The organism is Acinetobacter sp. SWAC5, assembly GCF_003419885.1.
GTDB classification, from domain to species: Bacteria; Pseudomonadota; Gammaproteobacteria; order Pseudomonadales; family Moraxellaceae; genus Acinetobacter; species Acinetobacter cumulans.
Genome location: NZ_QUWR01000018.1, coordinates 1 through 57,671, shown reverse-complemented (window position 1 = coordinate 57,671; position 57,671 = coordinate 1). Strand labels below are relative to the sequence as shown.

Below are 57,671 nucleotides of genomic sequence, written 5' to 3'. Positions count from 1 at the left end.
AGTTTGGCCTTTAACTTCACCATTCGTGAATTTCTCAACGTAGTCAGCAGAAACGCGCGAAGCACGTTCAAGAAGACGAGAGTGAAGATAGAATACGTCACCTGGGTACGCTTCACGACCTGGTGGACGACGTAATAACAATGAAATTTGACGGTAAGCAACTGCTTGCTTAGACAAATCATCGTAAATGATAAGTGCGTCTTCACCGCGGTCACGGAAGTATTCGCCCATTGTACAGCCTGAGTAAGGAGCAAGGAAAAGCATTGCTGCTGGATCCGCTGCCGCTGCTGCTACAACAGTTGTATACGCCATAGCGCCAGTTTCTTCTAGCTTACGTACAACGTTAGCGATAGTTGATTGTTTTTGACCAACTGCTACGTATACACATTTAATGCCAGAGTTTTTCTGAGCGATGATCGCATCGATCGCCATAGCTGTTTTACCAGTTTGACGGTCACCAATGATCAACTCACGCTGACCACGGCCTACTGGAATCATTGTATCTACTGATTTATAACCAGTTTGTACAGGTTCATCCACTGATTGACGCCAAATTACGCCTGGTGCTACTTTTTCAACAGCATCAGTAAGTTTTGCATCAATTGGGCCTTTACCGTCAATTGGGTTACCCAAAGCATCTACTACACGGCCTAAAAGTTCTGGACCAACCGGAACTTCTAATACACGACCTGTGCAACGAGCTTTTTGACCTTCTTGAAGGCTTAAGTAGTTACCTAAAACAACGACGCCCACTGAATCCTGTTCTAGGTTCAGTGCCATACCGTAAAGGCCGCCGTCGAATTCGATCATTTCACCGTACATTGCATCAGCAAGACCGTGAATGCGCACAATACCGTCAGATACCATAACAATGGTACCTTCGTTTTTAGCGGTTGCGCTGGTGTCCAGATCGCCGATACGCTGTTTAATGAGCGCACTGATCTCGGATGGATTCAGTTGTTGCATTGCGCTATACCTCAATCTTTATGTAAGTTCAGTCTTCTTACGCAGTAATTTTTAAAATAATTACGCTAGAAGACGAGTCCGCATTTTTTCAAGCTTATTAAGCGCAGAATCATCTATCACTTGGTCGCCTGCACGAATAACTACACCAGCAATTAACTCTGGTTTCACTTCAACAGTCACATTTACAGCTGCTTCGAATTTCTTCTCTAATGCATGTGTAAGTAATTGTTCCTGTACAGAAGTCAATGGGAATGCTGATTCAATCACAACATCCACAGTATTGTTATTCTGTGATTTGAGCTGTTCAAATTCCGCAGCAATCTCAGGAAGAAGTACCAAACGGTTGTTTTCAGCAAGCAATGTCAAAAAGTTTGACACTGCTGCAGTTTGGTCTTCACCTAAAACTTTTGCCAAAACAGACACCTGCTGTGCAGGAGTAAGCTCAGGACGATTTAAGTAAGCTGAAAATGCTTCGTCTTGTACTGTAGCACTGAGCAATTCAAGCGCAGTTGACCATGAGTCAGCTGCATTTTGCTCAGATGCGTAAGCAAATGCTGCTTTTGCATATGGGCGTGCCAACGTCAAGAGTTCAGCCATAATCTGCCTCTCTTAAAGTTTAGCAGCCAGCTGAGTCAGCATGGCATTGTGAGCTTCTGCATCAACTTGTTGGTTCAGAATTTTCTCTGCACCAGTAACTGCAAGAGCAGCAACATGTTGACGTAATTCTTCGCGTGCAGCATTGATATCTGTATCAACAGCTTCTTTCGCTTGTTGACGAATACGTTCACCTTCAGCAGATGCTTGAGTGCGAGCTTCTTCTACCAATTGTGCAGCGCGACGGTTCGCTTGTTCGATCAATTGAGCCGCTTGTGCTTTAGCAGCGTCTAATTCAGCTTTCACTTGAGCTTGCGCATCCGCAAGGTCAGCTTTTGCTTTTTCAGCCGCGTTTAAGCCATCAGCGATTTTACGCTGACGCTCACTAATCGCATTGATTAGTGGTGGCCATACAAACTTCATGCAGAATGCGACAAAAATCGCAAATGCAATCGCTTGGCCAATCAATGTGAGGTTGATATTCATTGCTATTCCTCAATAGTTTAATTTAGGAATTAAGCTGATTAACCTACAAATGGATTAGCGAAGATGAAGAACAAGCCAATACCAACACCGATCATAGGCACAGCATCAAGAAGACCCGCGATTAAGAACATGCGAGTTTGAAGTTGTGGAGCCAATTCTGGTTGACGAGCAACAGCTTCTAAGAAACGGCCGCCTAGAAGACCAAAACCAATCGCAGTACCTAAAGCACCGAAAGCGATCAAGATAGCAGATGCAATTGCAACTAGACCTAAAGTGAGTTCCATGATAATTCCTCAGAGGTTAGGTTTATACCAAATTAAATTAAAAAATTGTGCGCCCAACTATCTTCGATAGTCAGGCAATACCATTAATGCTTTTCGCTAGCCATACTCATATATACGATAGTCAACATCATGAAAATGAATGCTTGTAACGTAATAACGAGAATATGGAAGATCGCCCAAGGCACAGACAACGCCCACTGGATCCAGAACGGTAGTAATGCGATTAAGATGAAGATTAACTCACCTGCATACATGTTACCGAACAGTCGAAGAGCCAATGAGATTGGACGTGCAATAAAAGTTACCAATTCAAGTAAAATGTTTACTGGAATCAGGATAGCTTTTAAAACTGGGTTACTTGGGTTAAATGGGTTAAGCGCAAATTCTGCACCAAATCCGACTAGACCTTTTTCACGGATACTATAGAAAATAGTTAACGCAAATACTGATAATGCCATACCAAGGGTAATGTTAGGATCAGTAGATGGAACGATTTTGAAGTAAACGTGGTGAGGGTCCATACCAAACACATTCGCGCCGATCAGTTGAGCTGTATAAGGAATCCAGTCAACAGGGATCAAGTCCATCAAGTTCATGAGGAAAATCCACACGAAGATGGTCAAAGCTAAAGGCGCAATCAAACGTGATTTGCCATGGAATGTGTCGCGGACACTTGAGTCAACAAACTCGATAATCATTTCGATTGCAGACTGGAACTTGGTTGGAACACCAGCGTTTGCAGCTTTCGCTACAATCCAGAACAACAAACAGAAAATAATACCAAGGCCGATCGACCAACCCATTGAATCCAAGTGAATAGCAGTGAACCCCATCTGTTGAGCTTCAGCGCCAGTCTCAGCCAACTTCCATGTACCGTCTGGCATTTTGCCATAGGTCATATTGGTCAAGTGGTGCTTGATATACTCGGTCGAAGTAAGGGCATGTTCTTCAGCAGCCATAAATCACACCTGGTCAATGTCAAAAAACTAATGGAAGTAACGAATATCGCGTGCTGCTTGATATCTCGTTAATTCCTGAAAAAACTTTTCAATTTCTACTGCGCTTAAACTCGTTTCTGTAGACGTGACGCCCAAAAAGGCGCAACCCACGACATGGCTTGAACGAGGATAAAACCACAAAACAATGCGGCCGGTGACAGTGGCTTTACATTGCTCAAAATCAAAATGAATCCAACAATCACTATTGCAAACTTGCCCATCATGCCACGATACATGTTGGACAGCACCTGCTTGGTTGCGCGGGCGCCAGCAGCTCTAAAAGACTGCCACGTAAAGTAGCAGCTAGCCAGCCAGCAGACCAGTGCACCCAAGGCTGCACTCAATGCCGCAGTAGAGTCTTTGAGGACCCACCCAATCAAGGCTGAAACAGGAATCATTACTGCTTGTAAGATGACTAAAGCTTTCGCTAATCGTCGATCAATCAAGCGACTAGTTCGGCTCATTTTTTGTACACTCACAGCAATTATGCTTGACAAGTTTAGCTGATGATTATTTTTAATCGCAGGCATTATAGAGTTACACCCTTGAACATGCAATCTTTTCCCGACCTAAGTCTGGTTTTTTTCAATCAATAATCCGCTTTTAATCTAATCAATAACTGATTATTTTTTGCATCATTTTCGTGCATTTAGCACACAATTTTGTGTTTGTTCTGCAAGTTGCTTCCAGGCGAGCAAGAAATCATTCTGACCAGCCATGCTTTCATCTACAGCCTCAAACACTGTCGCACCCAGCTTTTGGTATTGATTTTTACTGGCATGGCCTTCCGCTAGTAAGCACATTTTGCTTTGTGGTCGGCTATCGTTTAGAAATTTGATTTGTGCAAGTGTTGGCGCAATATGTGGATCATCGGTCATTGCACCCGAAAATTTTAAATTGAGTGAACGTTCGAGGTATTGATAAGCATCATGATAGGCCCAATACGGTTGAGCCTTAGCACTTTTGTTTAAACGTTGCGCATTCAAAAGCATTTCATGTGCAAAATTACGGGCATTGGCCCAATATTTTTCACGATTGGCAGGCTTCTGCTGTGAACGTAGTGCCGCAATAAAAAAGCCGATACGTACAGCGTTATTTGGCTCTAACCATACATGCGTATCAACCGTATTCGGCAATGCCTGTCCACGTGGATTTCGTAGCGGAAAAGTGGTGACTATGCCTGAATCGAGTATCGCAATACTTCGATCATTATTGGCAAGTAGTTTTTCTAAGGGCGCTTCATGTGCCTTACCTAACCAAAGCACCAATTCTGCATCTTGTACAATTTTACGGTGTGCTGGCGTTAAGCTGACATCATGACCTGTTTGGTTTTCTAATAATAAGGTTGGCTCCTCTACCCCTTGTGTGACTTCCTTTGCAATCAAATAAATTGGGTGTGTTGATACGACTAGGCCTTGAGCCCAGCTCATCGAACTAAAAAGTGCAACCGCACAAAATGCAAGGAAACGGGACATGAGGGAGACTACATAAAATCAGAAGTGTTATAATATAACAAAATTGTAAAAATACCTACGCCTGATCGTAAGTTGATGCGCTTCATGTTAAGATTTAATGTCTTTTTCAATTTTCAGTTTTGCACTTGAGGGTAGCTATGAGCACTTGTTCACACGAACATCACAATGCACTACATGGCGTTCATGACCACCATAACGTTGCACAACGTCTGGCTGAAGCTGAACAATTATGTGCTTCTACTGGTGCACGCCTCACCCCTTTGCGTAAGGAAGTGTTGGAACTGATTTTAAATGCGACTGCACCAATGGGCGCTTATGATTTATTGGCCAAAATAAAAAGTGAATCAGACCGGCCTGCTGCCCCACCAACGGTTTATCGCACCCTAGATTTTTTATTAGAAAAAGGCTTAATTCACCGTCTTACGTCAATTAATGCCTATATCCCCTGCTGTCATCCACGTGAAGGACATCAAGCTGCTTTTTTAATTTGCACCCAATGTAAAGTCGTTAAAGAAGCATCTGCTCAAGGTCTACTTCACCAATTAGAGCAATTGTCAGCATCGGACGAATTTACTGCTCACCACAGCATTATTGAAATTTCAGGACTTTGTCAGCAGTGTCGTCTTCAACATTAAGCCCAGCTATTCTGGCAGAGCTCAATCAAGTTTCTGTTCGCATTGATGAACGCGATATTTTAAAACATGTCGATTTCACCTTGCATCAGGGTGAAATTGTGACCTTAATTGGTCCCAATGGCGCAGGAAAATCGACCTTAATTAAAGTACTTTTAGGGATTATTCAACCGAACTCAGGCAAGATTCATACACAGCCCAAGTTAAAATTTTCCTATGTACCCCAAAAATTTAACCCCTCTCATAGCCTCCCCTTGCGTGTTTGCGACCTACTTGCTTTAGAAAAATGTGACGCTACCACCAAGCAAGAGATTATTCGGGATACAGGCATCGCCAAGTTACAACAGTCCAAAGTTCAACAGCTCTCAGGTGGTGAACGTCAACGGGTGTTACTCGCACGTGCGCTCTTACGTCGTCCTGATGTATTGGTTTTAGATGAACCGATGCAAGGCTTAGATATTCAATCCGAAGCAGAACTCTATGACTATGTACGGAGTTTACCTGCTAAATATGGCTGTGCAGTGTTAATGGTCTCTCATGACCTACAATGGGTGATGCAAGGAACACATCGAGTTGTATGTTTAAACAAGCATATTTGCTGTAGCGGTCTCCCTGAGAATGTGCAACAACATCCTGAATATCAAGCGATCTTTGGTAACAACCGTGTGTTCTATCAACATCATCATGATCACTGCGCCCATGGTGATGCAGCAACGCCTTGTCAGCATGATGCGCGCCCACATATTCACCCTGAACCTGAGGCATAACCCATGATGGAATGGCTACAACTGCTTTTACCCGCATGGATTATGGGCACGCTTTTGGTGTTTTTAACTGCACCACTCGGATGTTTGATGCTGTGGCGTCGTATGTCCTTTTTTGCAGACACGATGGCGCATGGCACTTTATTAGGTGTTGCCATTGCAGGTGCATTAAGTTTACCCCTTTGGGTTGGTGTAGCTTTATTGGCAATGATGTTGGTCGGAATTTTATGGGTTTTGCATGATCCGCGCTTACCTAATGATGCCCTACTCGCTCTATGTTCTGCGACACTACTTTGTTCGGGGCTTTTGTTCATTCAACACCTGCCGAGCTTACGTCCAGAATTACTCAGCTATTTATTTGGCGACCTACTGACCATTGGCTGGTCAGATTTACCTGTATTTGCAGTTGTGATTAGTTTGGCTTTGGTGGTGTTATTCAAGCATTGGCAAGCACAAATCCAAATTGCGATTGATCCAGACATGGCAGTCAGTGAAGGTGTTAATGCAAAATGGCAACGCCTGATTTTTATGTTGTTACTGGCTTTATTTACCGTATTGGCCTTACGTGCTGTCGGCTCGTTATTAATGGGAGCACTCTTGGTGATCCCTGCCCTTACGGCACGTTTACTCGCACACTCACCTAAACAGATGGTGATTTGGGCATTTGGAATAGCGCAAGTTGGGGTGACTGTCGGCTTATGGTCGAGTGCGGGTTTAAACATCTCAACAGGTCTGAGCATTGTGCTGACCATGTCGATATTATTTGCACTTATTTTTGCGATGCAGAAAATAAAAAAAATCGCCTAAGCTTAAATCTAAAAAAACTGCTTTCGGGCAGTTTTTTTATACCTATATAAAGGCTATAACTCTATTTATTCAAAATACAAACTTCACCGCTCATGGACATTACTGATTTTCAGTTACTTGCTCGCTATAACATTTGGGCCAACCAACGCTTATATGCCTGTTTAAATCACATATCAGATGATGACTTTTATAAAGATTGTGGCTTATTTTTTAAAAGTATTTTGGGAACATTAAATCATTTATTGGTTGGCGAGCACTATTTATGGTTTCCTCGCTTTCAAAATGGTTACTCGACTCAACTAGCGCTTCATCATATTGTGCATACAGAACGTCAGCCTCTTATTGATGAACTCAACTGGCGTGCTGAAAATTGGCTTCATTTTTTAGACCAGTTGGACCCTTTACGCCTGAGTAGTCAATTAAATTACATAAGCTCAGCCGGACATTCGATCTGCCTACCTTTTGCACCCACTTTGCAACATGTGTTTAATCATAGTACACATCACCGTGGACAAATAACTGCCGCGCTTACCAGCATGGGATATGGCTGCCCTGAATTAGATTTGATTTATATGCTACTTGAAGAATCAAAAAATGACGCATGAGCATGATTGTATTAAAGGCTATTTTTTAATTTATAGAAGCGAAATTCTGGATTAAACAACCCAATCAAAAATAAGATGGAAAAGCCTATCCAAAAGAACCATGCCATCATAATCACTTGGTCTTTGCTCCATTCTTCAGATTGAGAGGAGCTAAAGAAAAACCATGTTTTCCAGCCCTGAATATAGGCTGCACCGCCCCACGATATAATCCATTTTGTCAGGATGCAATGTAAAATATAAATTAAGATCCAAAGTCCTGTAGACATTGTTTTTTCTACTTATTTTATTCAATAAACCTCAAATATATCAGCTCAATCTATACAGTAACAAGACCTTATCTTTAAAGCATAGGCGTATAAATCATTGATGTACCAAGCTGAGTAAACTAGCTGCGCAGCTAAACAACACAGCAAAAGTCCGATTCATATACTTTTGTTGCTTGGGTGATTTTAAGAGTCTTAATACTTTGGCAGCTAAACCGGTATAGCCAGCCATCACGATCAAATCGATACTAATCATGGTCATGGCCATAATGCTATATTGTGGCCACTGCGGTTGGGTTAAATCGATAAATTGAGGTAAAACTGCCAATAAAAAAACAATCGCTTTAGGATTGCTCATATTGACAAAGAAACCGTATAACACCAATTTACCGCGTGATTTATTGGGTAAATCATTTTGAATATCAATAGACTGTGTAGGTGCAGTCCACTGTAGATAAGCCAAATACAGCAAATATAAAACACCAAACCATTTCACAAGCAAAAATGCCCAAGGTGTAGTTGCAAAAAGTACCCCTGCCCCTGCAGCCACAATGCCTATTTGCACTAATAACGCAACTTGCAAGCCCAGCGCATTCCAATAGCCATGTTTAAAGCCATAGTTTAGACCGCTCGACATAGATGCGATTGCACCCGCGCCAGGAGAAATACTAATCACCCAACATGCCAGCATAAAAGCCAGCCAGATTTGGAAGGACATTGTTGATGTACTGTTTTTAAAAGTGAAACAATTATATGATATTTACAGTTTTATGGGCCGATAATCGAGCAATAAAAATACGTGATTAGGCTACCCACTCTACGGTTGATAGGGCACAATAGAATGAGCTATGCAAAAATTCAAAATTTTAGGAGCCATGCATGACCGCTCAATCTGTTATTTTACCGCTACCCTCAGATCATGCGCGTTTTATCGTTCTTCGTTTAAATGATTTAAGCATTGAAGAATTAAAAGAAAAACTAAACGATTTATTTGATACACGTGACCGCCTGATCACGCAGCATCCTCAAGCAGAAATTAAAACAGCTGTCGCATTTGGTCCTGAGCTTTGGGCAAAGCTTTATACTGAAACACCAGTAGGTTTTAAACAATTAGATCCAATTGCTGGTTCATTTAATATGCCTGCTGCACCAGCAGATGTATTTATCCATATTGCAGCACAGCGTACAGATATTTGCTTTGCGCTGAGCCAAGCATTCTTTGATGGTATTCAAGATAAAGTTGACGTACTGGATGAACGTGTGTGCTTCCGCAACTTTGATGGCCGTGATTTAACCGGCTTTATTGACGGAACTGAAAATCCGCAATTTCCAGATGACCGTGCTGAAACAGCATTGCTAGCTGAAGATGCTGGCGTATTTGCAAATGGCTCTTTTATTTTTGCACAACGGTATGCGCATAATTTGGATAAATGGAAAAAGCTTAAAGTCGATGCTCAAGAGCACGTGATTGGCCGTACTAAACTTGAGTCTATTGAGTTAGATGAAGATGAACAGCCTGAAAACTCGCACGTTTCGCGTACGGTGGTTGAATATGCTGAAGGTGAAGAGATGGCGATTTTGCGTCATTCACTGCCTTATGGCGATGGCCGTGGGGATCAAGGCTTGTTCTTTGTCGCGTATACCAATGATTTAAGCATTATCGACAGCATGCTAGTACGTATGTTTGGCACCAGTGGTGACGGCATTCATGACCGCTTACTTCACTTTGTGACACCAATGGATGGCGCTTATTACTTTGCACCGAGTGAAGATTTGCTAGAAAAAGTATTGGAAGGTTAAATAAATAAAGCCGACGAAAGTCGGCTTTATTATGCCTCAAAATTTTAAATTTTATTGCATGCTCTTTTATTTATTAACGGTTTCAATTTCAGCTGAAGAAATCCCTATATTATCGCAACCTTGAGATGCTGCAATGCATTTTAAAGAATCATTTAATTCAACCTTGTACACTCCTAATTTCCCACTTTTAGCATATTTTATATTTGCCAAATAGGTATATGTTCCTTTTTTAGAGTTAAATATTAATTGATCACCTTGCAGTAAATCCAACTGTTTCCCAGTTAAATCACTTTCTGAATTCAAAACAGGAATAGTGGAAAATTTATTTAAATTTAAGTTGTAAATATAAGTATTAACTAAAAAACTTTTAAATGGATTTTTTATATAATCAACAGTGCTATTATCTCGAACTCTAAAAACAACAACTTTCTTATCATGATATAGTAAATTAAAATCCACACTCGAATTCAAAGTAGTTGTTGTTTTAAACACATTATAAATATTTGATCCATTTAAGATCTGAACACCATAGTTTTTCAATGTATAATTATATCCTTTTTTGTTCTTCTCAATATCTCCAAAATCAACCAATTTAATTTTTTTATTAACACCAATTACAGTATACCTACCATAGGAATCTATAAAATCAACTGGAGATCTCATCTGAATAGAATCCTGTGATATATCACTCCAGCTATCATTTTTTTTTGCGTATGTATTTGTATAAATAAAACCAAATCCGAGAATTAAAATTAAAATTTTAATACTTCCCATAAATCACCTACAATTATTTTAAATATTAATATGGTAAATTTGCTTCAATAAATGGTATCGGATCTATTCTTCCTGTTAAACCTATACCAAGTAATGCTTCACTTCTTGCTTCAAAATGTAAATGACCACCTTTAGAAATAGTATTCATTCCTTTAGCATTTCCAGAATCACCCGTTTTACCAATTGTTTCACCTGCATCTACTGGATCTTTTACATTTACACTAATAACTGATAAATGTGCATAAAAAAAGTAGACATATTGGCTTTCTGATAATTGACTTAAAGCATATTTTTTCTGTTTTATAGGCAAATCATTTATTGCTACTTTTAAAACAACAACTTTTCCATATGCTCCTCCTGTATCTTTGGCATATACAATGGTTCCACCACACACAGCGTAAAGCTGAGTTCCTGAGTTGGCTTGTAAATCCACCCCTTGATGATTCTTTGTTCCATTATTTCTAACTTTACCAAATGTCGCACCAAGAGCATTCTTCAAACCTGCAGTGCGCAATTTACAAGTGCTTAGGGGATTATGCCAACCATCTGCACCTCCGGCATTTGATTGATCAACCTTTTGCTGTGTAGGTGATGCTGTTGTTTCCTGCGCCTCACTTTTTGATGGCGCTTCAACTTTTTTCTGCTGGCTATTTTGTGGCTTAGGAACTGCTACAGGCGATCCTTTTAGTAGTTTTATAGTCTCATCCATACTTAAATTCACACCAGATGTCTTATTCTTATCAACAACATACTGGTATATATTAATGTGCCCATCAATATAATTACACAACCAAGAACTATAAGCTTCTTTCGAATTATTAAATCTATTTAAAAATGCTGTTGCTTGTTTTACCCCATTTTTTCCAAACTGAATGTACAATAATTTATGAGCACGCTCTTCACTTAAAGTGTTTAAAACAAATTTTTTCCCACCAGTAGAACCTTCATGGTGTAACAAATATGCAAACTTTGCCATCGAACTTGGTTCTGTTAGATTCTGATAAGGCAATTTTGATGCTTTAAAATTACTAATTGCATATGCTGCAGCTGCATCAATAGCCATTTCAGCATTAAATCGTAGATTTAGTTTTTGCGCTTTCGATAATTTTGGATTTGCCAATACGTATTGCCCAACTAAACAGGTCTTATCTTTGCACATTGATAACCAAGTTCCATCCAAAAACTGAGTTAATCCAGCCGCTGAACTCGAATTAGCTTTACTATTTACATCCCATTCTCCCGTTTTTTTAATTTTTGCTGCTTCAGCATCAATTACTGCCGCTAGTGAATGTGGTGTAAATCCATGCCTTTTAGCTGCACTTATTATATATGGCCTATATTTATTATTGATTGGCTTCAATAAAAAATTATCTTCTGTAAATTGAGAGGCAATAACATGAGTACTATTACCATTATCTGTTCTTATTTGCTCTTTCTTTTCTTCAGGAATTTGTACTTTATTTTTTTCAGACTTAATATCTAAAATACTAGGTAAACCTAAAAATTCACCTACTCCATTAACAACTGGTTTCCCCAACTTCCTTAACTCACCTAATATCTCATTTATAGAATGTTGAGATACTCCATCTTTTGCATAATGACTTCCTTCTACTTTTAATTTTCGAGAAGTTAATTTTAAAACTTTATTTCCCATCGGCAATTTTTTATGGTTTGCAATTAAATCAAAACAACCATTTACATTTTTATAATAAACCTTAAGCCCTTTTGAATGATCATTAACATATATATTATCAAAAAAACCTTTATCTGTTGTTTTTGTAATCTTATTATCATCAAATTCTAGTTGAATAGTAGCTTTCATAATTGATTTGAATGCTAAATCTAATATAATAATTTTCAATTTAGTTTCATAATTAACAGATTGATTCGAATTCTTATTTAATTGTATTTTTTGACCAACCCTAATATCATGAATTTTTTGACCATGTAAAGCATTAATCATAGCTAGTTCTTTAACCGTTGTCTGAAATTTTTTCGAAATTCCCCAAAGTGTATCACCAGCTTTAACCGTATAAATATTTGACATAAATTAACCTATTTATTTTTATAATTCAGTTCACTTTGAATTCCATGAACACCAACATCAAACTCATCTTCATTTTCTTCATCAAATTGATCCTCATCTTCAAAAATACTTGACCAATCATCAAATCCAATTAATGCGTTATATTGCGTAGATTCAATTTGTACCGATATTTCACTTTGCCCAGTAGAACTGGTAATTCCTTCCCAAATAATATTTTTACTTTCAGGTGCATACATTTGTATTTTTGCATTTTCAATTCCTGAACCTGCCAAGCTAGCAAATAAAAAATCAACTGCATAAGGTCCCGCCTTAGGTAATTCAGGAACCTCATAAGTTGCTTTGGAGCCCCCAACAAAACTATGCTGCCCTGCCTTACTCTCAAACTTACCGCCTGTTGTAGTAAATATGCCATCGCCATTAATCTTCAACTGTGAACCACCCGCCGTTAGCACAATCTCTTTCGGACTGGTCAATTCAATTTTATCTTCAGTGGAAATAAGCTTAATCACTTTACGGGCTATCGCCTCAATCGCATCATCCTGTGCCTGCAACTCGACTTTGCCCTTAGCCGCATAAGCACTTAAGCCTTTTTGCGCCGCAAATAGGCTTATTTTATCTTGCGCATGATGCACAATATTTTTTTGTGCACTCACATTCACTGAACCTTGTGCACTCTCAGCAATATCCTGCGAAGCCTGCATGACAATATCTTCAGGTGTAGTCATTGCAATGCCGTTGGGTGAAGCCAACAACATTAAAGCTTGCCTAAACAGCTTGCCCTGTTCCTGCTGTTTGGGGTCTGAAGAACTTTCTAAATTTTGGCTATAGCTCTCCATAAAGCCTTTCACATGCGCTAAGGCCTTTGTTGGCGTAAAAATTTCTGGCTTGCCAAAGCCACCGCCTAAAATCATTTCATCTGGATTGATTTTGATGTCTTCAACAATTTTGCCAATTTCTTTCAACGATTTCAGTGGATCATCTTTGAGCTGTTTTTTAATTTGCGCGACCCGATCCTTCAGCTGATCGGCACCATGTTCTTCAAGCTTTTCAATCACGCCCTTCAAGTTATCAAAAGCTTCCTCAGCATCTTCAAAATAGGCTTTGAACTGCTTTACCGTGCCTTTCACATCTTTAGTAATCGCGCCAATATCTTGAATAAAACCTTTGCAATTTTTTAAAGCATTCAGCGGATCTTCTGCCAAGTCATTTTTAAATAAACCGACTGTTGTCATTAAGGCTTCTGAAGTACTTTTAAGTTCTAAGGACTGAATCAGTTTTGGCAAACGACCTATAACATTCAACGCATCTGTTTGCTGCTTCACGGCAATACTGCTGAGCATTTTCATGCTTTCCTGACCTTGACTCAGCAACGTCTGCGCTTTGGCCGCTTCCAAATGGTCCGCAATGGCATTTTCCTGCGCATAGGTACTAATCAACATGCCACGACCCGCTCGAACAGCACCAAAGGCATCCGTGCGTAGTTCAAAACCTTCGCCACGACCATTGCTTTGTTCTTTATCTTTAGGATGACTCAGATTACCTAAATTCAGCTGTGTTGCTGCGTGGCTACTTTGTAGCTGCGTACTAATTTGCCCAGTTGTGTCATCAAAGCGCAGTTGGTTAAAGCCACTACCGCCCACTTCTTGCGAACGTATACCACTGAGCTTTTTGGTATCTGGTAGCTGACCTTTGACATCAAACATGGTCTGGTGACGCTCAGCTTCATGGATGCGTCCAACCACAAAAGGCCGATCGACATCTCCCTCAAAAAAGTCAATTACCACGATTTCCCCAATCCGTGGGTGAAAACGTGCACCATAACCCTCGCCCGCCCATGGCGTTAATACATCCACCCAAGCAGAGTCGGTATCATTGTCATTGCTGCCTGCACCGCCGTCATGACTATGATCATCCGTTCGGGTAAAGTTGAAACGGACTTTAATACGTCCCCAAGCATCAACATGAATACTTTCCCCTTCAGGTCCAACCACTTTTGCACGTTGTGGATAAGCCATCGGGCGGTGTTGTAATGGATCATATTCAGGAACGACCGCAATCGTACGGCGCACCACATACAGTTCATTGGCTTGGCGTTCATCATTTTTCGCTTGCCAACGACTACGGCTTAATAAGCTTTCAAGCTGGATTGCGATATCTTTAGGTAAGTTGTTTTGGTTATAAAACTGTTTGCCTAAAATTAAAAACTCACAATCTGAGCCCTGATGCTGATCAATTTCGGGATGATCGGTTAAACGAAACCAATATCCCACCTGTGCATCACGCACACTGCTATGCGCAACAAAATATTTGGCCGTTAATGCTTGATATTGATTCAGTTGTACGTTGGTTTGTTCTAATTGTGCTGAGTTTGTTTGCGTGGCCTGATCTTCACCATTTAAATCAGTAGTCCATGCAGAACTCAACGTCCATGCCTGCTCTAAACTGAGGGTTTCATTGTCATGTTGTTCACTATAAACATGCGCACTCAAGAGTGGATGGCTCTGATCTTGTGCTAAAGACTGTGCTTGCCAACGCTGTGTTTGTATGGCTGTCGATTGTAAATAACGCTGTGCGACAAAACTGGTCACCGTATCCATACGCTCTGTCGCATGACTGCGGTGAAAGCGAATTGATTGGCGTGCTAAAGCTGAAAAAATTTGATTATGGTCGATCAAACGTAAGACCTGTGCTTGCATTGGGCTGGCAGAAACTGGCACTGTCAGCTCTTTTTCATCAATGAGCCAATTAATGCCTTCACTACGCCAAAGTCGTGTAAGAAAAGCATAATCGCTTTCATTGGCTTGCATACTAAAAGGTCGTACGGCGTATTCACGACTAAGACCATCTAAATTTAAACTTAGGCTGGATGCAAATAAGGCACTTTTTTGTTGCCATTCACTAAACAAAATTTCCGTAATGTCACGTACGCTTTTATTCATAAACACACGGCTATTACGGCGCTTATGCCATAAAGCTGTCGCATCTTCTATAGTCAACTGATAGACCGTTAGAGCCCCATCACTCTGCCCTTGACTGGCTGCAGTAATCACGCCCGTCGTTCGGTAGAGTTGCCCCAAGTCTGTCACTTGATCTATTGCGACACGACTACCAATAAACTGCTTTAATGGAATTTGTGCATTGGTAGATAGGCAAAGTAAATTCGCACTAAGGCCTTGGTTAATACGATGTTCACCATCAATACGTTGGATAAAAACTTGGCTATTGAGTGTTTCATTCGAAAAATGAATATGGAGCGCTCGCTTTTGTACACTAAGGCCAAAATTCTCAATGAGGGAATAGATTGTTTTTAGCATTTTAATTTTTGAGTTCATTTTATTTATGCGCGCATTCTAAGAAATGTACTTTTTTTAGTCTAGTGATTTTTATATGACTTCGCATTTTTATGCAGTCATTCAACGACTTTTCGTTGCATAAGATTATCTTTAATTCCGCTTTTAGCCATAGATGTAGACTGCTAAACTGAGCTATCTCATTATTTATCAATGTCATCGGCATGATCCAGATTGAATCCAAACTCCCTGCGCAGGGCGTTACTATTTTTAGTGTAATGAGTGCTTTGGCACAACGCTTAAATGCGCTCAACCTGTCACAAGGCTTTCCAGACTTTCCAGCACCACCAGCACTCTTAGATGCTTTAAGTCAGGCCACGCAGGATGGATTTAATCAATATGCACCAGGTGACGGCCTTTTGGCCCTACGTGAGCAATTGGTCAACTTATTTCAGCAACGCGATCAAATCAGCTTAGACCCCATTACGGACATCACCATCACACCGGGTGCAACGATAGGCATTTTTAGTGCAATTCAAGCTGTTGTACATGCGGGCGATGAAGTGATTATTTTTGACCCTAGTTATGACAGTTATGCGCCAAGTGTAAAATTAGCAGGTGGTATACCAATTCACATCAACCTAAAAGCGCCAACCTTTGAGGTCGATTGGTCTGCTGTACGGCAAGCGATTGGCCCCAAAACTCGCATGATTATTGTGAATACACCGCATAATCCTACAGGTGCAGTTTGGGCAAAGTCTGATTGGCTCGCCTTAATAGATTTGATTCAAGATACACAGATCATTGTGCTGTCGGATGAGGTCTACGAGCACCTGATTTATGATGGGCAACGGCATTATTCTGCACTGTCTTTTGCAGAATTACGTGAACGCAGTTTTGTAGTGGGCTCCTTTGGTAAGACTTTTCATGTCACGGGGTGGAAAACTGGCTATTGTGTTGCCTGCAAGAACTTAATGGCTTTGTTTCGTCAGGTTTATCAATTTACCAATTTCTGCGGGGTTACCCCCATACAACTGGCATTGGCCAACTTTATGCAAACGCATCCTGAACATATTGCAGAACTTGCAAGCTTTTATCAGGCCAAACGCGATTTATTTAATGCGGGTCTGCAAAACTCACGTTTTCAATGGCATCCTGCTGCGGGCACTTATTTTCAAAACCTCGATTACAGTGCCATTCGACCCGACCTGAATGACAGCGAAATGTGCCAATATTTGGCTGAACAACATAAAATTGTGGCGATTCCTGTTTCCGTGTTTTACCAACAGCCTCCTGAAGACTTACGTTTGATTCGTTTTTGCTTTGCTAAAAAGGATCAAACACTCCGCCAAGCAGGCGAGATTCTGAGCCAAGTATAAGCTTGGCTCCAATACTGCTGGTTGCAAAACAACAAATGAAATTATTTGATCAATAAGCTTTTTTTAATCCAGACCTGTTAAGGTTAGATCCGTAGTTTAAAAAAAATACAGCACAGGATTGCACATGTCCCAACATCGGCCCATCGACAGCCAACAGACCTTATGGAAATCTTTTTTATTTTTCCTAATTCCGCTGATTGCCACCAATATTTTACAAAACCTATCTGGCACAGTGAATACAGTCTTTGTTGGGCAAATGCTGGGCGTGCATGCCATTGCTGCCGTGTCGGTATTTTTCCCAATTTTGTTTTGTCTGATGGCTTTTGTAATTGGTCTTTCTTCTGGTGCGACAGTGTTGGTCGGTCAGGCATGGGGGGCAAATAATCTAGAAAAAGTCCAACGTATTGTGGGCACTACGCTGTTTATGACTCTAACTGGTGGAACGTTGATTGCAATATTCGGAGTCCTGTGCGCGAAGTATATTTTACTTGCACTCGGTACTGCTCCCGATGTTTTGCATCTGTCGATTCCCTATGTACAGTGGATGCTGGCAGGAAGTCCATTGCTGTTTATTTATATTATTTACAGCTCTATTTTGCGTGGTGTTGGCGACAGTACAACTCCACTGATTGCTTCAGGCATGACCATTGGTACAGGCTTAATCATTACCCCTATTCTGATTGCAGGTAAATTCGGATTTCCTCAACTGGGAATTATCGCCCCTGCCATTGCAACCTCTATCGGCTTTTTGATTGCGCTAATTTTTTTATATATTTATTTAAACAAAAAGCAACATCCGCTACGTTTAGACGCATCCTTATTGCGACATATCCGCTATCAACCAGAACTGAGCAAAATTATTTTACGCTTAGGCATACCTACGGGCATTCAAATGGTCACCACTTCCGTCGCAGGCTTGGTGATTGTTGGTTTGGTCAACCTTTACGGCGCAGATGCCACAGCCGCTTATGGCGCAGTCAATCAGGTGCTCAATTATATTCAGTTCCCAGCGCTGTCTATTTCGATTGCAGCCTCTATATTTGCAGCCCAAGCCATTGGTGCTGGGCATGCCAATTTGCTCAATAAAGTCAAACGCACCGCATTATGGATGAACTTGTTTTTTACTGGCACTTTAGTGATTCTGGCCTATTTATTCTCTAAATATTTGATGGCGCTGTTTATTACCGATCCAAAGGTGGTGGTATTGGGCCAAGAGCTGCTATTTATTGTACTGTGGTCGATTATCTTCTTTGGTGCCAGTGCAATTTTTGCCTCAATCATGCGTGCCAGCGGTACGGTAACTGTTCCTATGATCATTAATATTGTGGCTATTATTGCGATTGAAGTGCCTTGTGCTTACTTATTTAGCGAATGGTGGGGCTTAAAAGGGATTTGGTATGCTTATGCGCTGGCCTTTGTGAGTCTTTGCATTCTACAAGGCCTGTATTATCAGCTGGTCTGGAAAAAGAAAGCGGTACAAAAGCTGGTATAACACGCCTACTCTATATGGATTTATTCTGACTAAAAAACTTGTGAATCCAGTGTTCAGCGCTTCATGCATATTCTTGATAAGGATTGAATTTTATCGTATTTATCACACTATAAATTCCTTGTTATAACCCCTTGTTATCAATAGATAGTAATAATAAGGGAAGTCGCATGACGCAACGAAAAATTAAACTGGGTGCTTTTATTCCAGCAACCTCACAACATGCTGCAGGCTGGCGACATCCGCAGTCCCGCCCGCAAGATCACCTCAGTCTTGATTATATAATTGAACTGACAAAAACCGCAGAACAGGGCTTATTTGACGCTTATTTTCTTGCAGATGGCCTTTCTGTCAACTGGAGCCACGGCGCATCCCAGCATAAAGGTAGCATTGGCTATACCGACAAAGCCGTAGGCTTTGAACCTGTGACTTTATTTGCAGCCTTGGCCGCGGTCACCCAACATATCGGCTTTATTGCCACTGCATCCACCACCTATGAAGAGCCGTATCTACTGGCGCGAAAATATGCCTCTTTAGACCATATTAGCAAAGGCCACGCCGCATGGAATGTGGTCACCACTATTTCGCCCGACACTGCCCGTAACTTTGGCACACATGCCCACCCAGATGCAACCATCCGCTATGAACGTGCCGATGAATTTATTCAGGTCACGCAAAAATTATGGGATTCATGGGAAGATGATGCCTTCAAATATGACAAAACCAGCGGACAATTTTTTGATGCCAGTAAACTGCATGAACCTTTGCATAGTGGCAAATTTTTTCAAGTTCAAGGCGCATTAAATGTCCCGCGCCCACCACAAGGCTATCCAGTTATTGTACAAGCTGGGCAGTCTGAAGATGGCCGAGAGCTGGCAGCCAAATATGCCGAAGTGATTTTTACCGCGCAACAAGACTTGAGCGATGCGCAAGCCTTCTACCGCGATGTGAAATCGCGTTTAGCCAAATACGGCCGCCATGCCGATGACTTGAAAATCATGCCAGGGGTTTCAGTATTTGTAGCCAAAACCGAACAGGAAGCGCAGGAAAAATATCAGCTTTTAAACAGTCTGATTCATCCCGATGTAGGCTTGGGACTGCTTTCTGGTCTAGCAGGCCATATTGATTTATCTCAATTCGATTTAGATGCGCCCTTCCCAGAACTCAAGCAAAGTGAAATTAACTTCACCAGCCGTCAGCAAATGATGATTGATATTGCGCATAAGCATCAGTTTAGCATTCGCCAGTTATATGAATACGTTGCCTCGGCACGTGGCCATTGGACTTTAATTGGTACACCTGAACAAGTGGTCGATCAGCTGCAGGAATGGTTTGAAAATGAGGCTGCAGATGGATTTAATGTTTTACCGCCGTCTACACCTGCAGGTTTAATTGATTTTGTGGAACTGATTGTGCCTGAGTTACAACGTCGTGGCTTATTCCGCACCGAATATGAAGGAAGCACCCTGCGAGAAAACTTGGGTTTGAAACGTCCTGAAAACCAACATGCGATACAGCATCAACAAGCGCAGGCATCCTAAGCCAGCGTAAAATATAAAAAACCAATCCTCGCTGTATTAAAAGCCCGCATATTGCGGGCTTTTAAATGTGCTATCGACGTTTGGAAGAGCTGCTTACCATGCCACTTTAAACTGCTCCAATTCATGTGGCAGATGCTGTGTAACATCTTGAAAGTCCCGCAGGATGTCATTTTTAATGGCCGCCAAACGGAAATCTTCACGTTTACGCGGACGCTCCAAATCGACATTAACAATACGCTTAATACGGCCTGGATGTGGCTCCATCACCACAACACGATCGCCAAGTAAAACCGCTTCTTCAACATCGTGTGTGACCAAAATACTGGTGATCTTTTCAGTCTGCCAAATTCGTTGCAGCTCTTGCTGTAAGTTGGCACGGGTTAATGCATCTAATGCACCAAAAGGCTCATCTAATAGTAAAATTTGCGGTCGATTAACCAGACTCCGTGCAATCGCAACACGTTGACTCATCCCGCCAGAAAGCTGGCTTGGATAGGCCTTTTTAAAGCCACTGAGCTGTACCAATTCCAGATGATAATCGATTAACTCTTGCTTTTCTGCCTTAGATAGAGTGCTCTTTTCTAGGGCCAATGCCACGTTCTGCTCGACATTCAGCCATGGAAATAAACGATGGTCTTGAAACACAATACCGCGTTCTAAGCTGGTCCCCTTAACTGGCTCGCCATCAATCAAAATTTTGCCCTGAAACTCAGCGTCCAGCCCAACCAACAAGCGGAGTAATGTTGATTTACCGCAGCCACTGCTGCCCACAATACTAATAAATTCGCCTGACTGAATATTTAAATTAATTTGTTCTAAAACTTGTAATTGCTCACCCTCTTTAGGGAAAAACTTGTTGAGCTGTTGGATCTGTACCTGACCTTTGACTGAGCTGGCTACTGGGTTGGAAAAATTAACGACTTGATTCATGTGTCTATCCTCATTGTTTTATTTATTGGCATCCTGGCGCCAGCGTAGGTTGTAATTTTCAAAATATTGCGCAGCTTTAGAAAACAGTAGACCGACTGCTCCAATAATCAGCATGCCATACAGCACGACTTCCATTTGAAATAGGTTTTGGCCGTCTAAAATTGGATTCACTACCCCAGGCGCGGCGATAAAAAAGTATTCTGCCCCAACTGTGGCCACCCAAGAGAACACCAAGGCAATATTCAAACCTGCAAAAATACTCGGTGTAGCCGCAGGTAAAATAACTTTTAAAAAGCGTTGTAGAGGGTTAAGTTTAAAAATGAGCGCGACTTCTTTCACTTTAGTAGGCACATTTTTCACCCCATCGTAGGTATTAAAAAACACGGGATAAAACACCACCAATGCAATAAAAATCACTTTCGATTTTTCAGCATTGCCAAACCACATAATCATTAAGGGTATCCATGCAAAAATCGCCACATGCTTAATGGCATTTAAAGTGGGTGAAAATATGCGGTCTAACCAAATATTGAGCCCTAATAACAAACCCAACACAGCTCCGAGCACACCGCCAATCACAAATCCCGCAGTATTACGTAATAAACTCGACCCGACATTTTCATACAGCTCACCCGATTGGACAGCCTCAATCAATACAGCCAGTACAGCTTTCGGTGCAGGTAAGAGCGCTGCATCCACCCAATTGAAAGCCGAGACCAATTGCCAAATCAGTAGCAAAGCCAATGGAATGACTGCACCACGATAATCAAACTTTCTCATGCATCATTCTCCATTTAACTTTGTTGATTCCATCCGCTGAACTGACGTTGCAGTAAGCGAATCAAGGCATCAAAAACGAATCCAACCAGACCAATGACAATCACTGTTGCCAATACAACATCTAACTGAAAAATCTGTCGCCCATACACCATTACGTAACCAATGCCTTCACTTGAAGCTAACAGCTCTACGGCCACCAAGGTGCCCCACGCACTCGCAAGGGATAAGCGTAAGCCACCAATAAAACTCAGAAATGCACCAGGTAAAACTAGGTTTTTGAATTTAGACCACGGGCTTAACTGGTACACTTCAGCAACTTCACTCAGCTGTGTCGGTATATTGCGTACGCCTTTAAATACATTAATGGTCATCGGTACGAGGGTGGCTTTGGCAATTAAAATAATTTTGAGGGCTTCATCAATCCCCACCAATAAAATGAGTAAGGGAATCCAACCCACTACAGGAACCAAATTAATAATTTTAAAGGTCGGCCAAATATAAGCTTCCGCTCGACGTGATAACCCCATGGTGAGTCCTAAGACTAAGGCCACGATAATGCCCGCACTAAAACCATAACCAATACGGCTCAGGCTGACTTTTAAATTGCTCCACAGCTCTCCACTGCTGTATAAATCTTTGAGTGCAATCCATACCAAATCAGGTGCAGGTAAGAGCAAGGGATTAACCCAGCTTTTTTCCACTGCGATTTGCCATAAAAACAGCAACAGCACAGGAAAAATAAATCCAATCACCCAACGTAAGGCGCTACTACTTTTCACAAAACTGTACAGGTTTTTAAATGCAGGTGACGCCACCTGCTCAAGTCCAGTCTTGGATGCATCCAGTTCTATGTCCTTGAGCATCATTTTTTCTCCTTCACCCGCGGGGTGATCATTTACCCCATACGTTTTGCCGATTCAGGCTCTTGATCGCATTGTTGACATACTTTGGTTCAACCCATGTATCCACATCAATGTTGCCTCGAATCAGTTTTAAGTCCTGACCCGCTTTGAGTTTTTGCTTAAGCAAGCTAATACTGGCAGCATCAATCACAGGATCGCTATGTTGCTTTAAATCGACACCTTCATTGGCACGTACAAAGGTGCTATAAGACAGACCCGATTTCGACCACAGCTTGAAGAGTGCCTCACGGTTTTTCTGCTCAGACTCCCACGCTGCCTGCTTTACCAGCACATTCACAACTCGTTGCACTGTTTCTGGATATTTTTGTTCGAACTTTGAACTCACCAAAACATAGCCTGAGCTTTGTAAATTGGTCGGCTCTTTTTTAGAGCTATAAATAATTTTGGCAATGCCACGGTCCACCACAGGAAATAAAGACTGATTACTAAAAATAGCGTCTAGATCACCACTGGCCAAAGCGGCATAACCTACGGCACCATCTACGTTAACAAAGCGAAAGTCTTTTTCGGTCAAGCCATATTTTTTAATAATTTGATACAGCGCCAAATGCAAACTTGTACCACGGAAAAAGCCAATGCGTTTGCCTTTTAAGTCGGCCCAAGTTTTGGCTTGAGAACTTGGCGGCACCGCCAAATAGGTATTGTCATGTGTGCCACCAATCGCGATCAATTTGGTATCTAATCGGCTGGCTTTACCAATTAATGCTGGCAAATCGCCAAGCCAAGTAATATCTACTAAACCATTGGCATAAGATTCATTAATGGCAGGGCCAGCGCCTTTAAAGTTGTTCCACTGGACTTTTATGCCATCTTTTTGGAATTCTTTTTCTAGTAAACCTAAAGTTTGCGTCGTGGCATAGTAACTGCCATAACCAACAGGACGGTTGCCTGAGCCTACTAAAGGCGAGGCAAGGCGGATCACCGTCGGTTTTGCTTCGGCGGCAAATACCTGTACCGTAGGCACAAGCGTCGCTACAGCAATCGCACTAGTAAATAAAATTTTAGACCACGTTTTCATAGAGATGATTCCTCATTATTTTTAAAAATTTAGAAGCCGTATTGGAGCTGTGCGACCAACTCGTTATAGGTTTTATTGCTAATTTCGTTATTCACATGATTCAAATTGATTTGGAATTTCGTGGTTTCTGCAAAAAATGCATTTAAACCTAAGCTATGAATATCAATGCTTTGATTGGCGGCATTCTTATCACGGTCAATGCTGTCAAAACGGTAAAAGGCTTGATAAGACTTCGGCCACCAGTCGTCATAGCGCCCTTGGTTGCGAAAACCTTTGACAAACTGCTCACCAAAGTTCCAAAACAGTGTGCCGGTATGCGACTCACTTTCGCGCTTATACACAGTTGCGGACTGCGGGTTAAAGGTTTGATCTTCACCCTGCACATATTCATAGGTCACCCCAAAAGGATGATGGTTGTAATAGAGATCAAAGCCTTTACGCAGCACATCGCCTTTACCTGCAAAGGCAGCTGAAGCACCTGTAGTGTCAAATAAGTTGCTCTTGCCCTGATACCACGACACCCCGAAGCTCAGCTCACGCAGCCACGAGTTGTACTCAGCGGGTAAGGTATAGCGCAGACGGCCAATAAAGTTTTTGTCATCGTTATCGTCTGATTTGTTTGCACCATTGCCATTCACTAAGCCAAAGGCATAGCTCAACATTGGTGAACGGTAGTTATAGCCATAATCCACGGTTGGAAAGGCATCTCCGCGCACAATCAGGCCCACCTCACGCAGCGCTAAACCATAGCCATAGCCCGGTAAGCTAAAGAGCGCATTATTAATGGTTGGTTTTAAGTCTTCAGTCGCTTGCACTTCTTGGCCAAATGGCAAGAGTTGCTGGCCCAAAGCCACACTCAAACGACCCGTATCGGCACTTAAAGTCGGAAGCGCGTTGTAAATTAACTGCGCATCTAGCAGATTCAGATAACTGTTGTTGGTACCCGTTTGTGGGGACGTACCAAAGCGCAAATTAAAGTCGAGGTTTTTGCCTTGCTCATAGTCTTTGAATAGATTGCCGGCAAAGCCAATTTGCACCGCACCCAAGTCAAATGACGAACGACGGTTGTTCACCGCAGCGCCAGTATTTTGCCCTTGCGGCTGCACCAATTGGGCTTCATCGCTATAAGATGCCTTAGCTTGTACAACACCATTGATTAACAGCTGGCGTGTAGAAAGTGCGGTTTTGGTATCTCGGTCGCGCTGTACTTGATACTTAAAGTTTTCAATATCACTTTGCAAACCCTGAAGCTCGGCTTGGGTTACAAAATTTTGTCCAGTCGCATCCTCTTCTGCACTTGAATCATCTGTTGCACTCAGCTCATCTGCGCCATCCGCGGAAACCGCTTTAGGCGCAGTGGCGCTTCCCCCTTGTATACGGCCCAATTCTGATTTTAATTGTTTTAAAGATTGCTCTAACTGGGCAACCTGCTGTTGTAATTGACCAATATCAGTTTCGGCATGACTGATGCCAATGCTTGCGCTTAAAAGCGTTAAAGCAAATGTACCTGAACGTATCGGTTGAATAATGGACTGGCTCATAAACGATGTTCACCTACAGTTTCGCAAGTGACACATCGGTCGACTTAATCAGCACAATCACTTGGCTGCCGACTTGAAGATCTAATTCCGCGACGGAGCGCGTGGTAATCACTGAAGTAAACACACCCGATGCGGTCACCACATCGACTTCAGAAACCACATCGCCTTTTACAATTTCTTGAATCGTCCCCTTAATTTGGTTACGCACATTAATAGATTGAATTGTCATTTTAAATTCCAGTTGTTTTAGTTGGAATTTAATATGACTGATTTATTAAATAATAAAAAATAATTAAAATTGATTTTTATATCTTATTTTATAAAATATAAACTAAATCCAATTCACCTGTGATTTTAAATAATCATCATCTTTTACAATAATATTTTCATACTGCCAAAAAATCACCCCACGCTCAGAAAGTTGTTTAATTTCTTTATTAATCGTTTGCCGAGAAGAAGACAATAAATCGGCCAAATCGTGTTGCGATATTTTTAATTGAATTTCGGTGCCTAAGCGATGCGCTGTACCGTACTGCTGCGACAGATCAATGATGATCTTACATACTTTTTGATGTAAATTAGCGACTTGCAAAAACTTCATTTGCTCTAGTAATTGTTGCATGCGCACGCTAATGATGCTCAAAGCATCATGCATTAAGTTATTGTTATGTTTAATTTCTTGTTCAAAAAATGCCATTGGAATTTGCAATACTTTCACCTGATTAAAAGCATAGAAATTATAATCGATGGCTTGCTGATTGATGCATACAGCCAAATTCATGGGGCTCTTTTCAGAGAAATAATTAAAGGCATGAAAACGCCCCAATGGGCTTAAATATCCAATTTGGATAATCCCATCGAGTAAAATGTAAATCGATTCCTTACAGTTTTCTTTATTTAAAATCAAATCGCCTTTTTGATATTTCTTAATAACTGAATTTCGATTTATTTCATCAATTTTATATTCAGACAATGTTTTGAAATTATTTCTTAAAACATTATTTTTAATATTTTTATTTAAATCAGAATTAAGCATAAATTAATCCATCCAATATATTTTTATTCTATATTAGATGGATAATTTAAGCTTAGCGAATCACTAATTCTGTATTGTTTTGCATATTAAATGCAAAGTTTTACATCACAACAGCTTTCTTTATGAAGCTTTTTCATAAATGCCGTTTTCACTGCTATAGCGTAGATTTGAAATATCTTCTTTCACATCTTTACGTAGCACTTTACTTGGCTGGCCATCTACACCCACGGGCGTATCCCCTTCTAAAGTGACACGGCGCACCACACGATGCTGATCGCCATAATCATTGATTGCGCGGTGCTGTGTTGCACGGTTATCCCAAATGGCAATATCGCCTGCATCCCAGCGCCAGCTCACAATATTTTCTAATTTTTCCACATAGCTTTGGAACAAATCATATAAACGGCGCGATTCAGACGAACTATAGCCAACAAAGTTTTTAAAGAAACTGCCTAGCAATAGGGTTTTTTCACCTGTTTCAGGATGCACACGTACCAAAGGGTGCTCTGTTTCATATTCTGTCGAATTGAAATAGTTTTTATAACGTGCCAGTACTTCTGGTGGAATGCTGGCTTTAGCTGCATAGTCATAGCTATTGCTATGCACCGTTCGTAAACTATCCGCTAAAATTTTCAGCTCTGCTGGCAAATCATCATAAGCGGTCGATGTATTGGCCCATACCGTATTGCCACCCACTTCAGGTGCGACCACACTACGTAAAATTGATGCTTTTGGATAAGCTTCAATAAAGCTGATGTCTGTATGCCATGCATCGGCACGTGCACCACGTGAATCAATTTCTAAAATATGTGCAGAACCATCTTTTACTGGCACAGTCGGATGATTGAGTGGCGTCCCCAAACGCGCTGCAAATGCTTCTTGTGAAGCATCATCTAAATGCTGTTGGCCTTTAAAGAAAATCGCTTTATGTTGCAGTAAAGCCTGATTAATTTCGTGAACAATGGCATCTTCCAGATCAGCCGAAAGTGTCACGCCTTCAATCACCGCGCCTATACGGCCATTAATGGGTTTAACTTGAATGTGTTGAAATTGGTAGCCCATGATCAGTTCCTCATTTATTAAAATTGTTAAGACTGCTTGTCTGTGAACTCATCATGAACAGTTTGCTTATTCCAATCTGTCAATTTTTTGACATTCTTATACTCGATTTCAGATAACTAAATTCCTGTACTGCGAAAGTGGCTACATTTATGCCCTCTTTAAAAACGCAAAAGCCCCGCAATTGCAGGGCTTTTATACAACATAGACTGAAAGCTGGGCTTATTTACCCTTGCCTATTTTGGTCGCCAAAGCGGTAATTTTTTGGTATCCCGTTGGTAAAATACGTTGAATTAAATCTAATGTTTTTGCATCGTTACCAATCAATAAACGACGTTTGTCTTTTTGCACCGCTTCTAAAATTTGACGCGCAGCTTCTTCAGGTGGGCAACGCAATAATTTATTAAAAGATTTTGCAGACTTTTCAGGGTTCATGCCCAAGCTCTTTAAGCTGTCATTCATCTTCGCTGCATTGGCGATATTGGTACGGATCCCTCCTGGATGTACACACAACGCGCTCACGCCACTATTTTCCATATCCAACTCTTGACGCAATGACTCAGTAAAACCACGCACTGCAAATTTAGTTGCGTTATATGCCGATTGCGTCGGTTGTGCTGTTAAGCCAAACAAGCTTGAAATATTAATGATGTGACCATCACCGGTTTTTTTGATGAGCGGTAAAAATTCTTTAGTGCCATACACAACGCCCCAGAAGTTGATGTCTACAATCCATTCAAGTTCTTCATAACTCGCGCCTTCAACGGTCGAGCCTAAAGCCACGCCTGCATTGTTAAAAATCATGTTGACTGATCCATGATTTTGCACGGTGTCTTGTGCCCAAGCACGAACTTCATCCAGTTTAGCCACATTCACTTTTTTGGTGGTTACACGCACATTGCTGTCTTTAATTAATTCAAGTGTTGTTGCCAAGCCTTGCTCATTCACATCACTTAATGAAAGATGACAGCCCTGCTTTGCCAATAAAACTGCCAGTTGTTGCCCAATACCAGAACCTGCGCCTGTAATTGCTGCCACTTTGTTTTTAAAATTTTTCATGTGTTGTCCTTTTTTTCGTGCATGCGCAAACGAATAACATGATGGGCCGAATGGCCTGATCTGTACCAATTTAAATTCAATATAGTTTTGACAATTTATATTGTCAATATCATATTGGGACGCGATAGACATTCAGATTGTAAACACCAGACCATAGGTCAAATGCCAATTTGTTGTTAAGATAGCGCCAGAATAGATTGAAAATGGGCGCATGTGGCCGATGACTGAAACAGAAAAGCGGATAGCAACACCAACCATAAAAAAGACCAAAGAACGTCAATTTAAAGGTCTATCCCTATCCGAACGCAAGCAACAGCGCCGTGAAAAACTGATTGAAGCTGGAATTGAAGCCTATGGTACACAGGGCTTTTTTTCAGTGACGGTAAAAGACATTTGTAATGAAGCCAAGCTGACTGAACGCTATTTTTATGAGTCATTTAAAAAAAGTGAAAATCTATTTCAAACCATTTTTTTACAATTGATCGATCAACTACAACAAAACGTTATGCAAGCGATTGTTCAGGCCTCCGCTGATCCCAAAAAAATGATCGAATCTGGACTGACTGCACTATTAACTACACTCAAAAATGATCCACGTATGGCACGTATTATTTATATCGACGCCATGTTGGTGCAAGAACTCCACAACCAAGCCACCATTCATGAAACCATGGCGCGCTTTGACCAAATGATTCAAGCCTTTGTGATGCTGAGCATGCCACATATTAAAAAAACTGAGGACGAAATTTCCTTAGTGGCCTCAGGCTTAAATGGTTATGTCACACAAATTGCCATTCGCTGGGTCATGAGTGGCTTTAAACAATCGATGGAACAAGTTTTATCATCTTGCAGCATTGTGTTTTTATCTTTATTCGATACTTTCTCTGCCGACAAAGAAGAAAATAGCGCCGAATCCATTGATATTTAAAATATTCGTGTGATTTACAACACCCATTTTTTAGCAAACGATTGCGATACATATCGCGTGAAATCTAGCAAAATTGTATAGAAAATTGTCACAATTCTTTGCAAAAACCAGCATTTTGGGCTTTCCTGCAATGATACTGTCATAATTAATCTTTGTAATAAGCCTGTCATAAATATAAGACGGTCAGCCGTTAACACACATGAAATAGGGTATTGCGCTGTGAAAGATGACTACATTTTAATTGTTGATGATGAACTCCCGATTCGGGAAATGATCCATACCTCTTTGGATATGGCAGGTTTTCAATGTCAGCAAGCTGAAGATGCCCGTCAAGCGCATCAGATGATTGTTGACCAACGTCCTGCACTGATTCTTTTGGATTGGATGATGCCTGGCGGTGTCAGCGGTGTCGACTTATGTCGTCGCTTAAAACGAGATGAAAACCTCTCTGAAATTCCCGTCATTATGCTCACTGCACGCAGTGAAGAAGACCATAAAGTTCAAGGTCTCGATGCAGGTGCAGACGATTACATGACCAAACCATTTTCAACGCGTGAATTGGTCTCACGCATTAAAGCAGTACTGCGTCGCTCGAATGCTTTAGGTGGAGAAAAAACCATTGATGCCAATGGTTTATTATTAGACCCAATGAGCCAGCGTGTAAGCTTTGGCAATAATATTTTAGAAATGGGCCCAACTGAATACCGCTTATTGGCATTTTTCATGACTCATCCAGAGCGCGCCTATACCCGTGCTCAACTTTTAGACCAAGTTTGGGGCGGAAATGTGTATATTGAAGACCGCACCATTGATGTTCATATTCGCCGTTTACGTAAAGTGCTTGAACCGTACAATGCAGACCGTTTTGTACAAACTGTCCGTGGCACAGGCTACCGTTTTTCTACCCGTGCGGATGCTGTTTTAGGTTAATTAAAATATATGTACGAACCCTACCCGGTCCCAGAGCTTGCTCAAGAACACAAAGCGTTTCGCTATAGCAGCCTCTGGACATTTGCCAAGCAAGACATGCGCTTGCTGGCATTTTTTCTGCTTATTGCAGCCTTGATTGGCTTTGGCATCGGATATTTTTGGATTTGTATTTCGCTCGCATTTGCACTGTTTTTTGCCCAGCAAATGCGTTCCTTATATTTAGTCAATGACTGGATTTCAAACCGTCCATACGATGTGCCTCCAAACCTTCATGGAATTTGGGGTGCATTGTTGTTTAATGTCTATCGAGCACAGCGCCAAGAACGGATTGTACAAGCCGAAATGGTGGGCTTGATTGATCGTGCACAATCATCTTTGGTCGCTTTAGCTGAAGCGGTGGTGTTAATTGATGAAATGCACCAAATTGAATGGTGGAATCCCGCAGCCGAAAAACTATTGGGCATTCAAGGACTCGACCGTGGTCGCAATATTTTGACTATTTTGCGCCAGCCTAGCTTTATTGAATATTTTAATAATTTGGACTTGGCACCCGACGGTCTAAAAATGAAATCTTCGGTACTCGAAGATCATTATGTGCAAGTCAAACTCACCCGCTTTGGTGGGGAAAGTCGTTTACTGGTGGCCTATGACGTCACCCGTATGCACAATCTTGAACAAATGCGTAAAGACTTTGTCGACAATATTTCCCACGAGCTACGAACTCCCCTCACAGTGCTCAGTGGCTATATCGAAACCTTTAATGATCAAGAAGATTTAAATCCGCGTTGGAAACGTGCCTTAGATTTAATGCAGGCACAAACCCGTCGTATGAATGCGTTGGTCAATGATTTACTGCTGTTATCACGTTTAGAAAACGAAAAGAAAATTGCTAAAAATCAGATTATTGAAATGCCAAGCTTAATGAGCCAGCTGTATGATGATGCGCATGCGTATAACGTCGATTATGGCCATACACTCAATTTAGACATCGATAGCCACTGCGACTTGATCGGCTCCGACAGTGAACTGGCCAGCGCCTTTAGCAACCTCATTACCAACGCCATTAAGTACACTCCAAAAGGCGGTACGGTGACTATGGGCTGGCATGATGATGGTGAGCATGGTTATTTTACAGTGGAAGATACGGGTATCGGGATTGACCCTAAACACTTACCACGTTTGACTGAACGTTTCTATCGCGTCGACAGTGCACGTAGCCGTCAAAGTGGTGGCACAGGATTAGGCTTAGCGATTGTAAAACACGTACTGATGCAACATCAGGCCTACCTCGAAATTGAATCTAAAGAAAACCAAGGTTCAATATTTAAAGTGGTGTTTCCCAAAGAACGTCTTTATCACGTTTCTTAATCTTTCGGCATCGTATAACACGGGCAGATCTCAACATAAAAAAACGGGCAGATCGCCCGTTTTTTATTTCTAAATATCTACAGTTAAAGCTTGCCTGATTGCTCTAAAGCACGTTCTTTTTGCAGTGCACGCTGATACGCTGGGCGCTGTTTTAAGCGCTCAACATAGGCTTGAATTTGCGGATAACTTCGCCCTGTCCGCTCTTGTAATGCAATCAGCGGAAAGCTCATTTGAATATCGGCAAAGCTAAAATCATCTGCAAAATAATCATGTTGTGCTAAGTGCTGTTCAATAAATTCAATATGTGCAGGCAAACGTGCCCCCACAAAACCGGCTTTCACCCCTTCGCCAATTTTCTTGGCAATTGGTCGAATCGGCCAAGGTACATGCGTCGGCATTTTTTCCATCACCAAGGTCATCACCAATAAAGGCATCAGTGAGCCTTCTGCATAGTGCATCCAATAACGGTACTGTTGCTGTGCGTTAAGTTCTGTAGGCTTGAAATTTGAGGCTGTATCAAACTGCGCTTGCACATGCTCTAAAATGACAGCGGATTCCGCAATCACCACGCCATCGTGCTCTAGCACTGGTGCTTTTCCCAAAGGATGGATTTTTTTTAATTCAGGTGAGCCTGAGTAATCGGCCTGCCGAGGATAATATTTTACTTGATAGTCGAGATTCAGCTCTTCCAAAGCCCACAAAATCCGAAATGAACGTGATTTTTCTAAATGATGCAGCCTCAACATTTCACTTACTCCTCTCTCATTTTTATTGTTATTTAAAGCCGAAAACTGGTTGCACGCACATTGGGTGCAAATACCAGTCTTTTACCCGCCTTCCAGCTTAAAGCAATACGGTGTTGATATCTACACTACGCAGTAAAGTTTTGGTTACAGGCGTTTTCGAGCTAATGGCCAATACTTTTTGCTGTAACTCTTCACTCAATGGTGTTTGAAAATGCAATTTACGTTCAATCCATTCCTTGCCTTCTTTATTGGCATGAAACTCAGCTTCGACACTAAACTCTCCAAGCTCCAATCCCTTATGCTGTGCATACATACGTAAGGTAATCATGGTGCATGAAATAAGGCCACTACAAATAAAATCATAGGGCGCCAAGCCCGTGTCGCCACCACCAAAAGATTCTGGCTTATCTGTGAGTAAAGTATGTTGAGTACTTGTAATTTGACCAGCCCATGGTGCTGTTAAAGTCTGAACTTTGGCGCTCGCAATTAATCCCATTGTTATTCTCCAGCTGTTTTATTTGTACAAAGCGAAAGGTTCAGCCTATAAGCTGAACCTCAACACAATCAATTCATTATTTTGAAGCACGCATTTTATCTGGGAAGACAGGTGCTTCGAGACGTGGGCCTTCATAGTCTGGAATTGTGCCAAAACGAGCATCGGCATTTATCCATTGTTCACGTGCAAGGCTCAGCTCTTCTTGGGTACGACCAACAAAATTCCACCACAGTAGAATAGGTGATTCAAACGGTTCGCCGCCCAATAGCAACACACGGCTGTTGGCATGAATTTCAATATCTACATGTTCTAAACCTGGCTCAAGTACCACCATGTTGTCTGCTGTTAATTCATGGCCATTAATGTGTGCCGTACCTTCCAAAGCCATAAAGCCATATTCAAATTTTGGATTTAAAGGCAAACGTGTACGGCTATTGTCTTTGGCTTCTAAATCAACACCCAAAAGCTCTGTATGTACCGCCACAGGCGACTTGGTCTTTAAAAACTCACCCACTAAGACCGTGATTGCAACATCATCATGATGTACAACAGGAAGTTCAGGATAGTGATCAAATTGTGGTGCCATATTGATTTTATCATCAGGCAAAGCAATCCATAACTGTGCGGCATGCATGTGGGTTTCTGTATCAGGCGCCACTTCAGTATGTGAAATGCCGTAGCCTGCTGTCATCAAATTGACCTGACGCGGGCGAATCAACTGCTTCGTTCCTAAACTGTCAGTATGCATCATGGTCCCTTCAATCATCCAAGTGAAGGTCTGTAAGCCAATATGTGGATGTGGCCCAACATCTAAGCCATCGCCTTGTGGAAACACCACTGGGCCAGCATGATCTAAGAAACACCACGCGCCAATCATGCGTTTATGACGACTTGGTAATGCACGCTTAATGACCGTACCTTGTCCAATTTCAGCACGACGTAATGGGAAATTTTGAATAAATTGATTTACATATTTTTCACAATCATCAGAGTGTGAAATTTCATCATAATTGCTATTGCTCATAGTTCTATCCTAAAACTTACCCATTCAGGTTCAAGCGATGGTTGATGTAGCTTATATTAATGACTTATGAATCGCTCAGCTACACTCCCATTAATATGCTGAATTTTATAAATAGGACAATCTTATTTTTGTGACATCACAATCGTCTCTGAGCACAGTTACTCAAGCAAGAAGTACAGCAATAACACTCAGCTACTCATATAAAAACATATTTAAATTACTCCTGTATTCGGATTAATGGTCATATTTGCTACTGATTTTTTTCAGTTTTTAGATTAATATTTATGCATATATTGTTAAAAACAAAATATAAATTCCCTATTTCTAGGGATACCTTTTATTTATTATTTTCCATAATAATCAATACATCTTGCCCCACGCAGGAATAATTATATGGTGGCAAAAGCAAGGCCTATGCTGAATGGGGCTTCTCAGCCCTACCCATCAACATTACATTTACTCAAACCAGAAGAACGTAATGCTGAGCATCGCAATGTCATTGAGATGGCGTTGAGGGATAAACACGCGCCTATTCCAGACTGCTTTCGCCGTGCATATTTAGACTATCAATATTACCAACAACGCCATTTCCTGATTCAAGCCAATTACATTGCTCAGCTTGTTTTCTTGCTGTATTACTTTGCCGATATGCTGGTGATTGCAGACATGCAACTGTATTCCGCAGGCTTTCGCTTAGGACTGGCATTTTTTGTAATGAGTGCGTGTTTTTATTTAATTCGTGTTCGAAAAAATATTCAAATTGCAGATATGGTACTGCCGATTGGTACAGTGCTCAGTACGGCACTGTGGGTGTATATGTTGCTTCAATCCAATAGCCCGTGGAGCGACAATTACTTATATACCTCGGTAATTTTTGTATTGATTGCCAATATATGTATACAAGTCAGTTTTAAGCCCGCAATTTATTGTTCTATTTTCATTTGCATGATTGCAGGCTTTGGTGCACTTATGCTGATGTCTGCGCCACAAGCCATTATTTTTGCGCTCACCCTTGGTCCGATTTGTCTGTTTAGTCTTTATATTAGCTGGAACAATACGCTCAATGGTCGCCGTACTTTTTTAAGAACCTTATTAGACGAATGGTATCTGAATAATTTAAATGACCTTGCACACACAGATGAGCTGACACAGCTGTATAACCGCCGCCAATTTGTGTATGCCGCCGAGCATAAAATCCATGAATGGCCTACACCGGCAGGCACCTGCTTACTGATGTTTGATGTCGATCATTTTAAAAAAATCAATGATCAGCATGGCCATGATATTGGTGACCAAGTCCTACAGATTATTGCCAATACAGCGCGTAAAGAAATGCGTCATCATGATATTTTGGCACGCTTTGGCGGTGAGGAATTTATTGCACTGATCCCCGAAACACAAATTGATGACTGTTTAATGATTGCAGAGCGAATCCGTCTCAGCATCTCTCAAGCTCAGTTATATTTAAAACCCGATGTTAAACTTAAGTTCACTGTTTCTGTTGGGGTGGCTGAACTCAGATCACCTGAGCAAAGTTTAGATGAGCTCATTAAACAAGCCGATATTGCTCTCTATCAAGCCAAAGCCAACGGTCGAAATTGTATTGTTCGCTATGATGTATCTATGACTGAAAAACCTGATCAAACCCATAGCTTTCCAAATCCTGAAGCGATAGAACGAATTAAAGCATTGAAGAATGCAAAACATAACTTTGAATTAGCCGATACAAAATAAACTCAGGGCTTTTGCTTTATATTTTTAATTTTTTAATTACAATGAATGCAAAATTTTCACAAGTTTGTAATTGAGCTGTTCATGCAATCCGATTTACTCCCAACACCTTTTCTTCAACCAGCAAATCCAAAATTCGAATTTATAGATTTGTTTGCAGGTGTCGGTGGTTTCCGTATGGCATTACAAAATCTTGACGGACGTTGTGTTTTTACTAGTGAATGGAATCAACACGCAAAAGAAACATATTTTCAAAATTATGGTGAATATCCTGAGGGTGACATCACTTTAGACGAAACTAAAGCTAAAATTCCTGAACAATTTGACATTTTATGTGGTGGTTTTCCTTGTCAAGCCTTTTCTATTGCGGGTAATCAAAAAGGGTTTAATGAAACTCGTGGGACCTTATTTTTTGATATTGTCGATATTGCAAAGAAACATCAGCCCCGTGTAATTTTTTTAGAGAATGTTAAAAATTTAGTTTCTCACGATAAAGGCAATACCTTTGAAGTAATTAAAAACACTTTAAAGGAACTAGGTTATGCCGTTTATTTTCAAGTTTTAAATAGTATGATTCATGCCAATGTACCTCAAAATCGTGAACGTATTTTTATTGTGGCATTTCATGAAACTCTAGTTCCTAATCATGCTAATTTTCAATTTCCTGAAGCGATACCATTAACGAAGACGATTCATGATTTTTTAGAAACTGAGAAAGTAGATCAGAAGTATTATTACAAACAAGATCACATGTATTATCCAATATTAAGTGAAAGCATGACTTCTCGAGACACCTTGTATCAGTGGCGTCGTGTATATGTTCGTGAAAATAAAAGTAATGTTTGCCCGACTTTAACAGCAAATATGGGTGCAGGTGGTCATAACGTACCGTTGTTGCTTGATAATAATGGAATCCGTAAACTTACACCAAAAGAGTGCTTTGCGTTTCAAGGCTACCCCGTGAATCAAATGATTTTCCCTGAAAAAATGTCAAATAGTGCATTGTATATGCAAGCAGGAAATTCCGTCACTATGCCATTGATTCAACGAATTGGGGAACAGATTTTGGAAGTTTTAGTTCCTCAAAAATAACATCAATCATTTTAATTAATTGTCGGTGGATATCCGGTATTTTCTGACTTAAATCCACCGTATAAAAATAAAGAGGAACCCCTAACATTTTTACACTCATTTCAAAATTTTCATCAACTAGAGGATAAAGTAGCATTCCAGCATAATGACTATCTGGGTCTGCAATTTTATAGCTCATTGTATAGGTATAAATTTGGCGGATATATTCACTACTAATTTGTCTTTTACCATTCCTTTCATTTTTAAGCATATCTGTAAATTTTGTATCAATAATCAATCCAAAATCTTTCAATTTTGTTTGAATCATCATATCAAGATACATATGTGGAAAGCATTTATAAACACCTCCATAAGGATTTTCTAAATCTAGATCAACTTTAGAACCTTGCTCAGAAATAAACCTATATTTTCCTTTGTCTAGATTTAATTTAAAGAATCCAGCAATCCCCTTTTCAAAAATTTTTCTTATTTTTTCATTCGTTAACATCAATTTTGGCTGTATCGAATCACCAGTTTCTGTAGATAACAATTTCATATCATGTATCAATTTTGATAAATGGATAACGTGTTTACACACATGTTCAAAACTAGAAAAATGATCCCTATCTAAGCGATATTTTGAATTTGCTATCACACCATAACTTTTCAGTTCAAATTGATCCTTCATTAACTGTTTGCGAACTGTTGTCGAAAGATCAAATGTTAAAATTAACTCTAAGGCACTCATCATATAAGCATGACGATTTGTATTGTACGTTGTTTCATTATATGAACAATAAACCCGTCCCTTCGCCAATGACTGACGGATTTCTGTTTGATAAAAATCAATTTTTCCTTTTACTACAGCAAGCTCTTTTGATTTGGCCTTTAACTGTTTTCTTAAATGTTGATGTATATAATCTGACAAATGCTGAGAAAATACTTTTCCTATCAATGCTTCCAAACCGTCCATCTGCTCCAACTGAAATTGATCAGTTAAATTTTGATGTAAGTATTCAGAAGCATACAACATTAAAAACCATAAATTTTGAATAGGAATATTTGGCATAACAACTCCCCTAATTATTCAAAACTTATACTTTGTGCTTTTTCTATATCGTCATACCAATATTCTGCCAATAAAGGTTTAATCTCATTTTCCACCACATTCTGCATCCACAGAAGTTGTTCTGCTGTATCTCCAACTTTGTCAACTGGGACAAAAAAGCTGTGGCCTAACATATAAGCGACGCCATTATTCTTTTCAATGTTTGCATTAACTTCCATCACAAAATCACGTATTTGATCTGAGAAATCTTTTTTAATACCACACTGTTTTTCTAGCCAACTTGCCCAAGCATCATTTAACAATGGCTGTAAAGTAAAGAAGCTAAAACGACGTCTAAATGCAAAATCCATATGATTAAGCGACTTATCTGCTGTATTCATCGTACCGATGATATAAAGATTATCTGGAATATAAACCTTTTCCAGTTCATGCTTCCTATATGTCAAACTAAGTGCATATTGTTCGCTTCGCTTACTATTTTCCAGTAAAGTCAGCATCTCACCAAAAATTACCGATGGGTCGCCACGATTAATTTCATCAAAAATGAACACAAAGCTTTGAGCTGGGTATTGTTTTGCTAAATCAATCATTGCTAAAAAAGGTCCATCAACCAATTCCAGCTTACCATCTGAACGTGGACGCCAACCACGAATTAGGTCTTCATAAGAATAATTAGGGTGGAACTGAACATTTTGAATATTTTGCTGATTAGGATACTGAACTATAATTTTAGCTAGTTGCTGTGCTAACCATGTTTTTCCTGTTCCAGGTGGACCTTGTAAAATAATATTTTTCTTCTGCTTTAACTGTAGAAGATAGTTAGATAAAACATTTTCGTCTATGAAACATCCTTTTTCGATTACATGCTTTAACTCATATTTTTCATCTTGTATGAATTGGCCGAAATCAAACTCATCTAAAAATTTTAAATAATTATTATCCCCTAATACAGCTTTAGGAACTCCTTTACTGACATATTCACTAAATGAATTCCAGCTCTCATTCTGTTCATCACCTTCTTTCTTCAAGACTTTAACTGTCTGAATTGATTGCTTAAGATCATTAACATCAATATTAAACAATTTGCTATCAAAAAAAATCTCGTCCCAACTTAAAATGACTTTTTCCTGAATTACTCCATCATATGATTTTTTAAAGTTCTCTGGTTTATTAAACCATTTTACAAACTCACCAACCAATACTTCTCGATCTAATATTTGAGGCACTTTCTCTAAACTTTTTTTAGCATCTTTTAAGTCAGCCTTGTTTAAGCCTAGATCACTTGGAATTAAATCCAATAATTCTTGTGGTAATTCATTTGGATATAGATCATTCACTGCCTGTAGAACGCTAATACCAGCCTCAACTTGCCCTAATGCTTGATTCGGTGAACTTTTTGTTTCAGGACCAATGCTCGGACAATCCAACAAGTCTGGATATAAATAAAAGTCTCTTTTAGTAATAACCTCTGGCAAAAAACTAATAATATCTAAATGAATAGAATAAGACTTTATCTTGGTTTTAGCCTCATCTTTATATTCATTGATCGTTTTTTCTCTTATTTTTGCAATTGCTTTCAAACCATTTGAATAGGCTACTTCTTTCTTTCCCTCATCCCCACTTAAGACAACAAAAGCTAGATCATCAATTTCAACCCTTTCAAATAACCAAGTTATCCCAGGAATAATGATATTTTTTTCTTTACTTAGAATTTTTCTAATTGAATCCTGATCATTTGTACGAATTGAAAAAAAAGACATAAGTACCCTGTAAAATTATTCATGTTCTATCAATATTATAGGCATAAAAAAAGACGCCTAAGCGTCTTTTTTTATTGAAAATTAGAGATTAAATTTATAAATCCCTCACTGCCTCAAGCATAGCTTTCGGCCTAATTTAGGCAAGAAACGTCGTTTCTTGATACCCCTAAATTACTCCCATTCAATCGTAGCAGGTGGTTTAGACGAAACGTCATAAACAACACGAGAAACTTCAGCAATTTCATTCATGATACGTGTAGAAATCTTGTCTACTAAGTCGTATGGAAGGTGAGCGAAACGTGCTGTCATAAAGTCAACAGTTTCAACCGCACGAAGCGCAATGACCCATGCATAACGACGACCATCACCTACAACACCAACTGATTTAACAGGTTGAAATACTGCAAATGCTTGAGCAGTTTTATCATACCAACCGCTTGCACGAAGCTCTTGCATGAAGATGTCATCTGCAAGACGTAAAATGTCAGCATATTCTTTCTTCACTTCACCCAAGATACGTACGCCAAGGCCTGGACCTGGGAATGGATGACGGTAAAGCATTTCAAATGGAAGACCTAAAGTTGTACCTAAACGGCGTACTTCGTCTTTGAACAAATCACGGATTGGTTCAACCAATTCAAACGCTAAATCTTCTGGTAAACCACCCACGTTATGGTGTGATTTAATAACGTGCGCTTTACCATTTTTAGTGGCAGCAGATTCAATCACGTCAGGGTAAATTGTACCTTGAGCAAGGAAGTTTACGCCGTCAAGCTTACGTGCTTCTTCAGCAAATACTTCGATGAACTCACGACCAATAATTTTACGTTTTTTCTCAGGATCAACTTCGCCTGCAAGCGCAGTTAAGAAGCGATTTTCAGCATCGGCACGAATCACACGGATACCCATGTTTTTCGCAAACATGTCCATCACTTGTTCGCCTTCGTTCAAACGAAGTAAACCGTTATCTACAAATACACATGTCAATTGATCGCCAATCGCGCGGTGTAAAAGTGCAGCCACAACAGATGAGTCAACACCACCTGAAAGACCTAAAAGAACTTTTTGATCGCCAATTTGCGCGCGAAGTTGTTCTACACGTAAATCGATGATATTTTCAGAATTCCACAAGCTACGGCAACCACAAATACCGTGAACGAAGTTCGACAGTAATTCAGCACCTTTTGCAGTGTGTGTTACTTCTGGGTGGAATTGAATACCGTAGAAACGACGCGCTTCGTCAGACACCATGGCAAATGGGCAACTTGGTGTGCTTGCAGTGACTTGGAAGCCTTCTGGAATGGCAGTCACTTTATCGCCATGACTCATCCAAACTTTAAGCTTGTCTGCAGAATCTTCAAGATCACCAATCAATTTGTCACGAACTTGAATATCTACTTCTGCATAACCAAATTCATGCACATCACCTGGCTCTACTTTACCGCCAAGTTGTTGTGACATGGTTTGAAGGCCATAGCAAATCCCTAGAACAGGAACACCAAGCTCAAACACAACTTGAGGTGCGCGAGGGCTACCATCAACATAAACGCTTTCTGGGCCACCTGATAAGATGATACCGTTTGGATTAAATGCGCGAATGTCTTCTTCAGACATATCAAAAGCATACATTTCAGAATATACGCCAGCTTCACGTACGCGACGTGCAATTAACTGACTATATTGCGAGCCGAAATCCAAAATGAGGATACGATCTTCGGTAATTTGAGTATTGGTAGTCATGACAAACAACTATGAAAGGCTAACGAAGGATTAGCGCGCCATTCTATCATTTTTCTCAGGCTAACGCACATTATTCGGACAAGCTCTAAAAACAAACAATCTCCTTGCATCACACTGCTTTTATGCTGAGACATACCGACAGTCATGATTTGCAAAAAGGTATGCTCAGCAAAGTAAAATTATCTTCAGGTCGCTTTTTCAATTTTTAGGACATGCAAACCTGTAGGCTTATAGCTATGCTTAGCAACTTCAGCATCAATATGCACTTGATCTCCAGCATGTATACCTGCTGCTTTCCAAGTTTTTTCATTCATTTCTAATAAAATTAACCCTGTCCCATCGTTAAATTCATAATTATCTAAATTCAAATGTTTAACCAACGTCCCCGTCAGCTGGACGACATCTGCATTGGCCAAATGTTTAATGTCAGCAACGTGTACCGCATGTTGCTCTGCTTGCTGAGTGGTCTGTATCACATCTTGTTGTGCCAAGGCATGTTCAGATAGAGCCAATGAACCAACAAGCACCCACGCTATTCGATATTTATTCATTATTTTGTCTCTATATTTGTATTTATTTGAAATTCTATCTAAACAAAATTCTGCCCGCTTAGATGTGCCTTTTTGTAAATGTTATACGCAAAATTAAAGCGGTCTTATGACCGCTTTATATAGCAATAAGATACTGATACTATTATGATTTTTCAAATAAAGCATCTAGACTAATTTTGCCTGCACCATGCAGTGCCAAGAAGATAAAACCACCAGACATAGCTAAGTTTTTCATCAAGTTAATGCTGTCTTCTGCACCTGAGTGGAAAATAAGCGCCGTCACTATGCTAAAACCGGCTAAACCCAATGCAACAAGACGTGTTTGTAAGCCCAGTAAAATGGCTATGCCTCCACCCAATTCCATTAAAATAGTCAAAGGTAATAAGCCACCAGGAACACCCATTGCTTCCATATAACCTTGTGTTGCTTGATAAGCCGTTAGCTTACCCCAGCCCGCAATAATAAAAATAAAAGCCAATAGTGCGCGCCCTATTACAGAACTCAATGCACTCACGACAGGATTTTCACTCGCCTGTTTCAGCACAGTATTTGGATTTAACATCTTATTCACCTGATTAAAATCTGTTCATTTGATGTGGCTATGTTATTTTGTTGCCTTTTCGGAATAAACCTGATTTCTAATAACCTTCGTCCTATAAATAGAACAAATTAATGATAAATTAGTCTGTAATTAATACTGACTTTCTATAAGGGTGCTGATAGCATCAAACCACATTTTTATGTGTTGAATATTCATGGAACTTATTGATTTTATATTGCATGTCGATACCCATTTACTCGAATTCATTCGTAATTATGGGGGATGGATTTATGCCATTCTTTTCCTGATTATTTTTGTAGAAACTGGCCTTGTGGTGATGCCGTTTTTACCTGGCGATAGTCTATTATTTGCTGCAGGGGCATTGGCTGCATCTACTGGTGCAATGAATCCTTGGGTATTGTTTATCTTATTGTTTATGGCGGCTGTGTTGGGTGATACGCTAAACTATCATATTGGTAAGTATATTGGCCCACGTGTGTTTGAAATTGAATCGCGTTTTATTAATAAACAGCATTTGATTGCAACACAAAAATTCTTTGAAAAACATGGTGGTAAAACCATTATTTTTGCGCGTTTCATTCCGTTTGCGCGTACCTTTGCACCTTTTGTAGCTGGTGCAGGCAGTATGAATTACAAATTCTTCCTGACTTATAACGTCATTGGTGCGTTCTGCTGGACAGGTTCATTCATTTTATTGGGTTACTTATTTGGCAATATGCCGATTGTAAAAGACAATTTTACTCATCTTATTTTCGGCATCATTATCATCAGTGTTTTACCCGGCATCATTGGTTTTATTCGCCAAAAGCTGAAAAAGTCTAATCCTTCAGCATAAGTGCTTGCCCTTTATGCCGAAAAAAATCGCATAATCACTGGGCACATACATAACACCAATAACATGGCCGATCCTTTATATAAAAGATCGGCTTTTATTTGCTTTAAATTTCCCGCCAAAATAGCACGACCAAAAGCCATCCAAAACATCGCCACTGGGCAAAGCACTAAGCTAAAAACCGCAAATACCAAAATAAAACTGGTCGGATTGTCCCATGTATTGAGTGGAAAAATCCCGGCAGCAAAAAGCAAAGCCTTTGGATTTTTTAAGGTCGAAAAAAATAATTGATGCGGTCGAATGCCATTAAAACGCGCATTATGTTGCTGTAAATGTTTGGCCGTCCATAAATGAAACGCCAGCCAAAACACATAGCCCACGCTAAAAAGATGCAAAATTAAGATTAAATGTGGCCAAGTCGGTGAACTTAGATGAATGAGCAAGGCCCACAAGTTAATGGCATAAAAATAACCAAAAAACTGTGCAGGAATAAACAGACTGGTTTTCGCAACACCCTGCTGATGCGCTGAGCTTGCTAGTAAGGCATTCGTCGGTCCTGGTGTCATCAGAACGGCAATCACAGCCAATACAAAAAGCCAACTCTCAATCATAAAACCTAAGAAATTCAACAAAAATCGATCGCCATTATCTGCCAAGATTGACAAAAAACAAGTACGTATCCGATCAAAAAAATGTATTTAAGCCATCACAAAGCAAGACAAAGCTGTATGCAAAATTTGCAAAAAAGCATGTAAGACAAATCAAAGAATAATAAAAAGATACTGATTTATAAAAATAATTTAAATTTAAAGCGGGGCTTTTATTTAATACTGAGCTGGCCATAAAGAGGCCAAGAGAATGTAAAGAAAAAGACAAATTTTATTACACTTTTCTCATGCTCAGCCTGTGGCACATGACAGGCCAAGCATCAGATCGAATGATTATTTTGCAGGTGTTGCTGTACGTGGAACCATTGCACAACCTTTAAAATTGGCAGCTTGTAATACCGCTTCTTGCTCCCCTTTTAAACGAGCAATTTCAGTATTTTTGGTATTGGATGATTGTCCCATATTCACAGATACACTCGGTCCAATACCCCAGCCACCACGACTTCCCCAACCACCGCCTAAACCAAGCCCGATCCCCATACCTGTACGTTTTGCAGGTTGTACACCATCATTTAAATGTCGCTGAATTCGGTTGTACTCACTTTGCAATTGGTAGCAACTCAGTGCTTGATACTGCGTTGGTGAGACATAAGTTGGTTTTACCGTCGTTGCACAAGCACCTAAGAGCATTGTACTTGTAGCCAAAAGGCTGACATAGATCGCTTTCATTCTGTTCTCAAACTACTTCTTTTCAATTTCATTGAACAATAATTGATAGGCTTGCGTCAATTTATGTTCTGCAGCCAAATGAATCAATGGCTGATTTTTATGATGCGATTCTTTCATAATAATAGACGGTGGCAACATGCTCTCTAAAACAGGTAAACCTTCATCCTTTAATTGCTGTACCACCTCACGCGGTAATTTAGCCTGTGCCTGAAACTGATTGACGACAATGCCTTCAATTTCTAAGCGATCATTATGATCATCTTGAGTTTCAATCACATTTTCAATCAGGGTTTGTAAGGCACGCTTAGAAAATACATCGCAATCAAAAGGAATTAATACACGATCCGCCGCAATTAAAGCCGATAAGGTAAAAAAGTTAAATGCAGGTGGCGTATCAATAAAGATCCGATCATATTGCCCATTTAGCTGTTGCAATGCATCGCGGAGCTTATAAATTTTATGCTTAGATTCTAATACATGCGCCAAAGCACCTAAACTTGGGCTGGCAGGAATCACGTCTAAATTTTTAAATGGCGATTGATGCACATAGCCTTCAAGACCTTTGGAACGATTTTTTAACAATGAACCAATGGCATTGCCTAATAGGCCTTTACTTTGGGGTGCGCCTAAAACGTCCTCAAAATAATTTTCAATATTTGGCTCAAGTGCAGGTTTGTCTGCCGAATAAGTTGCGTCATCGCCTAACAAATATTGACTCGAGTTGGCTTGTGGGTCTAAGTCAATCACCAAAGTTTTTAGACCTTGATGAGCACTAATGGCTGCCAAATTGACGGTAATACTGGATTTACCAACCCCACCCTTTTGATTAAATACCACGCGCGTCCGCATGTTGTCCCCTCAAATTTTATTATTGATATTCATCGATGGGTCTTAGTTTAACCAAGACCCAATTTGGCTTGCCCAATCATGTCGGACAATTAACCAAAGTTTGGCTTTAAAATCACTAAACCAATAATTGAAACTAAAGATAGCACCGCCAAAAATAGACCTGCACGGCGTTGTACCAATAAGATCTCATCTCCCTTGCGGTAAGCTTTACCCAAAGAAGACAACAAAACTAAAAACAACACCACTTTGGCATAAAACCAAGGCTGCACATCAAAGTTTTTCATCCACAATAAAACAATGCCCGTCAATGCAATGAGCGTCATGGCACCATGCTGTAACGCAACAAACAATTTACGTGCTACGGGGTTTGGCTGATTGCCTTGTACCCCTTGAAATAGGGTAAATGCACGTACTAAAACGGCCAAGCATGCCAACGCTGCACCACTCATGTGTACAATTTTAATCAGTAAATGTGTATCCATCGTGACTTATTCCGCTTTAGGTGCATGAGCACATTCTGGGCTCGGTGTGGCTTGTCCTGCCCATTCTTCAGGCAAAAAAGCATGAATTGCCAAAGCATGGATTTTACCTGCACCTAATAAGTCACCTGCAGCGCTATATACTTTTTGGTGGCGCTGGACTAAACGTAAGCCACTAAAGGCTTCGCTCACAATGATTGCTTTAAAGTGTGACTCTTTACCTGGGAAATAACCACCATGCCCAGCAGATTCGTTCACCACCTCTAAATGACTTGGCGTTAATTGCTGTAAACGCTCAATCAATTGTTGCTCCAAGTTCAAGACCTGACTCCAAAAATCCAAATTTATCGTTTGAGTATACATGCTTCTTTCGTGGCATTGCGCCAGCGCACAGACGAAAAAAACAGCCTGCGCTGAAAAAAACAGCTTAAAATTGCAAAAATTGATTTTATTTTATGCAAACAACACAAGCTTTTGCATAATTCTATTGACCGAAAAAGGCTTTACTGTATTATACGTGGCATGCGGGAATAGCTCAGTTGGTAGAGCATAACCTTGCCAAGGTTGGGGTCGGGAGTTCGAGTCTCCTTTCCCGCTCAAAATTTTTTCATTCGGTTTTTTATTTAAAAAATTGGATAGACTCCGCGGGAATAGCTCAGTTGGTAGAGCATAACCTTGCCAAGGTTGGGGTCGGGAGTTCGAGTCTCCTTTCCCGCTCCAAATTTTTTTCGATTCAGTTTTTTAGTAAAAAAACAGGATAGACTCCGCGGGAATAGCTCAGTTGGTAGAGCATAACCTTGCCAAGGTTGGGGTCGGGAGTTCGAGTCTCCTTTCCCGCTCCAAATTCAAAAAGCCCTCATCGAAAGATGGGGGCTTTTTTATTGTTGATTTAATTAATGTTTTTTAATCTAATTAGAATTATTTACTAAACCCACGCCTACCCATACAGTTCAGAATATTTGTGAAAAACCTCAGAAAAAGCCTACGGTCACTATTACGTTAGATGAAGTCGATATTTTAGTAGAAATACGTCAAACTATTCGTGCAAAAAACTATAGCGATCAACTCATAGAATTATATGCTAAAAAACAGTCTCCAGCCTTGGAACGTTTGCTGCTGTGGAGCATTCTACGCTCAAAATTAACGGAACCTCAACTGGACCTTCTCAATCATATTATTCAGCAGCAGCAACGATTTAAGCGCAAGCTTATACGTGCAGATTTTCAGCCGGTCAAGCAAAGTTCTCTGAAGACCATGTTTTCACAGTTTGCAGTCCATTGGCTGCAGGCAACGCAAAACAAAGACATTTCATCATTTTCAAATGCCGATTTTGAAGATATGTATGGAGAAATGCTTTTATTAAAGAAAGAAACAACTAGAGAGACTTTACAAAAACGCCTACAGGAGTTTCATCACAAACAGACCTTATTTTTTAACGCACCCACTATCGATCTAGATAATTTAATCCAGGTAAAAATCTGCAGAACCGCATTGATCTCGCCCCATATTTTTCACCATATGCTAGAGCAACTCGAAAATACTCAAGGTATTTCAGTTCAGGATAAAAATATGTTTAAACTGATTTTTATTCTGGGTTTCAGAGCCGGACTACGGATCAATGAAACATTGAATGTCTTCGTACGTGATCTATTTATTAGTGAAGATGCTGTGATACTCACCATTCGCAACAATCGCAATAAAAATCAAAAAAGCTACTCAGCTTACCGCAAGATTCCCCTGCATCATCTACTTAAAGCCGACGAATTACATGCATTTAAAACATATAGTCAGAATAGAAAACGTCTGCTAAAAGAACAAGGAAAATCAGTTGCACAACCGCTATTTTTAAAACAGTCCTTAGAAGAAACTCATGAAAATGAAGTGAATTCCCTATTGAAACAATTGATCCAGCCAGTTTTTGGAGAACACAATTTTACTTACCATAGTCTGCGCCATTCTGCATTTAATCATCTTTACCTGATTTTAAAAAACTCAACACTTGCAGATGCATTTACTGACTATAGCCCACATGAGCAATTACGTATCCGTTATGCATTGTTGCGAAACAGAAATACTCAGCAAACCTGGTATGCACTTTCTCATTTTGCCAGGCACCTAACGCCTGAAACCACTTGTTCAAGCTATCTGCATTTAATGCATCTAGCAATTAGCTACCAGCTGAATCAAATGCACAGCCCGCTTCCTAAAGAAGCCTATTTTAATATTCTGAAACATGATGATGCTATTAAATATCCTGTTCAGCAACGGGAGATCAAACAGTTTTTATTTGATCAACTCACTAAAGACCGTTACAGGCAACATGATCATCAATATCAACCAGAACAACAGAAATCGCCTGATTCACTGATGCTAGGAGCTCATGACTCAGAGATGACTTTTGAATTATTGCATCACATTCTTGCAGTAGAAAAAGAACAAGACCTTATGTTACCTGAAGCCATTCCTTTGCAAATCGCGCAAGAATTACGTGCTAGAGCCCAGCATTTGAAAACCTCCTGTGTAAACCAAAAAAAATCATCGAGGTTATTTACCACAGATTTTTTAAGGAAAACTCCGAATGCATTGGTCACCATGTTGCCAACCAATCAGGAGGAAAAAAAGGTCATTCAACATGTTCAGGAGCGTTATGCAAATGTACAAAGTAAATACAAAAAACAGTTTCATACGATCTACTCAATTTATCTTGAAAAAGTTCAGCCCAATTCAGCCCAGTTAATTTTTGAACTGAATGAAAAACGGCAACTGAAAAAATTTCTGTCTTTTATCGGCAGTTTATTTCCTAAAAAATATCTTCATCTCGAACTTTCTCCACAGAACAAAGAACAGCTCAAAAATACATTACAGGATTTGGGATTACGGACAGAAAATTTCAGCCTCAATGAGGATGAAAAACGAATTAAATTCTGTTTCAAATGCAAAAATGCTAAAGCACTCGGTGTTTTCAAGCTACTGATGTATCTAATGATTGTTTTTCATATTTAATAATCAGCTTTTTTAGGGCATATTTCTAATTCTCACTATACTTAAAAAAGCGAAAGTCATTGAAATGGCTTTCGCTTAAAAATGATTGAATATTTTTATTCGTTTTACAAGGATTAGGAATCCTCCATCTAATAGACATACAAAGCAATTTACACCATGAATACGATTGAATCGCTGGACTGTGTATCCATTATGTTATGTGAAGTCATAAAAATGGGAGCCTATTGCTCCCATTTTTATTGATGATTTTTTAATTCTTTCAGCATTGCTTCACGTAAAATTTTGTTCATACGTGTTTGATAACCTTTACCTTGCGATTTCAACCATGCGAGTACATCAGCATCCAGACGAACTGAAGTCTGTTGCTTGACTGGACGATAAAATTGTCCGTGACGAACTGCATTACTCCAGTCGGTGATTTCGGGAATATCAGACAGGTCTAATTGATCATCAGGCACAGCTCCCTTAGCAAGCAAGCGTTTAATTTCAGCATCTTGCTTGTCACTGAAGTTTTCATTCAGCTCTTTGCGTGTATATCTAACCATGCTCATATTGATTTCGCTCCACTTTGGTTACTTGTCTTGCACTAATAATTCGTATGATTTCACAGTCATCTTCATCAAAGATGGTGTGAGCAACTAACAGCATTAGTACGCCTTTTACCCTACCAATGGTTTGCCAACGCTCTTCCCCATTGGTATGTCTGTCTTGAATTGAGATTCGAAGAGGATCTTCAAATACAAGGCTGGCAGTTTCAAAAGAGATATCATGCTTTTTCTGATTCTTTCGATTCTTAACCTCATCCCATTCAAAATACTGTTCCATAAAAAACATTCAAATTTGTATATACAATAATGTATCACAAAATTGTATCACTCAAGTTGAAAAGCGTAATTTCTGGTCAAAATTAGTGGCAAGAAGTATCAAAATCGCTCATAAAAAAGCCGACATGTTTCCAAGCCAGCTTTTCACTGTTTTTAAGGTCGGTTAAAAAATTTTAACTATATGAAAAACAACGTGTTTTTACAATACTGTTATTCCCCAATTAAAATGTCTATGCGAAAAACCATTTAAAATGTCCTGTTTTTAATTACAACAGTCAAGAACAGGATTTAAATTTCTTTGTTCAATCACAGCCTTCTGAGCTTTACGACTTGGCATACTTTTCTTGGCACGAGTACGTTTATTTTGTTTTTCCAACTCTTCATGTTGTTGCTGAATATGGGCCAGAACTGAGCCTAATCTTTTATGCTCAACCACTTCATTCTGCTGTAATCCAGCCAACTTGTTAAAAATACTGTAGTTGAGCTTTCGTCCCTCATGCATGATTGCCACAGTACCATCTGGATATTCCATGAAGGTAATGTATTGCCCAGCGAGCTTATAATTCAGCGCTGTGGGCTCAATCAGATAAATACATTTGTCATAAGTAATGGTCAGGCTCCTCGTGACCTTACGCGGTTCCTGCCAGGTAAACACATCATCCAGCTCAGTATCAGACTCTGTTAGAGGGCGATGTAAGTTCTTGGAATTTCTCGCACACTTGGCAAATTTTAGATTGAACTGCTCAATAAAACAGGGAAGCCAGGCATTTGCTTCCGTAATCGAACTGATGCCTTCCAGACGCATTTCCTTGATCAGACGATCCTGAAGTGTTCTATTGGCACGTTCCACACGCCCTTTGGCTTGTGGTGAATTGGCAAAGATAATATCAATGTTTAACTCGCTGAGAATTCGTCCAAATTGTGTGATCTGGCTGTCCTGACTGGATTTCTGGTTCACTCTGAATACCGAATGTTTGTCGCTATAAAAGGCCAGAGGCTTGCCGTATTGCTCAATGTAGGCTTTGGTCGAAAGCATATAGTCAAAGGTGGTTTCAGCCTCACAAAAGCGCAGATGCAACAGCTTTCCAGTGGCATCATCAATATAGACTAGCAAACAGCATTTGGCAGCGCGACCTTCAAACCAGTCATGATATGAGCCATCAATCTGGATCAGTTCACCGAAGCAATCACGGTTATATCTAGGCTGATATGGACGTTTCAGGCGTTTGGATCGCGGAATCCACAGGTCATTGGCCGTCATCCAGCGCCGAAGCGTTTCTACCGGGATATTCAGGTCAAACATGCTGCTGAGCTTCTCATGCGCCAAGGTGGGTCCAAAGCCCAGCAGATGTTCAGAAATAATGGAAAGGCATTCAGACTTTACGGCTTCATCATGGCGTCGATGGCCAGGTTGACCACGACTGGCATGTGTCAGGCCTGAAACACCGTCTTGCTTTAGCTTCTGCAATAACCGGGTAATTTGACGGGTGGAAAGATTCAGGATTTCAGCAGCACGGACCTGGGTAATACGATGATCTCGAACGTCTTGCAGAACTGCAAGCCGTTGAATTTCTTTGTCAGACATGAAGCCTACACACAACATCTACCGCACAACCAATTGGCCCGCATATAACCGAGCACTCATGAGTCGCGGAAATATTGCCATTTGGTTTGATCCTGCTACGCAATGGTATGCGCCATCAAAAGGCAAACAAGGGCGAAATCAAACCTACTCCGACGCAGCCATCCAATGCTGCTTAATGATTAAATCCTTATTCCGTCTGTCTTTACGTATGGTTACTGGCTTTGTGCAAAGTCTGATTATACTTTGCAGATTAAATTGGACAGCACCAGATTACAGTACGCTTTGTAGAAGACAAAAGCATATTGATATTGCAATCAGCTACCAAAAAAGTAGCGATGGGCTGCATCTACTCATGGACTCTACAGGCATGAAGTTTCTAGGTGAGAGCGAATGGAAGCGCAAGAAACATGGACCTGAATATCGTCGCCAAGGGCGTAAACTTCATATTGGTATAGATGCTAAAACCCTACAAATACGAGCAGTTCAGCTTACAACCAATAATGTCAGTGATTCACAGGTGCTTGGTGATTTACTTAATCAGATTCCACAAGATGAGCAGATTAACTCTGTTTATACCGATGGAGCTTATGACACCAAGCAATGCCGTCAGGTCATTGCAGATCGGCAAGCGCATGCGGTGATTCCACCTAGAAAAAATGCGAAACCATGGAAAGATACAAAGAGTAGCTCGCTAGAGCGAAATGAATTACTTCGAACAATTAAACGTTTAGGCAGGACACTATGGAAAAAATGGTCAGGCTATCATCGGCGAAGTTTGGTTGAAACTAAGATGCATTGCATCAAATTATTAGGAGATAAACTCAGTGCAAGGAGTTTTTGATAGCCAAGTGAATGAGATCCATGCACGTGTAGCAGTCCTTAACAGATTTACGGAATTAGGTCGACCACTTACCCAAGTTACGCCTTAAATTTAGCTCAATTAGGGGCGCTTTGCATTTCAAATCTTTGTGCAACAAAGCCGTGCAAAAGTGTTTTGAGGAAGCAGTATTCTGGTGCAATTACAGAAGACACAAGGCAATTATGAATACGTGCTATCTGCCCTGCCTTCTGAAGCTAGAAAGAAGGAATCATGTTTTTTTAAAATTAATGATAATTATTATCAATTAAAAATTAAGATTTATCAAGCTTGTGTTTTAAACATCTTTGCCTTAGCAGCATGACATAACACTATGTTTTAAAAAATTTTAATTGTTGTTTAATTTAATATAAATCTTCTAAAGTCAAATATTTAAAAAACATTAGATATAAATTTTCTTTGCCAAGAATAAAACCTTATACATGGTAGGTCTTTGGTAGGTGTATTTTTTTTAAGCGCTATTGAATACTCATTTTAGGGTAAGCATCACCCATAACAATGATGATAAATAATGGTAGAAGGAATCGCACCATGGCTTTTAAAAATATTGCAGATCAAACAAACGGTTTTTACATCCCTTGTGTTTCACTTTTCGGCCCAGGCTGTGCCAAAGAAATTGGTGCAAAAGCACAAAATCTCGGTGCCAAAAAAGCATTGATCGTCACCGATGCTGGCCTGTTTAAATTTGGCGTCGCGGACACCATCGCAGGCTATCTGAAAGAAGCTGGCGTAGATAGCCATATTTTCCCTGGCGCAGAACCTAATCCGACCGACATTAACGTGCATAATGGCGTAAAAGAATATAACGACCAAGGCTGTGATTTTATTGTGTCACTGGGTGGTGGTTCTTCACATGACTGTGCCAAAGGCATTGGCTTGGTAACCGCAGGTGGTGGCCATATCCGTGATTATGAAGGCATTGATAAAAGCACCGTGCCTATGACACCGTTGATTGCGATTAATACCACTGCGGGTACGGCTTCAGAAATGACACGTTTCTGTATTATTACCAACACAGACACGCACGTAAAAATGGCTATTGTGGACTGGCGCTGTACCCCACTCATCGCAATTGATGATCCAAAACTCATGATCGCAAAACCTGCTGCGCTTACAGCAGCAACAGGTATGGATGCCCTTACACATGCGGTCGAAGCTTATGTATCTACAGCAGCCAACCCAATTACCGACGCTTGCGCAGAAAAAGCCATCAGCATGATCAGTGAATGGCTGAGCCCAGCTGTGGCAAATGGTGAAAACCTAGAAGCACGTGATGCGATGAGCTATGCACAATATCTTGCAGGTATGGCTTTTAACAACGCATCATTAGGTTATGTACATGCAATGGCGCATCAATTAGGCGGTTTCTACAACCTACCACATGGTGTCTGCAATGCCGTATTACTACCGCATGTATGCGAGTTTAATTTAATCGCTTGTCCAGACCGCTATGCCCGTATTGCGCAGTTGATGGGCGTAAATACAGACGGACTGACTATCAATGAAGCAGCCTTTGCAGCCATTGATGCGATACGTGCACTGTCTGCATCTATTGGTATTCCTTCTAGCTTGTCAGAGCTTGGCGTAAAAGAACAAGATCTCAGCGTTATGTCTGAAAATGCGCAAAAAGATGCCTGCATGCTGACCAACCCACGCAAAGCAACACATGCACAAGTGGTCGATATCTTTAAAGCCGCATTAAAGCCAAGCGCAACTGTACAGAGCTTTAAAGCAGCAGGCTAAGCAATAAGTACTCTCCCACCCCAACTGCACTTTAAGCGCTTAATCCATTCATCGCGCGCTTAAAGTGCTTTTTAGCTTTGCTGTTGACAAAATTCCATAGTTCATCAAGGATGAGAGGCATCCGCGGCAATAAAAACAGAGCAAAATATGTCAGCAGTCCACACCTCTCCAACCTATCAGCCCGATCACCTTGGTACAGGCTATGAGCAAACCACTTTAAACTTTCCAGACGATTTTGAAGGTGCTGTTACAGCGACTTTAGTTTGAAAAAAAGCCGACACAGCTACAAAAAAAGCCGTTTTATACATTCATGGTTTTATTGATTATTTTTTTCAGACTGAAATGGCTGAGCAGTTTAATCAGCACGGTTTCGATTTTTATGCACTGGATTTACGTAAATACGGGCGCTCAATTCTGACACATCAAAAATATTATAATGTGCGTGACATTAGCGAATATGATGCGGAAATTGATCAAGCGCTCGAGATTATTGGCACCGAAGGCCATGATGCAGTTTTGCTCTGTGGGCACTCTACAGGTGGTTTAACCACGACCTTATATGCAGCGCATCATCCGAATCATCCGCTGATTAAAGCGCTCTGGGTCAACAGTCCTTTTTATGATTTCAATATGAATCCGATTAAGCGCAAATTGGGTGTACCACAGTTGAGCCGTATTGGAAAATTATTTCCAGATTTACAATTTCCCAGCGAACTCAATAAATGGTATACCGCTAGCCTACATAAGGATTTAAAGGGCGAATGGGACTTTAGCCTTGACTGGAAAAAAAGCAAATATCCAATGGTTCGTCTGAGTTTTGTGACTGCCATACATGAAGCGCAAAAAGAAATTCATCAAGGTGTGCAAATCGATGTACCCGTATTGGTGATGCACTCACATCAAACCAAGAATCCACGTAAATGGGGCAAAGATGCGCAAAGTAGCGATGTGATTTTAGGCGTCAAAGACATTCAAAAATATGCTGAGAAAATTCAGGGTGATGTCAGTATTCAAAGCATTCAAAATGGCTTGCATGATTTGGTGCTGTCCGAAAAATCCGTACGACACAATGTCTATCAGCAACTATTCAACTGGCTTGACAGCAAAGGGCTGTAATACTACAACTTAGTTACCGTTGAATGCTTTGCTCCGAAGTAGATGCTGATGCACGGGATGATTCTTCGGCATCAACTCAATCAATCTTTCTACTGCATCAACGGCTTCTGGAAAACGCGCGACGTGCTTGAGCAACACATCGGTTTCATCGGCCTTAAAAATTGCATCACTCAAACGTGACTCTAAGCAGTCACGCCATGCGCATAAAAACGGGCTTTCAGTTTTTGCTAAAAATACGCCCGAACATAACTTTAAAGCCGACTCAGTATAGCCTGCATCCAGTGCTTGTTCTGCCTGTAAAAAATCTGCCTCCACGTTGGCTAAAATTCGATATGGCCGTGAGCCCAGCATGCCTCCCAGCACATCACGTAGCTGTGACATTTCGGCCTTTAAAGTGCCTATACTAACTTTGCGCTCACCATATAAAGCCTGATGTAAAGTATCTAAGGTCATGCCCTGCGGACAGAGTGCAAGAATGGTTAAAATTTCAATTTGGCGCGGTGTCATCACCAGCATTTTGCCGTTAAACAAAACCTGTGAAGCTGCGAATGCACGGATATATAACTGCTGTTGATGTTGTTCGAGTAATGCCGCCTGCACAATGGACGCACAGCGTTCAGCAGCCAACAAACCTAAGCTGTTGTGATGTTGCCATGTGGTCGATAAGTCAATCACGCCCAACACTTGTTTTGAATAGGGATCAATAATTGGTGCTGCATAGCAGACCCAGTCATGAATGGAAGTCATATAGTGTTCATTGGAAAACACACAGCTGGATTGTTGCGTCTTTAGCGACAATGCCAAAGCATTGGTTCCAACCAATTCTTCTTTCCACTGTCCGCCCTGCATAAAGTGCACGCTTTCGGCAGCGCTTTGCATTTGCCGACTGGATGCACTCCAGACAATGGTGCTCCCCACATCGCCCACAGCCACAACCATTGATGACTGCTCAGCAATATGTTTCAAGTCGTCTGCGCAGCGATTTAAAGCGCGTTGCAATGCATCGGGCACTTGCTCCCTATCTTGTTGCAGTGGCGCTGCAATTCTGTCTTTAGGAATAGCTGCAGAATGTGATCTGCGCCACGAACTATGAATACTCTGTCCCAGCTGTTCCGCATGCTGTGGCGAGAGGCTATTACTTTGTCTAAACTGTTCTATTTTCTTACGTTTTTCAATTAAATTTTTCATCTCTGCCATCCTAGAGTTTCTCAACTCGGGTTGATTATTGTTATGCCATCCTCTTTGCCTTGTAACGTTTTTTGTCAGCCACTTGTAAACAGACCAACAACCAACCTTTTTCCAACCTTATAGTAAGTATGCTAATCAAATAATGTGCAAAAGTACCTTATACCAAAGCTGTATACGCTTGGTGACAGAAAACATCATAATAAACAAAGGAATATATGTATGCGTTACGCAGATCCAAATCAAAACGGTTCAAAAGTCCAATTTAAGTCACAATATGAAAATTTTATTGGGGGCAAATGGGTCGCACCGGTCAAAGGCGAATATTTTGACAACATCTCCCCCGTTGACGGCAAAGCATTTACCAAAATTCCGCGCTCATCTGCAGAAGATATTGAGTTAGCGCTCGATGCAGCCCACGCAGCCAAAGCCGAATGGAATAACACCTCCCCAACCACACGCTCTAATCTGTTACTGAAAATTGCAGATCGCTTAGAAGAAAATCTAGAATTATTGGCCGTTGCAGAAACCTGGGACAACGGCAAACCGATCCGCGAAACACTGGCTGCAGATATTCCACTCACCATTGACCACTTCCGTTATTTTGCTAGCTGCATCCGCGCACAAGAAGGCGGTATTTCGGAAATTGATGGTGACACCATTGCTTACCATTTCCATGAACCTTTGGGTGTTGTGGGGCAAATTATTCCTTGGAACTTCCCTATCTTAATGGCGGCTTGGAAACTTGCACCTGCCTTGGCTGCGGGTAACTGCATTGTGCTTAAACCTGCTGAGCAAACTCCGGCCAGCATTTTGGTTTTGGCAGAATTAATCCAAGACATCCTACCTGCTGGCGTACTGAATATTGTCAACGGATACGGCGTAGAAGTCGGCCGTCCATTAGCAACTAATCCACGTATTGCCAAAATTGCATTTACGGGTTCTACGGCTGTCGGCCAAATGATCATGCAGTATGCCACTGAAAATATTATTCCTGTAACACTGGAACTAGGTGGCAAATCACCAAACATTTTCTTTGAAGATGTGATGGATCAAGACGATGACTTTTTGGATAAAGCGCTGGAAGGCTTTGCCATGTTCGCACTCAACCAAGGTGAAATTTGTACCTGTCCTTCACGTGCTTTAGTTCATGAAAGCATTGCAGACAAATTCCTTGAAAAAGCCATTGAACGTGTAAAGCGCATTAAGACCGGCCACCCACTAGATACCGACACCATGATTGGCGCTCAAGCTTCGCAAGAGCAACAAGATAAAATTTTGGGCTGTATCGCCACAGGCCGCGCAGAAGGCGCGCAAGTGCTGAC

General features: G+C 40.6%; 54 protein-coding genes, 3 tRNA genes and 3 pseudogenes (1 of these 60 running past the window's edge). 22 read left to right on the top strand and 38 right to left on the bottom strand.

Features of this window, described 5'->3' with window-relative positions; all coding sequences use genetic code 11:
- From atpA to DYI81_RS13390, 7 genes are all read right to left on the bottom strand, one after another.
- Window positions 1-966, bottom strand: partial view of a F0F1 ATP synthase subunit alpha gene (atpA, locus tag DYI81_RS13420; protein WP_117007815.1) — the 5' portion only. 579 nt of this gene lie to the left of the window's left edge; the window shows 966 of its 1,545 coding nt (coding positions 1-966); the start codon lies at window positions 964-966; the stop codon falls past the left edge of the window.
- A 60-nt stretch (window positions 967-1,026) separates the two neighbouring features.
- The gene (locus tag DYI81_RS13415) at window positions 1,027-1,563 is read right to left on the bottom strand and encodes a F0F1 ATP synthase subunit delta (RefSeq protein WP_106985310.1); all 537 of its coding nucleotides are present in this window, start codon (window positions 1,561-1,563) and stop codon (window positions 1,027-1,029) included.
- Window positions 1,564-1,575: 12 nt separating this feature from the next.
- Window positions 1,576-2,046, bottom strand: coding sequence for a F0F1 ATP synthase subunit B (locus tag DYI81_RS13410; protein ID WP_106985309.1), 471 nt, complete (start codon window positions 2,044-2,046; stop codon window positions 1,576-1,578).
- A 38-nt stretch (window positions 2,047-2,084) separates the two neighbouring features.
- Entirely contained in the window at window positions 2,085-2,330 is a 246-nt protein-coding gene (gene atpE, locus DYI81_RS13405; protein WP_000424060.1) for a F0F1 ATP synthase subunit C, read from the bottom strand.
- A gap of 83 nt (window positions 2,331-2,413) precedes the next feature.
- The gene (gene atpB / locus DYI81_RS13400; protein ID WP_106985308.1) at window positions 2,414-3,289 is read right to left on the bottom strand and encodes a F0F1 ATP synthase subunit A; all 876 of its coding nucleotides are present in this window, start codon (window positions 3,287-3,289) and stop codon (window positions 2,414-2,416) included.
- Window positions 3,290-3,393: 104 nt separating this feature from the next.
- Window positions 3,394-3,792 carry an ATP synthase subunit I gene (locus DYI81_RS13395; RefSeq protein WP_106985339.1) on the bottom strand — a complete coding sequence of 133 codons (399 nt, stop codon included), beginning with the start codon at window positions 3,790-3,792 and terminating at the stop codon, window positions 3,394-3,396.
- 171 nt (window positions 3,793-3,963) lie between these two features.
- On the bottom strand, window positions 3,964-4,803 hold the full coding sequence (locus DYI81_RS13390; protein ID WP_106985307.1) for a zinc ABC transporter substrate-binding protein: 840 nt from the start codon (window positions 4,801-4,803) through the stop codon (window positions 3,964-3,966).
- A 137-nt stretch (window positions 4,804-4,940) separates the two neighbouring features.
- Here DYI81_RS13390 and DYI81_RS13385 point away from each other — a divergent pair, with 137 nt between their 5' ends.
- The 4 genes from DYI81_RS13385 to DYI81_RS13370 all read left to right on the top strand — a co-directional run bounded on the left by DYI81_RS13385 (window position 4,941) and on the right by DYI81_RS13370 (window position 7,611).
- A complete protein-coding gene (locus DYI81_RS13385; protein WP_106985306.1) occupies window positions 4,941-5,438 on the top strand; it encodes a transcriptional repressor in 498 nt (165 codons plus the stop codon).
- Window positions 5,411-6,202: a zinc ABC transporter ATP-binding protein ZnuC gene (gene znuC, locus DYI81_RS13380; protein ID WP_171356365.1), complete on the top strand. Its 792-nt coding sequence runs from the start codon at window positions 5,411-5,413 to the stop codon at window positions 6,200-6,202. Before DYI81_RS13385 ends, znuC begins: the two co-directional genes overlap by 28 nt.
- 3 nt (window positions 6,203-6,205) lie before the next feature.
- Window positions 6,206-7,006 (top strand): zinc ABC transporter permease subunit ZnuB, encoded by an 801-nt coding sequence (gene znuB / locus DYI81_RS13375; protein ID WP_106985304.1) that lies wholly within the window; start codon window positions 6,206-6,208, stop codon window positions 7,004-7,006.
- Window positions 7,007-7,098: 92 nt separating this feature from the next.
- A complete protein-coding gene (locus tag DYI81_RS13370; protein WP_117007814.1) occupies window positions 7,099-7,611 on the top strand; it encodes a DinB family protein in 513 nt (170 codons plus the stop codon).
- Between the two features lie 11 nt (window positions 7,612-7,622).
- Here the strand turns inward: DYI81_RS13370 and DYI81_RS13365 are convergent, their stop codons facing one another.
- Both DYI81_RS13365 and DYI81_RS13360 read right to left on the bottom strand, forming a co-directional pair.
- Window positions 7,623-7,877: a hypothetical protein gene (locus tag DYI81_RS13365; protein ID WP_106985302.1), complete on the bottom strand. Its 255-nt coding sequence runs from the start codon at window positions 7,875-7,877 to the stop codon at window positions 7,623-7,625.
- A 94-nt stretch (window positions 7,878-7,971) separates the two neighbouring features.
- The gene (locus DYI81_RS13360) at window positions 7,972-8,592 is read right to left on the bottom strand and encodes a LysE family transporter (protein ID WP_117007813.1); all 621 of its coding nucleotides are present in this window, start codon (window positions 8,590-8,592) and stop codon (window positions 7,972-7,974) included.
- A 161-nt stretch (window positions 8,593-8,753) separates the two neighbouring features.
- On the opposite strand from DYI81_RS13360, the gene DYI81_RS13355 reads away from it, so the two are divergent.
- The gene (locus DYI81_RS13355) at window positions 8,754-9,674 is read left to right on the top strand and encodes a Dyp-type peroxidase (protein ID WP_117007812.1); all 921 of its coding nucleotides are present in this window, start codon (window positions 8,754-8,756) and stop codon (window positions 9,672-9,674) included.
- Between the two features lie 66 nt (window positions 9,675-9,740).
- On the opposite strand, the gene DYI81_RS13350 is transcribed toward DYI81_RS13355, so the two are convergent.
- From DYI81_RS13350 to DYI81_RS13340, 3 genes are read right to left on the bottom strand one after another with little or no spacing between them, the layout of a single operon-like run.
- Window positions 9,741-10,448 carry a hypothetical protein gene (locus DYI81_RS13350; RefSeq protein WP_117007811.1) on the bottom strand — a complete coding sequence of 236 codons (708 nt, stop codon included), beginning with the start codon at window positions 10,446-10,448 and terminating at the stop codon, window positions 9,741-9,743.
- 25 nt (window positions 10,449-10,473) lie between these two features.
- Window positions 10,474-12,495, bottom strand: coding sequence for a peptidoglycan DD-metalloendopeptidase family protein (locus tag DYI81_RS13345; protein WP_117007810.1), 2,022 nt, complete (start codon window positions 12,493-12,495; stop codon window positions 10,474-10,476).
- Between the two features lie 8 nt (window positions 12,496-12,503).
- Entirely contained in the window at window positions 12,504-15,809 is a 3,306-nt protein-coding gene (locus tag DYI81_RS13340) for a type VI secretion system Vgr family protein (RefSeq protein ID WP_117007826.1), read from the bottom strand.
- 200 nt (window positions 15,810-16,009) lie between these two features.
- Here DYI81_RS13340 and DYI81_RS13330 point away from each other — a divergent pair, with 200 nt between their 5' ends.
- The 3 genes from DYI81_RS13330 (at window position 16,010) to DYI81_RS13320 (ending at window position 20,194) form a co-directional block, all read left to right on the top strand.
- Entirely contained in the window at window positions 16,010-17,164 is a 1,155-nt protein-coding gene (locus DYI81_RS13330) for a methionine aminotransferase (RefSeq protein WP_117007808.1), read from the top strand.
- Window positions 17,165-17,288: 124 nt separating this feature from the next.
- Window positions 17,289-18,656 (top strand): MATE family efflux transporter, encoded by a 1,368-nt coding sequence (locus DYI81_RS13325; RefSeq protein WP_117007807.1) that lies wholly within the window; start codon window positions 17,289-17,291, stop codon window positions 18,654-18,656.
- 167 nt (window positions 18,657-18,823) lie between these two features.
- Window positions 18,824-20,194 (top strand): LLM class flavin-dependent oxidoreductase, encoded by a 1,371-nt coding sequence (locus tag DYI81_RS13320; protein ID WP_117007806.1) that lies wholly within the window; start codon window positions 18,824-18,826, stop codon window positions 20,192-20,194.
- Window positions 20,195-20,287: 93 nt separating this feature from the next.
- Here DYI81_RS13320 and DYI81_RS13315 read toward each other — a convergent pair whose 3' ends face one another.
- The 9 genes from DYI81_RS13315 to DYI81_RS13275 all read right to left on the bottom strand — a co-directional run bounded on the left by DYI81_RS13315 (window position 20,288) and on the right by DYI81_RS13275 (window position 28,540).
- A complete protein-coding gene (locus DYI81_RS13315) occupies window positions 20,288-21,124 on the bottom strand; it encodes an ABC transporter ATP-binding protein (RefSeq protein WP_106985291.1) in 837 nt (278 codons plus the stop codon).
- Between the two features lie 18 nt (window positions 21,125-21,142).
- Entirely contained in the window at window positions 21,143-21,904 is a 762-nt protein-coding gene (locus tag DYI81_RS13310) for an ABC transporter permease (protein WP_117007805.1), read from the bottom strand.
- Between the two features lie 14 nt (window positions 21,905-21,918).
- Window positions 21,919-22,770 carry an ABC transporter permease gene (locus tag DYI81_RS13305; protein ID WP_240627415.1) on the bottom strand — a complete coding sequence of 284 codons (852 nt, stop codon included), beginning with the start codon at window positions 22,768-22,770 and terminating at the stop codon, window positions 21,919-21,921.
- Window positions 22,771-22,795: 25 nt separating this feature from the next.
- Window positions 22,796-23,845, bottom strand: a complete 1,050-nt coding sequence (locus tag DYI81_RS13300; RefSeq protein WP_117007804.1) for an ABC transporter substrate-binding protein — start codon at window positions 23,843-23,845, stop codon at window positions 22,796-22,798.
- A gap of 29 nt (window positions 23,846-23,874) precedes the next feature.
- A complete protein-coding gene (locus DYI81_RS13295) occupies window positions 23,875-25,386 on the bottom strand; it encodes a hypothetical protein (protein ID WP_117007803.1) in 1,512 nt (503 codons plus the stop codon).
- A 13-nt stretch (window positions 25,387-25,399) separates the two neighbouring features.
- Window positions 25,400-25,615, bottom strand: coding sequence for a TOBE domain-containing protein (locus tag DYI81_RS13290; protein ID WP_106985287.1), 216 nt, complete (start codon window positions 25,613-25,615; stop codon window positions 25,400-25,402).
- A gap of 102 nt (window positions 25,616-25,717) precedes the next feature.
- Window positions 25,718-26,422, bottom strand: coding sequence for a Crp/Fnr family transcriptional regulator (locus DYI81_RS13285; RefSeq protein WP_117007802.1), 705 nt, complete (start codon window positions 26,420-26,422; stop codon window positions 25,718-25,720).
- A 120-nt stretch (window positions 26,423-26,542) separates the two neighbouring features.
- Window positions 26,543-27,484 carry a TauD/TfdA family dioxygenase gene (locus tag DYI81_RS13280; protein ID WP_117007801.1) on the bottom strand — a complete coding sequence of 314 codons (942 nt, stop codon included), beginning with the start codon at window positions 27,482-27,484 and terminating at the stop codon, window positions 26,543-26,545.
- 219 nt (window positions 27,485-27,703) lie between these two features.
- Window positions 27,704-28,540 carry an SDR family NAD(P)-dependent oxidoreductase gene (locus tag DYI81_RS13275; RefSeq protein WP_106985284.1) on the bottom strand — a complete coding sequence of 279 codons (837 nt, stop codon included), beginning with the start codon at window positions 28,538-28,540 and terminating at the stop codon, window positions 27,704-27,706.
- Between the two features lie 220 nt (window positions 28,541-28,760).
- On the opposite strand from DYI81_RS13275, the gene DYI81_RS13270 reads away from it, so the two are divergent.
- From DYI81_RS13270 to phoR, 3 genes are all read left to right on the top strand, one after another.
- A complete protein-coding gene (locus DYI81_RS13270; protein ID WP_117007824.1) occupies window positions 28,761-29,468 on the top strand; it encodes a TetR family transcriptional regulator in 708 nt (235 codons plus the stop codon).
- 219 nt (window positions 29,469-29,687) lie between these two features.
- The gene (gene phoB, locus DYI81_RS13265) at window positions 29,688-30,398 is read left to right on the top strand and encodes a phosphate regulon transcriptional regulator PhoB (RefSeq protein WP_106985283.1); all 711 of its coding nucleotides are present in this window, start codon (window positions 29,688-29,690) and stop codon (window positions 30,396-30,398) included.
- Between the two features lie 9 nt (window positions 30,399-30,407).
- Window positions 30,408-31,766, top strand: a complete 1,359-nt coding sequence (gene phoR, locus DYI81_RS13260) for a phosphate regulon sensor histidine kinase PhoR (RefSeq protein WP_106985282.1) — start codon at window positions 30,408-30,410, stop codon at window positions 31,764-31,766.
- Window positions 31,767-31,849: 83 nt separating this feature from the next.
- Here the strand turns inward: phoR and DYI81_RS13255 are convergent, their stop codons facing one another.
- The 3 genes from DYI81_RS13255 to DYI81_RS13245 form a co-directional block, all read right to left on the bottom strand.
- Window positions 31,850-32,512, bottom strand: coding sequence for a glutathione S-transferase (locus tag DYI81_RS13255; RefSeq protein WP_117007800.1), 663 nt, complete (start codon window positions 32,510-32,512; stop codon window positions 31,850-31,852).
- A 97-nt stretch (window positions 32,513-32,609) separates the two neighbouring features.
- Entirely contained in the window at window positions 32,610-33,008 is a 399-nt protein-coding gene (locus DYI81_RS13250) for an OsmC family protein (protein ID WP_106985280.1), read from the bottom strand.
- Window positions 33,009-33,084: 76 nt separating this feature from the next.
- Window positions 33,085-34,032 (bottom strand): pirin family protein, encoded by a 948-nt coding sequence (locus DYI81_RS13245; RefSeq protein ID WP_117007799.1) that lies wholly within the window; start codon window positions 34,030-34,032, stop codon window positions 33,085-33,087.
- Window positions 34,033-34,446: 414 nt separating this feature from the next.
- Here DYI81_RS13245 and DYI81_RS13240 point away from each other — a divergent pair, with 414 nt between their 5' ends.
- Window positions 34,447-35,766: a GGDEF domain-containing protein gene (locus tag DYI81_RS13240; RefSeq protein ID WP_171356364.1), complete on the top strand. Its 1,320-nt coding sequence runs from the start codon at window positions 34,447-34,449 to the stop codon at window positions 35,764-35,766.
- An 81-nt stretch (window positions 35,767-35,847) separates the two neighbouring features.
- A complete protein-coding gene (locus DYI81_RS13235) occupies window positions 35,848-36,855 on the top strand; it encodes a DNA cytosine methyltransferase (protein ID WP_117007797.1) in 1,008 nt (335 codons plus the stop codon).
- On the opposite strand, the gene DYI81_RS13230 is transcribed toward DYI81_RS13235, so the two are convergent.
- The 5 genes from DYI81_RS13230 to DYI81_RS13210 all read right to left on the bottom strand — a co-directional run bounded on the left by DYI81_RS13230 (window position 36,794) and on the right by DYI81_RS13210 (window position 42,516).
- Window positions 36,794-37,903, bottom strand: coding sequence for a hypothetical protein (locus DYI81_RS13230; RefSeq protein ID WP_117007796.1), 1,110 nt, complete (start codon window positions 37,901-37,903; stop codon window positions 36,794-36,796). The genes DYI81_RS13235 and DYI81_RS13230 overlap by 62 nt on opposite strands.
- A 14-nt stretch (window positions 37,904-37,917) precedes the next feature.
- Entirely contained in the window at window positions 37,918-39,663 is a 1,746-nt protein-coding gene (locus DYI81_RS13225) for an AAA family ATPase (protein ID WP_117007795.1), read from the bottom strand.
- 171 nt (window positions 39,664-39,834) lie between these two features.
- Window positions 39,835-41,403: a glutamine-hydrolyzing GMP synthase gene (guaA, locus tag DYI81_RS13220; RefSeq protein ID WP_117007794.1), complete on the bottom strand. Its 1,569-nt coding sequence runs from the start codon at window positions 41,401-41,403 to the stop codon at window positions 39,835-39,837.
- Between the two features lie 185 nt (window positions 41,404-41,588).
- On the bottom strand, window positions 41,589-41,954 hold the full coding sequence (locus DYI81_RS13215) for a NirD/YgiW/YdeI family stress tolerance protein (RefSeq protein ID WP_117007793.1): 366 nt from the start codon (window positions 41,952-41,954) through the stop codon (window positions 41,589-41,591).
- A 142-nt stretch (window positions 41,955-42,096) separates the two neighbouring features.
- Entirely contained in the window at window positions 42,097-42,516 is a 420-nt protein-coding gene (locus tag DYI81_RS13210) for a DoxX family protein (RefSeq protein ID WP_117007792.1), read from the bottom strand.
- Between the two features lie 193 nt (window positions 42,517-42,709).
- Between DYI81_RS13210 and DYI81_RS13205 the strand changes: the two genes are divergently transcribed.
- Window positions 42,710-43,351: a DedA family protein gene (locus DYI81_RS13205; protein ID WP_106985272.1), complete on the top strand. Its 642-nt coding sequence runs from the start codon at window positions 42,710-42,712 to the stop codon at window positions 43,349-43,351.
- Between the two features lie 11 nt (window positions 43,352-43,362).
- On the opposite strand, the gene DYI81_RS13200 is transcribed toward DYI81_RS13205, so the two are convergent.
- From DYI81_RS13200 to DYI81_RS13180, 5 genes are all read right to left on the bottom strand, one after another.
- The gene (locus DYI81_RS13200; RefSeq protein ID WP_117007791.1) at window positions 43,363-43,959 is read right to left on the bottom strand and encodes a threonine transporter RhtB; all 597 of its coding nucleotides are present in this window, start codon (window positions 43,957-43,959) and stop codon (window positions 43,363-43,365) included.
- A gap of 330 nt (window positions 43,960-44,289) precedes the next feature.
- On the bottom strand, window positions 44,290-44,685 hold the full coding sequence (locus DYI81_RS13195) for a hypothetical protein (protein ID WP_117007790.1): 396 nt from the start codon (window positions 44,683-44,685) through the stop codon (window positions 44,290-44,292).
- 12 nt (window positions 44,686-44,697) lie between these two features.
- Window positions 44,698-45,534 (bottom strand): ParA family protein, encoded by an 837-nt coding sequence (locus DYI81_RS13190; RefSeq protein ID WP_106985270.1) that lies wholly within the window; start codon window positions 45,532-45,534, stop codon window positions 44,698-44,700.
- Window positions 45,535-45,623: 89 nt separating this feature from the next.
- Complete coding sequence (locus tag DYI81_RS13185; protein ID WP_117007789.1) at window positions 45,624-46,016, bottom strand: SirB2 family protein; 393 nt, start codon at window positions 46,014-46,016, stop codon at window positions 45,624-45,626.
- Window positions 46,017-46,022: 6 nt separating this feature from the next.
- Complete coding sequence (locus tag DYI81_RS13180; RefSeq protein ID WP_106985333.1) at window positions 46,023-46,334, bottom strand: BolA family protein; 312 nt, start codon at window positions 46,332-46,334, stop codon at window positions 46,023-46,025.
- Between the two features lie 203 nt (window positions 46,335-46,537).
- Here DYI81_RS13180 and DYI81_RS13170 point away from each other — a divergent pair.
- The 4 genes and pseudogenes from DYI81_RS13170 to DYI81_RS13155 all read left to right on the top strand — a co-directional run.
- Window positions 46,538-46,610: transfer RNA gene (locus DYI81_RS13170), tRNA-Gly, on the top strand.
- Between the two features lie 47 nt (window positions 46,611-46,657).
- Window positions 46,658-46,733, top strand: a tRNA-Gly gene (locus DYI81_RS13165).
- 46 nt (window positions 46,734-46,779) lie between these two features.
- Window positions 46,780-46,855, top strand: a tRNA-Gly gene (locus DYI81_RS13160).
- Between the two features lie 169 nt (window positions 46,856-47,024).
- A pseudogene (locus tag DYI81_RS13155) lies at window positions 47,025-49,016 on the top strand (tyrosine-type recombinase/integrase); the annotation flags it as partial.
- Window positions 49,017-49,252: 236 nt separating this feature from the next.
- Here the strand turns inward: DYI81_RS13155 and DYI81_RS13150 are convergent.
- The 3 genes from DYI81_RS13150 to DYI81_RS13140 form a co-directional block, all read right to left on the bottom strand.
- A complete protein-coding gene (locus DYI81_RS13150) occupies window positions 49,253-49,567 on the bottom strand; it encodes a BrnA antitoxin family protein (protein ID WP_117007787.1) in 315 nt (104 codons plus the stop codon).
- Entirely contained in the window at window positions 49,554-49,841 is a 288-nt protein-coding gene (locus tag DYI81_RS13145; RefSeq protein WP_117007786.1) for a BrnT family toxin, read from the bottom strand. The genes DYI81_RS13150 and DYI81_RS13145 overlap by 14 nt, the downstream gene beginning before the upstream one ends.
- A gap of 261 nt (window positions 49,842-50,102) precedes the next feature.
- On the bottom strand, window positions 50,103-51,425 hold the full coding sequence (locus DYI81_RS13140; protein WP_117007785.1) for an ISNCY family transposase: 1,323 nt from the start codon (window positions 51,423-51,425) through the stop codon (window positions 50,103-50,105).
- Between DYI81_RS13140 and DYI81_RS13135 the strand changes: the two are divergent.
- The 3 genes and pseudogenes from DYI81_RS13135 (at window position 51,424) to DYI81_RS13125 (ending at window position 55,161) form a co-directional block, all read left to right on the top strand.
- A pseudogene (locus DYI81_RS13135) lies at window positions 51,424-52,354 on the top strand (IS5 family transposase). The gene DYI81_RS13140 and the pseudogene DYI81_RS13135 sit on opposite strands and share 2 nt — an antisense overlap.
- Window positions 52,355-52,833: 479 nt before the next feature.
- Window positions 52,834-54,045, top strand: a complete 1,212-nt coding sequence (locus DYI81_RS13130; RefSeq protein ID WP_117007783.1) for an iron-containing alcohol dehydrogenase — start codon at window positions 52,834-52,836, stop codon at window positions 54,043-54,045.
- Window positions 54,046-54,192: 147 nt separating this feature from the next.
- Window positions 54,193-55,161: pseudogene (locus DYI81_RS13125) on the top strand (alpha/beta hydrolase).
- Between the two features lie 9 nt (window positions 55,162-55,170).
- Here DYI81_RS13125 and DYI81_RS13120 read toward each other — a convergent pair.
- Complete coding sequence (locus tag DYI81_RS13120) at window positions 55,171-56,358, bottom strand: transcriptional regulator (protein WP_117007782.1); 1,188 nt, start codon at window positions 56,356-56,358, stop codon at window positions 55,171-55,173.
- Window positions 56,359-56,568: 210 nt separating this feature from the next.
- Here DYI81_RS13120 and DYI81_RS13115 point away from each other — a divergent pair.
- Window positions 56,569-57,671: aldehyde dehydrogenase family protein (locus tag DYI81_RS13115; protein ID WP_117007781.1), on the top strand; the 1,103-nt coding region annotated here is incomplete at its 3' end.

Bases quoted from the DNA above. Each gene is read 5' to 3' on its own strand.
- DYI81_RS13415 (WP_106985310.1), bottom strand. From the start codon at position 1,563: ATGGCTGAACTCTTGACGTTGGCACGCCCATATGCAAAAGCAGCATTT.
- DYI81_RS13410 (WP_106985309.1), bottom strand. From the start codon at position 2,046: ATGAATATCAACCTCACATTGATTGGCCAAGCGATTGCATTTGCGATT.
- atpE (WP_000424060.1), bottom strand. From the start codon at position 2,330: ATGGAACTCACTTTAGGTCTAGTTGCAATTGCATCTGCTATCTTGATC.
- atpB (WP_106985308.1), bottom strand. From the start codon at position 3,289: ATGGCTGCTGAAGAACATGCCCTTACTTCGACCGAGTATATCAAGCAC.
- DYI81_RS13395 (WP_106985339.1), bottom strand. From the start codon at position 3,792: ATGAGCCGAACTAGTCGCTTGATTGATCGACGATTAGCGAAAGCTTTA.
- DYI81_RS13390 (WP_106985307.1), bottom strand. From the start codon at position 4,803: ATGTCCCGTTTCCTTGCATTTTGTGCGGTTGCACTTTTTAGTTCGATG.
- DYI81_RS13385 (WP_106985306.1), top strand. From the start codon at position 4,941: ATGAGCACTTGTTCACACGAACATCACAATGCACTACATGGCGTTCAT.
- znuB (WP_106985304.1), top strand. From the start codon at position 6,206: ATGATGGAATGGCTACAACTGCTTTTACCCGCATGGATTATGGGCACG.
- DYI81_RS13370 (WP_117007814.1), top strand. From the start codon at position 7,099: ATGGACATTACTGATTTTCAGTTACTTGCTCGCTATAACATTTGGGCC.
- DYI81_RS13365 (WP_106985302.1), bottom strand. From the start codon at position 7,877: ATGTCTACAGGACTTTGGATCTTAATTTATATTTTACATTGCATCCTG.
- DYI81_RS13360 (WP_117007813.1), bottom strand. From the start codon at position 8,592: ATGTCCTTCCAAATCTGGCTGGCTTTTATGCTGGCATGTTGGGTGATT.
- DYI81_RS13355 (WP_117007812.1), top strand. From the start codon at position 8,754: ATGACCGCTCAATCTGTTATTTTACCGCTACCCTCAGATCATGCGCGT.
- DYI81_RS13350 (WP_117007811.1), bottom strand. From the start codon at position 10,448: ATGGGAAGTATTAAAATTTTAATTTTAATTCTCGGATTTGGTTTTATT.
- DYI81_RS13345 (WP_117007810.1), bottom strand. From the start codon at position 12,495: ATGTCAAATATTTATACGGTTAAAGCTGGTGATACACTTTGGGGAATT.
- DYI81_RS13340 (WP_117007826.1), bottom strand. From the start codon at position 15,809: ATGCTAAAAACAATCTATTCCCTCATTGAGAATTTTGGCCTTAGTGTA.
- DYI81_RS13330 (WP_117007808.1), top strand. From the start codon at position 16,010: ATGATCCAGATTGAATCCAAACTCCCTGCGCAGGGCGTTACTATTTTT.
- DYI81_RS13325 (WP_117007807.1), top strand. From the start codon at position 17,289: ATGTCCCAACATCGGCCCATCGACAGCCAACAGACCTTATGGAAATCT.
- DYI81_RS13320 (WP_117007806.1), top strand. From the start codon at position 18,824: ATGACGCAACGAAAAATTAAACTGGGTGCTTTTATTCCAGCAACCTCA.
- DYI81_RS13315 (WP_106985291.1), bottom strand. From the start codon at position 21,124: ATGAATCAAGTCGTTAATTTTTCCAACCCAGTAGCCAGCTCAGTCAAA.
- DYI81_RS13310 (WP_117007805.1), bottom strand. From the start codon at position 21,904: ATGAGAAAGTTTGATTATCGTGGTGCAGTCATTCCATTGGCTTTGCTA.
- DYI81_RS13305 (WP_240627415.1), bottom strand. From the start codon at position 22,770: ATGATGCTCAAGGACATAGAACTGGATGCATCCAAGACTGGACTTGAG.
- DYI81_RS13300 (WP_117007804.1), bottom strand. From the start codon at position 23,845: ATGAAAACGTGGTCTAAAATTTTATTTACTAGTGCGATTGCTGTAGCG.
- DYI81_RS13295 (WP_117007803.1), bottom strand. From the start codon at position 25,386: ATGAGCCAGTCCATTATTCAACCGATACGTTCAGGTACATTTGCTTTA.
- DYI81_RS13290 (WP_106985287.1), bottom strand. From the start codon at position 25,615: ATGACAATTCAATCTATTAATGTGCGTAACCAAATTAAGGGGACGATT.
- DYI81_RS13285 (WP_117007802.1), bottom strand. From the start codon at position 26,422: ATGCTTAATTCTGATTTAAATAAAAATATTAAAAATAATGTTTTAAGA.
- DYI81_RS13280 (WP_117007801.1), bottom strand. From the start codon at position 27,484: ATGGGCTACCAATTTCAACACATTCAAGTTAAACCCATTAATGGCCGT.
- DYI81_RS13275 (WP_106985284.1), bottom strand. From the start codon at position 28,540: ATGAAAAATTTTAAAAACAAAGTGGCAGCAATTACAGGCGCAGGTTCT.
- DYI81_RS13270 (WP_117007824.1), top strand. From the start codon at position 28,761: ATGACTGAAACAGAAAAGCGGATAGCAACACCAACCATAAAAAAGACC.
- phoR (WP_106985282.1), top strand. From the start codon at position 30,408: ATGTACGAACCCTACCCGGTCCCAGAGCTTGCTCAAGAACACAAAGCG.
- DYI81_RS13255 (WP_117007800.1), bottom strand. From the start codon at position 32,512: ATGTTGAGGCTGCATCATTTAGAAAAATCACGTTCATTTCGGATTTTG.
- DYI81_RS13250 (WP_106985280.1), bottom strand. From the start codon at position 33,008: ATGGGATTAATTGCGAGCGCCAAAGTTCAGACTTTAACAGCACCATGG.
- DYI81_RS13245 (WP_117007799.1), bottom strand. From the start codon at position 34,032: ATGAGCAATAGCAATTATGATGAAATTTCACACTCTGATGATTGTGAA.
- DYI81_RS13240 (WP_171356364.1), top strand. From the start codon at position 34,447: ATGCTGAATGGGGCTTCTCAGCCCTACCCATCAACATTACATTTACTC.
- DYI81_RS13235 (WP_117007797.1), top strand. From the start codon at position 35,848: ATGCAATCCGATTTACTCCCAACACCTTTTCTTCAACCAGCAAATCCA.
- DYI81_RS13230 (WP_117007796.1), bottom strand. From the start codon at position 37,903: ATGCCAAATATTCCTATTCAAAATTTATGGTTTTTAATGTTGTATGCT.
- DYI81_RS13225 (WP_117007795.1), bottom strand. From the start codon at position 39,663: ATGTCTTTTTTTTCAATTCGTACAAATGATCAGGATTCAATTAGAAAA.
- guaA (WP_117007794.1), bottom strand. From the start codon at position 41,403: ATGACTACCAATACTCAAATTACCGAAGATCGTATCCTCATTTTGGAT.
- DYI81_RS13215 (WP_117007793.1), bottom strand. From the start codon at position 41,954: ATGAATAAATATCGAATAGCGTGGGTGCTTGTTGGTTCATTGGCTCTA.
- DYI81_RS13210 (WP_117007792.1), bottom strand. From the start codon at position 42,516: ATGTTAAATCCAAATACTGTGCTGAAACAGGCGAGTGAAAATCCTGTC.
- DYI81_RS13205 (WP_106985272.1), top strand. From the start codon at position 42,710: ATGGAACTTATTGATTTTATATTGCATGTCGATACCCATTTACTCGAA.
- DYI81_RS13200 (WP_117007791.1), bottom strand. From the start codon at position 43,959: ATGATTGAGAGTTGGCTTTTTGTATTGGCTGTGATTGCCGTTCTGATG.
- DYI81_RS13195 (WP_117007790.1), bottom strand. From the start codon at position 44,685: ATGAAAGCGATCTATGTCAGCCTTTTGGCTACAAGTACAATGCTCTTA.
- DYI81_RS13190 (WP_106985270.1), bottom strand. From the start codon at position 45,534: ATGCGGACGCGCGTGGTATTTAATCAAAAGGGTGGGGTTGGTAAATCC.
- DYI81_RS13185 (WP_117007789.1), bottom strand. From the start codon at position 46,016: ATGGATACACATTTACTGATTAAAATTGTACACATGAGTGGTGCAGCG.
- DYI81_RS13150 (WP_117007787.1), bottom strand. From the start codon at position 49,567: ATGAGCATGGTTAGATATACACGCAAAGAGCTGAATGAAAACTTCAGT.
- DYI81_RS13145 (WP_117007786.1), bottom strand. From the start codon at position 49,841: ATGGAACAGTATTTTGAATGGGATGAGGTTAAGAATCGAAAGAATCAG.
- DYI81_RS13140 (WP_117007785.1), bottom strand. From the start codon at position 51,425: ATGTCTGACAAAGAAATTCAACGGCTTGCAGTTCTGCAAGACGTTCGA.
- DYI81_RS13130 (WP_117007783.1), top strand. From the start codon at position 52,834: ATGGCTTTTAAAAATATTGCAGATCAAACAAACGGTTTTTACATCCCT.
- DYI81_RS13120 (WP_117007782.1), bottom strand. From the start codon at position 56,358: ATGGCAGAGATGAAAAATTTAATTGAAAAACGTAAGAAAATAGAACAG.